The organism is Mesorhizobium sp. B2-4-15, from assembly GCF_006658505.1.
GTDB lineage: Bacteria > Pseudomonadota > Alphaproteobacteria > Rhizobiales > Rhizobiaceae > Mesorhizobium.
The window spans coordinates 170773-227633 of sequence record NZ_VFUZ01000006.1; the positions used below are offsets into that span (position 1 = coordinate 170773).

54 protein-coding genes and 2 pseudogenes (2 of these 56 only partly in view) are annotated in these 56861 nt (G+C 61.2%); 20 read left to right on the plus strand and 36 right to left on the minus strand.

The annotated features are described in order from the left end of the window. Positions 1-854 carry the 5' end (the start) of a hydantoinase/oxoprolinase family protein gene (locus FJ930_RS09865; RefSeq protein ID WP_141837162.1) on the minus strand. It extends 1288 nt beyond the left edge of the window, so only the first 854 of its 2142 coding nucleotides appear in the window; the start codon lies at positions 852-854; its stop codon lies off the left edge, out of view. A gap of 110 nt (positions 855-964) precedes the next feature. Here FJ930_RS09865 and FJ930_RS09870 point away from each other — a divergent pair, with 110 nt between their 5' ends. Then, positions 965-1747, plus strand: a complete 783-nt coding sequence (locus FJ930_RS09870) for a helix-turn-helix transcriptional regulator (RefSeq protein ID WP_141837163.1) — start codon at positions 965-967, stop codon at positions 1745-1747. A gap of 108 nt (positions 1748-1855) precedes the next feature. Here the strand turns inward: FJ930_RS09870 and FJ930_RS09875 are convergent, their stop codons facing one another. Then, positions 1856-2911 (minus strand): ornithine cyclodeaminase, encoded by a 1056-nt coding sequence (locus FJ930_RS09875; RefSeq protein WP_141837311.1) that lies wholly within the window; start codon positions 2909-2911, stop codon positions 1856-1858. A 2-nt stretch (positions 2912-2913) separates the two neighbouring features. Further along, entirely contained in the window at positions 2914-3846 is a 933-nt protein-coding gene (rocF, locus tag FJ930_RS09880; RefSeq protein ID WP_141837164.1) for an arginase, read from the minus strand. A 135-nt stretch (positions 3847-3981) separates the two neighbouring features. Here rocF and FJ930_RS09885 point away from each other — a divergent pair, with 135 nt between their 5' ends. After that, a complete protein-coding gene (locus FJ930_RS09885) occupies positions 3982-4422 on the plus strand; it encodes an Lrp/AsnC family transcriptional regulator (RefSeq protein ID WP_140612158.1) in 441 nt (146 codons plus the stop codon). A gap of 247 nt (positions 4423-4669) precedes the next feature. Here FJ930_RS09885 and FJ930_RS09890 read toward each other — a convergent pair whose 3' ends face one another. Both FJ930_RS09890 and FJ930_RS09895 read right to left on the minus strand, forming a co-directional pair. Beyond that, positions 4670-5755, minus strand: a complete 1086-nt coding sequence (locus tag FJ930_RS09890; RefSeq protein WP_141837166.1) for a maleylacetate reductase — start codon at positions 5753-5755, stop codon at positions 4670-4672. Positions 5756-5773: 18 nt separating this feature from the next. Continuing rightward, positions 5774-6673, minus strand: a complete 900-nt coding sequence (locus FJ930_RS09895) for a LysR family transcriptional regulator (RefSeq protein WP_141837167.1) — start codon at positions 6671-6673, stop codon at positions 5774-5776. Positions 6674-6787: 114 nt separating this feature from the next. Between FJ930_RS09895 and FJ930_RS09900 the strand changes: the two genes are divergently transcribed. Together FJ930_RS09900 and FJ930_RS09905 are read left to right on the plus strand one after the other, a co-directional pair. Further along, the gene (locus FJ930_RS09900; RefSeq protein ID WP_141837169.1) at positions 6788-7720 is read left to right on the plus strand and encodes a ring-cleaving dioxygenase; all 933 of its coding nucleotides are present in this window, start codon (positions 6788-6790) and stop codon (positions 7718-7720) included. 57 nt (positions 7721-7777) lie between these two features. Continuing rightward, a complete protein-coding gene (locus tag FJ930_RS09905; RefSeq protein ID WP_141837171.1) occupies positions 7778-8389 on the plus strand; it encodes an alpha/beta hydrolase in 612 nt (203 codons plus the stop codon). Positions 8390-8585: 196 nt separating this feature from the next. Here the strand turns inward: FJ930_RS09905 and FJ930_RS30350 are convergent, their stop codons facing one another. Then, entirely contained in the window at positions 8586-8828 is a 243-nt protein-coding gene (locus FJ930_RS30350; RefSeq protein ID WP_246676865.1) for a hypothetical protein, read from the minus strand. Here FJ930_RS30350 and FJ930_RS09910 point away from each other — a divergent pair. Beyond that, positions 8739-10241, plus strand: coding sequence for a VOC family protein (locus FJ930_RS09910; protein ID WP_246676863.1), 1503 nt, complete (start codon positions 8739-8741; stop codon positions 10239-10241). The genes FJ930_RS30350 and FJ930_RS09910 overlap by 90 nt on opposite strands. Then, complete coding sequence (locus tag FJ930_RS09915; RefSeq protein ID WP_210245353.1) at positions 10231-10569, plus strand: GNAT family N-acetyltransferase; 339 nt, start codon at positions 10231-10233, stop codon at positions 10567-10569. The genes FJ930_RS09910 and FJ930_RS09915 overlap by 11 nt, the downstream gene beginning before the upstream one ends. Before the next feature lie 52 nt (positions 10570-10621). Here the strand turns inward: FJ930_RS09915 and FJ930_RS09920 are convergent, their stop codons facing one another. The 8 genes from FJ930_RS09920 to FJ930_RS09955 form a co-directional block, all read right to left on the minus strand. Then, entirely contained in the window at positions 10622-11344 is a 723-nt protein-coding gene (locus FJ930_RS09920) for an ABC transporter permease (RefSeq protein WP_141837177.1), read from the minus strand. A 1-nt stretch (position 11345) separates the two neighbouring features. Next, on the minus strand, positions 11346-12053 hold the full coding sequence (locus FJ930_RS09925; RefSeq protein ID WP_140746471.1) for an ABC transporter permease subunit: 708 nt from the start codon (positions 12051-12053) through the stop codon (positions 11346-11348). A gap of 85 nt (positions 12054-12138) precedes the next feature. Continuing rightward, positions 12139-12936, minus strand: a complete 798-nt coding sequence (locus FJ930_RS09930) for a transporter substrate-binding domain-containing protein (protein WP_141837179.1) — start codon at positions 12934-12936, stop codon at positions 12139-12141. A gap of 72 nt (positions 12937-13008) precedes the next feature. Continuing rightward, positions 13009-14979 (minus strand): DUF2817 domain-containing protein, encoded by a 1971-nt coding sequence (locus FJ930_RS30705; RefSeq protein ID WP_281408900.1) that lies wholly within the window; start codon positions 14977-14979, stop codon positions 13009-13011. A gap of 64 nt (positions 14980-15043) precedes the next feature. Then, the gene (locus FJ930_RS09940; RefSeq protein WP_141837183.1) at positions 15044-16570 is read right to left on the minus strand and encodes an FAD-binding oxidoreductase; all 1527 of its coding nucleotides are present in this window, start codon (positions 16568-16570) and stop codon (positions 15044-15046) included. Next, on the minus strand, positions 16567-17688 hold the full coding sequence (gene hisC, locus FJ930_RS09945) for a histidinol-phosphate transaminase (protein WP_141837185.1): 1122 nt from the start codon (positions 17686-17688) through the stop codon (positions 16567-16569). Before hisC ends, FJ930_RS09940 begins: the two co-directional genes overlap by 4 nt. A gap of 46 nt (positions 17689-17734) precedes the next feature. Next, complete coding sequence (locus FJ930_RS09950; RefSeq protein ID WP_141837187.1) at positions 17735-18865, minus strand: 2Fe-2S iron-sulfur cluster-binding protein; 1131 nt, start codon at positions 18863-18865, stop codon at positions 17735-17737. Continuing rightward, positions 18862-19902 carry an aromatic ring-hydroxylating dioxygenase subunit alpha gene (locus FJ930_RS09955; protein WP_141837189.1) on the minus strand — a complete coding sequence of 347 codons (1041 nt, stop codon included), beginning with the start codon at positions 19900-19902 and terminating at the stop codon, positions 18862-18864. The genes FJ930_RS09950 and FJ930_RS09955 overlap by 4 nt, the downstream gene beginning before the upstream one ends. A gap of 123 nt (positions 19903-20025) precedes the next feature. On the opposite strand from FJ930_RS09955, the gene FJ930_RS09960 reads away from it, so the two are divergent. The 6 genes from FJ930_RS09960 (at position 20026) to FJ930_RS09985 (ending at position 25273) form a co-directional block, all read left to right on the plus strand. Further along, positions 20026-20943, plus strand: coding sequence for a LysR substrate-binding domain-containing protein (locus FJ930_RS09960; protein WP_141837313.1), 918 nt, complete (start codon positions 20026-20028; stop codon positions 20941-20943). 127 nt (positions 20944-21070) lie between these two features. Next, on the plus strand, positions 21071-21313 hold the full coding sequence (locus tag FJ930_RS09965) for a type II toxin-antitoxin system prevent-host-death family antitoxin (protein WP_140746492.1): 243 nt from the start codon (positions 21071-21073) through the stop codon (positions 21311-21313). Next, positions 21313-21738, plus strand: coding sequence for a type II toxin-antitoxin system VapC family toxin (locus tag FJ930_RS09970; RefSeq protein ID WP_141837191.1), 426 nt, complete (start codon positions 21313-21315; stop codon positions 21736-21738). Before FJ930_RS09965 ends, FJ930_RS09970 begins: the two co-directional genes overlap by 1 nt. A gap of 214 nt (positions 21739-21952) precedes the next feature. Beyond that, positions 21953-23020, plus strand: a complete 1068-nt coding sequence (locus tag FJ930_RS09975) for an FMN-binding protein (RefSeq protein ID WP_246676854.1) — start codon at positions 21953-21955, stop codon at positions 23018-23020. Positions 23021-23045: 25 nt separating this feature from the next. Continuing rightward, on the plus strand, positions 23046-23765 hold the full coding sequence (locus FJ930_RS09980; protein WP_246676855.1) for an FAD:protein FMN transferase: 720 nt from the start codon (positions 23046-23048) through the stop codon (positions 23763-23765). Continuing rightward, positions 23762-25273 carry an RnfABCDGE type electron transport complex subunit D gene (locus FJ930_RS09985; protein ID WP_141837194.1) on the plus strand — a complete coding sequence of 504 codons (1512 nt, stop codon included), beginning with the start codon at positions 23762-23764 and terminating at the stop codon, positions 25271-25273. The genes FJ930_RS09980 and FJ930_RS09985 overlap by 4 nt, the downstream gene beginning before the upstream one ends. A gap of 7 nt (positions 25274-25280) precedes the next feature. Here the strand turns inward: FJ930_RS09985 and FJ930_RS09990 are convergent, their stop codons facing one another. Together FJ930_RS09990 and FJ930_RS09995 are read right to left on the minus strand one after the other, a co-directional pair. Then, on the minus strand, positions 25281-26624 hold the full coding sequence (locus tag FJ930_RS09990; RefSeq protein ID WP_141837196.1) for a HAMP domain-containing sensor histidine kinase: 1344 nt from the start codon (positions 26622-26624) through the stop codon (positions 25281-25283). Continuing rightward, positions 26624-27289: a response regulator transcription factor gene (locus tag FJ930_RS09995; protein ID WP_140746510.1), complete on the minus strand. Its 666-nt coding sequence runs from the start codon at positions 27287-27289 to the stop codon at positions 26624-26626. The genes FJ930_RS09990 and FJ930_RS09995 overlap by 1 nt, the downstream gene beginning before the upstream one ends. Between FJ930_RS09995 and FJ930_RS30045 the strand changes: the two genes are divergently transcribed. Beyond that, positions 27289-27780, plus strand: coding sequence for a hypothetical protein (locus FJ930_RS30045; protein ID WP_181763330.1), 492 nt, complete (start codon positions 27289-27291; stop codon positions 27778-27780). The two genes, FJ930_RS09995 and FJ930_RS30045, sit on opposite strands and share 1 nt — an antisense overlap. 30 nt (positions 27781-27810) lie before the next feature. On the opposite strand, the gene FJ930_RS10005 is transcribed toward FJ930_RS30045, so the two are convergent. The 5 genes and pseudogenes from FJ930_RS10005 to FJ930_RS10020 all read right to left on the minus strand — a co-directional run bounded on the left by FJ930_RS10005 (position 27811) and on the right by FJ930_RS10020 (position 33725). Continuing rightward, positions 27811-29601: a thiamine pyrophosphate-requiring protein gene (locus FJ930_RS10005; RefSeq protein WP_141837198.1), complete on the minus strand. Its 1791-nt coding sequence runs from the start codon at positions 29599-29601 to the stop codon at positions 27811-27813. Beyond that, entirely contained in the window at positions 29574-30653 is a 1080-nt protein-coding gene (locus tag FJ930_RS10010) for an isocitrate lyase/PEP mutase family protein (RefSeq protein WP_141837200.1), read from the minus strand. Before FJ930_RS10010 ends, FJ930_RS10005 begins: the two co-directional genes overlap by 28 nt. Before the next feature lie 71 nt (positions 30654-30724). After that, positions 30725-30874, minus strand: coding sequence for a hypothetical protein (locus FJ930_RS30050; protein ID WP_181763331.1), 150 nt, complete (start codon positions 30872-30874; stop codon positions 30725-30727). Between the two features lie 256 nt (positions 30875-31130). Next, positions 31131-31447 (minus strand): annotated as a pseudogene (locus tag FJ930_RS30365) (plasmid stabilization protein). A gap of 289 nt (positions 31448-31736) precedes the next feature. Beyond that, positions 31737-33725: an AI-2E family transporter gene (locus FJ930_RS10020; RefSeq protein WP_181763332.1), complete on the minus strand. Its 1989-nt coding sequence runs from the start codon at positions 33723-33725 to the stop codon at positions 31737-31739. Between the two features lie 477 nt (positions 33726-34202). Here FJ930_RS10020 and FJ930_RS10025 point away from each other — a divergent pair, with 477 nt between their 5' ends. Beyond that, positions 34203-34406 carry a CsbD family protein gene (locus tag FJ930_RS10025; RefSeq protein ID WP_140690704.1) on the plus strand — a complete coding sequence of 68 codons (204 nt, stop codon included), beginning with the start codon at positions 34203-34205 and terminating at the stop codon, positions 34404-34406. Between the two features lie 141 nt (positions 34407-34547). On the opposite strand, the gene FJ930_RS10030 is transcribed toward FJ930_RS10025, so the two are convergent. The 4 genes from FJ930_RS10030 to FJ930_RS10045 all read right to left on the minus strand — a co-directional run bounded on the left by FJ930_RS10030 (position 34548) and on the right by FJ930_RS10045 (position 43410). Further along, positions 34548-36623 carry a response regulator gene (locus tag FJ930_RS10030; RefSeq protein WP_141837203.1) on the minus strand — a complete coding sequence of 692 codons (2076 nt, stop codon included), beginning with the start codon at positions 36621-36623 and terminating at the stop codon, positions 34548-34550. Positions 36624-36633: 10 nt separating this feature from the next. Further along, positions 36634-42345, minus strand: coding sequence for a HAMP domain-containing protein (locus FJ930_RS10035; protein ID WP_141837316.1), 5712 nt, complete (start codon positions 42343-42345; stop codon positions 36634-36636). A 260-nt stretch (positions 42346-42605) separates the two neighbouring features. Continuing rightward, positions 42606-43058 carry a nuclear transport factor 2 family protein gene (locus FJ930_RS10040; RefSeq protein ID WP_141837205.1) on the minus strand — a complete coding sequence of 151 codons (453 nt, stop codon included), beginning with the start codon at positions 43056-43058 and terminating at the stop codon, positions 42606-42608. A gap of 145 nt (positions 43059-43203) precedes the next feature. Further along, the gene (locus tag FJ930_RS10045) at positions 43204-43410 is read right to left on the minus strand and encodes a DUF680 domain-containing protein (protein WP_141837207.1); all 207 of its coding nucleotides are present in this window, start codon (positions 43408-43410) and stop codon (positions 43204-43206) included. A 141-nt stretch (positions 43411-43551) separates the two neighbouring features. Here FJ930_RS10045 and FJ930_RS10050 point away from each other — a divergent pair, with 141 nt between their 5' ends. Further along, positions 43552-44466: a LysR family transcriptional regulator gene (locus FJ930_RS10050; RefSeq protein WP_140746538.1), complete on the plus strand. Its 915-nt coding sequence runs from the start codon at positions 43552-43554 to the stop codon at positions 44464-44466. Between the two features lie 337 nt (positions 44467-44803). Continuing rightward, positions 44804-45229: a Fur family transcriptional regulator gene (locus FJ930_RS10055; protein WP_141837210.1), complete on the plus strand. Its 426-nt coding sequence runs from the start codon at positions 44804-44806 to the stop codon at positions 45227-45229. A gap of 160 nt (positions 45230-45389) precedes the next feature. Here the strand turns inward: FJ930_RS10055 and FJ930_RS10060 are convergent, their stop codons facing one another. From FJ930_RS10060 to FJ930_RS10070, 3 genes are read right to left on the minus strand one after another with little or no spacing between them, the layout of a single operon-like run. Beyond that, positions 45390-46265, minus strand: a complete 876-nt coding sequence (locus FJ930_RS10060) for an alpha/beta fold hydrolase (RefSeq protein WP_141837212.1) — start codon at positions 46263-46265, stop codon at positions 45390-45392. 4 nt (positions 46266-46269) lie between these two features. Next, positions 46270-46599, minus strand: coding sequence for a nitrate reductase (locus FJ930_RS10065; protein WP_141837214.1), 330 nt, complete (start codon positions 46597-46599; stop codon positions 46270-46272). Positions 46600-46630: 31 nt separating this feature from the next. After that, positions 46631-47593 (minus strand): GTP-binding protein, encoded by a 963-nt coding sequence (locus FJ930_RS10070; protein WP_141837216.1) that lies wholly within the window; start codon positions 47591-47593, stop codon positions 46631-46633. Positions 47594-48097: 504 nt separating this feature from the next. Here FJ930_RS10070 and FJ930_RS10075 point away from each other — a divergent pair. Both FJ930_RS10075 and FJ930_RS10080 read left to right on the plus strand, forming a co-directional pair. Continuing rightward, on the plus strand, positions 48098-48742 hold the full coding sequence (locus tag FJ930_RS10075; protein WP_348642719.1) for a HupE/UreJ family protein: 645 nt from the start codon (positions 48098-48100) through the stop codon (positions 48740-48742). A 64-nt stretch (positions 48743-48806) separates the two neighbouring features. Further along, a complete protein-coding gene (locus FJ930_RS10080; RefSeq protein WP_141837218.1) occupies positions 48807-49508 on the plus strand; it encodes a hypothetical protein in 702 nt (233 codons plus the stop codon). Between the two features lie 42 nt (positions 49509-49550). Here FJ930_RS10080 and FJ930_RS10085 read toward each other — a convergent pair whose 3' ends face one another. Genes FJ930_RS10085 through FJ930_RS10095 form a run of 3 tightly spaced genes read right to left on the minus strand, consistent with a single transcriptional unit; the run spans position 49551 to position 52010 of the window. Continuing rightward, positions 49551-50354 carry a metal ABC transporter permease gene (locus tag FJ930_RS10085; RefSeq protein ID WP_210245348.1) on the minus strand — a complete coding sequence of 268 codons (804 nt, stop codon included), beginning with the start codon at positions 50352-50354 and terminating at the stop codon, positions 49551-49553. Beyond that, positions 50338-51132 (minus strand): ABC transporter ATP-binding protein, encoded by a 795-nt coding sequence (locus tag FJ930_RS10090; RefSeq protein ID WP_141837220.1) that lies wholly within the window; start codon positions 51130-51132, stop codon positions 50338-50340. The genes FJ930_RS10085 and FJ930_RS10090 overlap by 17 nt, the downstream gene beginning before the upstream one ends. Then, the gene (locus FJ930_RS10095) at positions 51129-52010 is read right to left on the minus strand and encodes a zinc ABC transporter substrate-binding protein (RefSeq protein ID WP_141837222.1); all 882 of its coding nucleotides are present in this window, start codon (positions 52008-52010) and stop codon (positions 51129-51131) included. The genes FJ930_RS10090 and FJ930_RS10095 overlap by 4 nt, the downstream gene beginning before the upstream one ends. Before the next feature lie 577 nt (positions 52011-52587). Here FJ930_RS10095 and FJ930_RS30710 point away from each other — a divergent pair. Beyond that, positions 52588-52716, plus strand: a complete 129-nt coding sequence (locus FJ930_RS30710; protein ID WP_281408901.1) for a hypothetical protein — start codon at positions 52588-52590, stop codon at positions 52714-52716. A 13-nt stretch (positions 52717-52729) separates the two neighbouring features. Next, positions 52730-52990 carry an AlpA family phage regulatory protein gene (locus tag FJ930_RS10100; RefSeq protein ID WP_246676856.1) on the plus strand — a complete coding sequence of 87 codons (261 nt, stop codon included), beginning with the start codon at positions 52730-52732 and terminating at the stop codon, positions 52988-52990. 200 nt (positions 52991-53190) lie between these two features. On the opposite strand, the pseudogene FJ930_RS30370 reads toward FJ930_RS10100, so the two are convergent. The 5 genes and pseudogenes from FJ930_RS30370 to FJ930_RS10120 all read right to left on the minus strand — a co-directional run. After that, positions 53191-53488: pseudogene (locus FJ930_RS30370) on the minus strand (IS3 family transposase); the annotation flags it as partial. Positions 53489-53519: 31 nt separating this feature from the next. After that, positions 53520-54425: an ABC transporter permease gene (locus tag FJ930_RS10105; protein WP_246676857.1), complete on the minus strand. Its 906-nt coding sequence runs from the start codon at positions 54423-54425 to the stop codon at positions 53520-53522. Beyond that, positions 54329-55198 carry an ABC transporter permease gene (locus tag FJ930_RS10110; protein ID WP_141837226.1) on the minus strand — a complete coding sequence of 290 codons (870 nt, stop codon included), beginning with the start codon at positions 55196-55198 and terminating at the stop codon, positions 54329-54331. Before FJ930_RS10110 ends, FJ930_RS10105 begins: the two co-directional genes overlap by 97 nt. After that, positions 55195-56274, minus strand: a complete 1080-nt coding sequence (locus tag FJ930_RS10115; RefSeq protein WP_246676858.1) for an ABC transporter ATP-binding protein — start codon at positions 56272-56274, stop codon at positions 55195-55197. Before FJ930_RS10115 ends, FJ930_RS10110 begins: the two co-directional genes overlap by 4 nt. A 280-nt stretch (positions 56275-56554) precedes the next feature. After that, positions 56555-56861: the final stretch of an extracellular solute-binding protein gene (locus FJ930_RS10120; RefSeq protein ID WP_141837230.1), read on the minus strand. Its footprint extends 725 nt past the window's final position; the window shows 307 of its 1032 coding nt (coding positions 726-1032); its start codon lies beyond the right edge, outside the window; it ends in the stop codon at positions 56555-56557.

The window sequence follows — 56861 nt, forward strand, 5'->3', positions numbered from 1 at the left end:
CCGATCGGGCCGGAAATCATGGTTTCGTGCAGGCGTGGATGATTGATCGAGGTCAGGCCGCCGAAGGAGAGCAGCGTCTGTACGCCATATTTGAAGCCGTATTTCTTCGAGACGTCCTCGATGCCCTTGAGCTGCTTGCGGCCGCGCGAAGTGGCATAGGCCTCGATCAGCACCGAGTTCAGCCGCGACTGTTCGCGGATCACCGGCCGCACCTCATGGCTGGTGTAGACAAGGATGTCGGCGCCGACAGCGGCGATCTCCTCGCGGCAGATCTCGGCGATGCGCTTCTCATGCGCCGGATTGACGTGGGAGAAGACGGTCATGATGCAGATGGCCTCGACCTTGTCGGCGATCAGTCTCTTCGCGGCGGCATGCACCTCATGCTCGTAGAGCGGCAGGATGACGTCGCCGAACTGGTCGATGCGCTCGGTGACGCCATGGGTGCGGCGACGCGGCACCAGCGGATCGGGATGGTGGTGGGTGACCGCGTGCAGCCGGTCGGCATAGGAGTAATCCGCCCATGCCTGCAGGCCGCGACCCATCAAGATCATGTCCTCGAGGCCCTTGGTGGTGATCAGGCCGAGCTTGCGGCCGGTGCGCGACAGCAGCGTGTTGAGCATGCCGGTGCCGGAATAGAGCACGACGTTGACGCCCGAGAAGAGGTCCTGCAGCGAGATGCCCCAGGCATCGGCCGCATCCTCGGCCGAGGCCAGGAAGCCTTCGGCCTCGTTCTTCGGCGTGGTCGCCGATTTGCCGATCTTGAAGTGGCCGTCCTGATCGACAAGGATAGTGTCGGTCATGGTGCCGCCGGCGTCGATGCCGATAACGATGGGGTTGGTGGTAATCTGGTCCACGGGTCGCCTTCCCTTGCCGAGAGTGACCACAGGCTAGATTCAACGGGCCAGATCGCGCCATATGCCTAAAGGCACAATGACGAGCGAAGACTCGTCGCCGACAAAGAGGCATGCGCATGGGCAATATCTGGGCGCCGCTCGCCAAAGCGATCGCCGCCACCGGTACGGACAAGCATGTCGATTGCCTGATCGACCTGATCGGCGCGGATATCGAGCACGACCTCGTCACGGTGACGCGCTACTCGACGACGCAGACACCGGAATTCGTGAAGCACCGGCGCTTCTCGGATGAAATGGTCCGGCGCTATCTCGACAACTACTATGTGTTCGACCCGTTCTATGCCTCGTGGCGGCGCGAGCGCCGGCTGGGCATCATGCCGCTCAAGCGACTGGCGGATGAGGAGGCCAAGCGCGGCCAGTACATAGCCGGCTTCCTGGCACAGTCGGAAATCTGCGACGAGGTCGGCATCATGCTGGCCGATGGCGGCGACTGGTGTCTTGGCATCTTCCTCGATCGCTCGACCAGTTCGTTCAAGGAAAGCGAGATCGCCTTGCTGGACGAACGGCTGCCGGTGTTCGAAGCACTGCACGCGCTCGACATCAAGGCGCGCGGAGCCGAGTTTTCCCGCACCTCAGCGCCGACAAGTCCCGGCGCTTCACCGCGACAGAAACCGACAATCCCCGTTAGCCTGTGGCCGGAACTCTCGCTCAGGGAGAGGGAACTCGTGCAGCTCGTCCTGGCCGGCCACCCGACCGCCACCATCGCCGAGCGGCTCGGCATCACGGTGGGCACGGTCAAGAACCATCGCCGCCGCATCTACGACAAGCTCGACATAACGACTGAGCGAGAGCTTTTCCTCCAATTCTTTCAGCGCCGCGATCCAGAAGTCTAACTGGACCAGAAACGAGCTGTGTCGCAGAAAGACGATCGGAGCGAACCGGTCAACGTCGCGGCTGCCCAGTTCATCGGATGGGTGAAATTCGGGTTACCTTGGATACCCTCAAGCTGCCGGCTGCATAGCCGCCCTCAGCAACATGCCAAACAGGTCGCGTGGTTCATCGGGATCGGCGAGCAGGTCGAGTTCCTCGTAGAGGCCGGTCGCTTGCAATTGGTCGCGTACATAGCGCAGCGCCGAAAAATCCTCGATCGCAAAGCCGACCGAATCGAACAGCGTGATCTGCTTGGCGTCTCGGCGGCCTTGGGCCTTGGTGGTGATTACTTGCCAGAGTTCGGTTACAGGATGGTCGGGGGCCAGTTGCTGGATCTCGCCTTCGATGCGTGTCTGTGGCGGGAACTCGACGAAAATATCCGAACGCAGCAGGATATCCTTATGCAGTTCGGTCTTGCCGGGGCAATCGCCGCCGACAGCGTTGATGTGGACGCCGGAGCCGACCATGTTGTCGGTGAGAATGGTGGCGTTCTGCTTGTCGGCGGTAACGGTCGTGATGATCCCGGCACCTTCAACCGCTTCCTGCCCGGTCCCGCAGATGGTGATATCAAATCCCATGCCTGAAAGGTTCTTCGCGCATTTCAGCGAGGCGGACCGATCGATGTCGTAAAGCCTGAGCCGATCGATACCCGTGAGCGCCTTGAAGGCAATCGCCTGGAATTCCGATTGGGCGCCATTGCCGATGATGGCCATGGTACGCGCGCCGCTCGGCGCCAGATACTTGGCCGCGACAGCGGAGGTGGCAGCGGTGCGCAGCGCGGTCAGGATAGTCATTTCGGTGAGCAGCATCGGGTAGCCGCTGCCGACATCGGCGAGCACGCCGAAGGCCGTGACCGTCTGCAAGCCCTGGCGCATGTTCTTGGGATGGCCATTGACATATTTGAAGCCGTAGAGGCGCCCATCGCTTGTCGGCATCAGCTCGATGACCCCGTCATGGCTATGCGAGGCGATACGCGGCGTCTTGTCGAACAGTTCCCAGCGACGGAAGTCTTCCTCGATGTAGCTTGCAAGCTCGGTCAGGAAGCGCTCGACACCGATGGCAATCACCAGCTTCATCATGCGGTCGACGCTGACGAAGGGGACGATGTTCAGCTTTGCCGTGGTCATCATCAAAAGCTCCCCGAATGGCTGCGGGTGGGGCGGTCCATGATGCGGCGACCCATCAAGCTGGCGGTCAGGTCGACCATCAGCGTCGCGGTTCGGCCCCGCTCGTCCAGAAAGGGATTCAACTCGACCAGGTCAAGGCTGGAAACGAGACCGCTGTCGGACAGCATCTCCATCACCAGATGCGCCTCGCGAAAAGTGGCACCGCCGGGAACGGTGGTGCCGACCGCCGGGGCGATCGACGGGTCGAGAAAGTCGACATCGAGGCTGACATGCAGCAGGCCGTCTTCCGCCGACACGCGCGCCAGGAAAGCACGCAGCAGCGGAGCTATGCCATGCTCATCGATGGCGCGCATATCGTGCACGGTTACTCCCGCGTCGTTGAGCGCCGTTCGCTCGGCCGGGTCGACACTGCGCAGGCCCATGGTGCAGATACGCGAGGGATCGACCGCTGCCGGCAGATCCGGAAAATAGCCGCGGAAACCCGGCTGGCCGCTGGCATAGGCGAGCGGAACACCGTGCAGATTGCCGCTGGCCGTGGTGTCGAGCGTGTGGAAGTCCGGATGCGCGTCGAGCCACAGCACGAATAGCGGACGCCCGCTTTCGGCGGCGCGGCGGGCGATGCCCGATACGGTGCCGGCCGAGATCGAATGGTCGCCGCCGAGAAAGATCGGCATGGCATCCTTGCTCGCAGCGTAGGCGGCCTCGGCGATGGCGGATGTCCAGGCCGATACCTCAGGCAGGGCCTTCAGTGCCAGGTTGCCGTGCACGAGGCGTCTTGTCGGAACCGGCTGGACGGCACCCAAATCCTCGACAGTGTGGCCGAGGCCCGACAGCACCTGGGAAAGTCCGGCGGTCCGCAGCGCACTCGGACCCATTTCACATCCCATTCTGCCGGCGCCGTCCTGCACCGGCGCCCCGACGATTCTGCAACGCATGGTTTCTCCCGCTGGCAACGCTTGAATAGTCGGGAAGGAACCATGGCGGCATGGCGACGTGAACATATTAAATTGGCAATCCGACAAGGCTATTTTATCATATCGGCACCGATTCTGATCTAAATGGCAGCACAAATGGATTCTTTAGACGAACGGCTCGTGACCTTGCTTCGGCACGACGGGCGGCGCAGCGTATCTGACCTCGCCGTTGATCTCGGTGTTTCACGCGCCACGGTCAGGGCGCGCATGGAGCGGCTTGAACGGTCCGGCCAGATCATCGGCTACACGGTCGTGCTCCGCGCCGATGCGGTCGATCAGCGCATTCGGGGTATCATGCTGATCGAGATCGAAGGCCACGCCGCCGATCGTGTGGTGCGATCGTTAGGGGGCTTCCCCGAGGTTTCGGACATCCACACTACCAATGGCCGCTGGGACCTTGTGGTGGAACTCGGGACGGCGTCGTTGACCGATTTTGATGCTGTATTGCGCCGCATTCGCCTCATTCCCGGCATAACCGGCAGCGAGACGAGCCTCCTCCTGGCAACGCCGCGCACGACTCGGGCACGGCTGGCCTAGCCCTGCGGATAATGACGGTCGGGGTCTTCATTCCCCGAACTTGCGGGTCAGCAGCATGTGCGTGGCGACGGCGAACCCGCTGTCTACGGTGAGGCGCGGGTTCAAGCGATCCGGTACATCGCTGTCCCTGCAGATTGGTCAGGACCAGCATCCGTCACGACGGCTGGTGTGAACGAAACTGGTCAGCCGTTCGGGATCACCTGTGACGTCTTCGTGCGGCCGCACCCATTTGTCATTGGAACTTTTTTCAGCCCTTGCTGCCTTGGCTGCGGTCCTCCCCGGCCCACGCCGATCTCAGCAGACCGAGGATTTCGTCGCGTATCAGCGGCCGCGGATTCCAATAGGCGGCCGACATCGCAATATCTGCTGCGCCGGCGATATCCGCTTCGCGCATTCCAAGCTCACGCAAGGCCCGTGGCGCTCCGACGCCGTCCGCGAAGATTGCAAGTGCATAACCGACGTCGCCGTCATCAAAGATTTCGCGCATCGGATCCAGAAGGGCACCTGTGGCGGTCGCGTTGAAAGCGATCGTATAGCGCAGCATTACCGCGTGGGTCTCGGCATGAGGCAGGCCGAAGGAGCCGCCCAGCACATGGCATAGCTTGTGATGCAAGGCCATGCCGACTTGCCCGAGCACAGTGCCGCACAGCCATGCCCCATAGAGGGTCTCGCCACGCGCCGTGAGATCCCGAGGATTGCGGCAGACGTCGGGCAACGCCCTCCGGAACGCTCGAAGCCCCTCTGTCGCGAGAAGCGTCGATATCGGATTGCGATCGCGCGCATAGAGCCCCTCGGCCGCATGCGCCATGGCGTTGAGCGCGCTTGCCACGGTCGTCGAAGCCGGCAGCGAACGGATAAGTTCTGCGTCGTAGAGGATGACCTGGGGCTGAACCCGGGCATCCGTCAACGTCGTCTTGACCCCGTCTTCGGTCTGACCGAGCACCGGAGTGGCTTCGCTGCCGGCATAGGTCGTCGGCAGCACGATTTGCGGCAGTCCGGTTCTCAGTGAAAGCGCCTTGGCAAGCCCAACGGTTGATCCACCGCCGATCGCGACCAGGCAATCCCCGTCCATTTGTCCAACTTGTAACATGGCCTCCTGGGTCACCGGCACGGGCGTGTGCATTTGCGCGAGCGGCAGTACGCCTGCAGCGAGGTCGCCCATATCCGTCCTCAGGTCGTGCGCCATCGCGACCTGGCCGGGGGTCGAAATTATGATCGCGCGCCTGCAGCCGAGGCGCTCGACCTCGGCGCCGGTGTCATGGCGAACCCCTGGAGCAAACCGGACCCGGACTGCTGCCTGGGAGAATGCGAATTCAGGTAGAAACGATGACATCGGCCTGCTTTCTCCGGCTCAGAACGAGCGGATTTCCTGGATATAAGCTTCGAAAAAATCGGAGAAGGTGGCAACCCGGAGCGGTAGCTTTTCGTAAGGCGGATAGTAGAGCGTGAGCCAGATCTGCGGAGTGGTCCAGTCCGCAAGAACCTCCACCAGCCCTCCAGCGGCGAGATCATCGTCGACGATGAACCGGGGCAAGAGCACGATCCCTTCGCCGTTGAGGGCAAGTCGGGCGAGCAGATCGCCACTGTTGGAGCTGAAGGCGCCGGTTGCCTTGTGGGTTCGCCGGCCGCCGCCTTTCGAGAGTTCCCACTGCTCATCGCGCGCATCCGACCCGTAGCTGAGGCAATCATGCTCCGCCAGATCGTCGGGCGACTGCGGGGTACCGCGGGAGGTCAGATATTTTGGGGCAGCAACCAGCACCCGCGGCACCTCCCTTATCTTGCGCCAGATGGTCGACTTGTCGACGGGCGGTCCGGAAATCCGGATCGCGAGATCGTAGTCCTCTTCGACGATGTCGACGAACCCGTCGGAAAGCGCCAGGGAGACGTGCGTCTGCGGATACAGGATCGCGAATTGCGAGAGTACGGGGGGTAGCACTTTCAGCCCTAGTGAAAGCGGGGCGCTGATGCGGATGCCACCGGACGTTATGCCCTGAGCCTCGCGGGTTTCCTCGGCCGCTCGGACGAGCCCCAGGGAAAGAGGCGCCACGCGCGCCGCGTAGACGGCTCCGGCGGATGTCAGGGACACCTGCCGCGTCGTGCGCACCAGCAATTGCACGCCGAGCTGCCGTTCAAGCCCGGCGATGGTGCGCGTCACCGAGGCTGGCGTCATGCCGAGCTGGCGCGCCGCGCCGGCAAAACTGCCTTGTTCGGCGACGGCCAGGAATACGCGCAGAGATTCGAGTTCGCCCATTCGGAGATTATTACGATAGAGGCAACAATCAATGCAAGATTATGCCTATTCCGAGGGCGAAAGTGGGGGGCTATCTGTTGCTCAACGAAGACAACCAAGAGCGAGGACACTACCGTGCTTACCCAGATCAAAGGACTGCATCACGTCACTTCGATGGCTGCCGATGCACAGGAAAACAATGACTTTTTCACCAAGACGCTGGGCCTGCGCCGGGTCAAGAAAACCGTCAATTTCGACGCGCCGGACGTCTATCACCTCTATTATGGCGACGAGGTCGGTTCCGCCGGCACTGTCATGACCTATTTCCCGTTCCCGCATATCGCCAAAGGCAATCGCGGCGCCGGTGAGGTCTCCGAAACCGTGTTTTCGGTGCCGAAGGAAACGCTTGGCTACTGGAAAGAGCGTTTTGCCGGCAAGGGCGTGCTCGGACTGCAAGAGGTCGAAGCTTTCGGGGAGAAGCGCCTGCGCTTCCTCGGCCCGGATGGCGACGGATTTGCCCTGACTGAAGTCGATGGCGACAAGCGTCAGCCCTTCGCCGGCGGAACGGTGCCGACCGCCGAGGGTGTCCACGGATTCCACGGAGTGACCATGCGGCTGCGTGACGGCGGTGCGACGGGCGAACTCCTGAAATATATGGGCTACGAGGAAGCCGATCGGCGGGGAGCGCTGACCCGTTACGCCATCAAGGGCGGCAATGGCGCCGACTTCGTCGACATCGAGGTGTTGCCCGGCGCCCCGGCGGCACGCCAGGGTGCCGGCTCGGTCCATCACGTCGCCTTCGCGGTCGAGGACAGAGCGGCCCAGGCCGAGGTGCGCAAGGCACTGATGGACACGGGCTATCACGTCACCCCGGTTATCGACCGCGACTATTTCTGGGCCATCTATTTCCGCACGCCCGGAGGTGTCCTGTTCGAGGTGGCGACGCATGAACCCGGATTCAATCGCGACGAGGACACCGCCCATCTCGGCGAGGCGCTGAAGTTGCCGCTTCAGCACGTCAACCTGCGCGACCGGATCGAAGAGATCCTCCCACCCATCGTCGACTGACATCGGAAATCCCGCCGCCGGCTCCGGCCGGCGGCCTTCGGTGAATAGGAGAACATCATGTCTCGTGACGCTTACCGACATTTCGCAAAGCAGCCCGAAATCGGGGCTCCGCTTGTTTTCGCGTTCCACGGAACCGGCGGCGACGAACAACAGTTCACCGGTCTGATAGGGCAGATACTGCCCGGAGCCGGCATCATCTCGCCGCGAGGCGACGTGTCCGAGCATGGCGCAAACCGCTTTTTCCGCCGCAAGGCGGAAGGTGTCTACGACATGGCGGACCTTGCGACCCGTACCAGGAAGATGACCGATTTCATCCGCGCCCACCGGGAAGCGAATGAAAGCGCAACGGTCCTCGGACTCGGCTACTCCAACGGCGCGAACATTCTCGCTTCGGTAATCTTCGATGCACCAGAGCTCTTCGACCGGGTGGTGCTGATGCACCCGCTGATCCCTTGGTCGCCGCGACCCAATCCGGGTCTTCGATCGCTTGAGGTTCTGATCACCGCCGGCAGGCGCGATCCGATCTGCCCGCTGCCTTTGACCGAGGCGTTGGCCGGCTATCTCGAAGGCCAGGGCGCGAAGGTCGATTTAAAATTGCACGATGGCGGGCATGAGGTCAGGCAGCAGGAGATCGATGCCGTCGCCACCTTCCTGACCCGCGGCCCATAAGGCGCCTTGCGGCGACCGGTTTTCCGTTACCCAGCCGGTCGCTGCGACCGCATGTTTGACCGATCTTCGAGAACGAGAGTATCCACTTCGATTGCGGGCCAGAAATTTGAGGCGGGGCAGGTGAGAGGCTCGATGCCGCAAGACAGGTCTGGATTCCGCCCGCCGCCCGGAGACGACGCCGAATTTTCTCGTCCCGCTATCGACGCTTCAGGTCACTGATCTTAAGCAATGCCATTCCCCCGATGCGCCGACGGGCCGCCTTCATGCATATAAACCCGACAGACAGGATGCCGACATGAGCAGCCATCAGCCAAGCGGCATCCATCACGTCACCCTGATCACCCGCAATGTGCAGGCGAATGTCGATTTCTATGCCGGTTTCCTTGGGTTGCGGCTGGTCAAGCGCACAGGCGGTTATGAGGATGCCGAACAGCTCCATCTTTTCTATGGGGATGGGCTTGGATCTCCAGGTTCACTCGTCACCTTCCTTGTCTGGGAAGACGGCGCGCCGGGGCGCGTGGGCAATGGCCAGGTTTTTGAAATAGCCTTCGCGGTTCCTCCGGCCAGCCTTGGCGAATGGATGACGCGCGCCTTGAAATATGGCGTTGCGGTTGACGGGCCGATGCACGAATTCGGCGAAGCTGTCCTGAGACTGAAGGACCCGGATGGCATCATCGTGAAACTGGTCGCTTCCGATCTTTCCGCGACGCATCCATGGGGCAAAGCCGAGATCGCCCCGCGTCGGTTGCGGGCCGTGACGATCCTGTCGGAAGTTCCGGAAGAGACCGCCGCTTTCGTCGAGAGGTTCGGCTATCGGCGTGGTCCCAGCCGGGGCATTATCACGCGTCTTCTGTCCGATACCGATGCCGTCGACATCCGTGACGGCTCTGGCTATGTCCCTGGCATTCCCGGCACCGGTACGGCCGACCATGTTGCATTCCGTGCCCCGGACACCGCGGCCATTGATGCATTGCGGGAGCAACTGTCGCGGCTCAATTCGTCGCCCACCAATGTCCACGACCGGCGCTATTTCACGTCGCTCTATGTGCGCGAGCCCGCGGGCACTTTGCTGGAAGTGGCAACGGACGGGCCGGGCTTCACCGTCGACGAAGCGGCGGAGCAACTGGGGACAACCTTGATGCTGCCTCCGGTCGACAAGGACCGCGCCGATGATCTTCGGATCATGTTGCCGCAGTTCGCCTTGCCTGGAGAGGCGCGTATGCCACGGCGCGACCTGCCATTCGTGCATCGCTTTCATACACCCGAAAATCCGGACGGCAGCACAATCATCCTGCTGCATGGCAGCGGCGGGACCGAGGCGGATCTGATGCCGCTGGCGCATCGGATAGCGCCGCGCGCGACATTGCTCGGCGTGCGCGGACGCAGTCACGAAGAGGGAAGCGCGCGCTGGTTCCGCCGGATGACGGCCACCACCTTCGATCAGGCCGACATCCAAGCCGAGGCTGAGGCCTTCGCGGCCTTCGTGGAAGGCGCCATCACGGGTTATGGGCTCGAATCCGGACGCATAAGCTTTCTCGGATTTTCCAACGGCGCGAATTTCGCCGCCGCGATGATTGGTCTGCAACCGGGAGTCATCCGCCGGGCGATCTTTTTGCGATCAATGCCGGTGCTGGAGACCTTGCCCACGGCCGACCTGAGCAACGTTGGCGTTCTGATGGTCTCCGGCTCGCGCGATCCGTTGGGTGACGGCTCCCGACTGGCGAATTGGCTCGCAGCGTCCGGCGCGACGCTGGAGGTGCACACTATCGATGCAGGGCATGAACTTGTCCCGCAGGATACGTTGGTCGCACAGGAGTGGTTTGGCAGGAACAACGGAGAAGATCATGGCTGACATCAAAATCAGCAAGGAACAAACCGGTGAGCGGCATGGACGCTATGTGGCCCGCATAGAGGGGATCGCCGCAGAGGCCGAGATCACCTTCACGAAGAGGGGCGCCGATCTGATCAGCGCCGATCACACGGGTGCGCCGGAAACGCTGAGGGGAACTGGCGCTGCCGCGGCCTTGGTTTCCTTCATGGTGGAAGATGCACGCAGGAGCGGCTTCAGGATACTGCCGATATGTCCCTATGTCCGCGCGCAATATCGCAAGCATCCCGAATGGGCCGACGTCATGACGCTGCCTCCGGGCGCGGAGCCCAATCCCGGGAAGCACGGTTGATCCATCCGGATTTGTAGCTCGCTCGCCGCTGGCGCGTCGAGGGGAAGCACCGTCACGAGGCTGCCGAAGACGGTGCGGCCGCAACCCGGCGTGACGAGGTCTCGTGCCGCATGAGAAAACGCTCGATGGAGCGGATGATCGCGATCAACAGCAGATTGATCACCAGATAGAGCACCCCGGCGATGGCGAAAATCTCGAAGATCGCGAAGGTCTGGCTCATCAGCCGCTTGGCATAGCCGGTGATTTCCAGCACCGTGATTGTCGATGCGAGGCTGGTGCCCTTGACGACGAGGATGAGTTCGTTGCCATAGGCCGGCAGCGCCTGGCGGATGGCGAGCGGGAACTCGATGCGCCGGAACCGCAGCGTGCGCGACATGCCGCACGCCTGGGCCGCCTCGACAAGCCCGACCGGAACCGACATCAATCCGCCGCGCAGGATCTCGGATGTGTAAGCGGCCGTGTTCAGCGCTAGGGCCAGGACGGCGCAGCGCGCGCCGTCGCTGATCACCCACCACAAAGCCGCGTTGTCCTTGATCAGGGGAAGCTGGCCGAGCCCGTAGTAGAACAGGAAAATCTGCACCAGCAGCGGCGTCCCGCGAAAGACGTTGCTGTAGTATTTGGCGAAGCCTGACAGAAGGCGGTTCGAGGACAGGCGCATCAGCGCCAGGCCGAGGCCCAGATTGGAGCCGATCAGCACCGAAACGAACGTCAGCGCGGCCGTTACCCACAGGCCCTTGAGCAGAACGGGAACCGCAAGGTGAATGAGTTCCATCATGCTACTTTCTTGTCCGCAGCCTGAGCAGGCGTTCGATCCCGTCGAACCCGGCCTGACTTGCAAGCGTGATGAGGAGATAAACCACCGCCGCGATCAGATAGAAGATGAACGGATGGCGGGTGGAATTGGCGCCGATGAATGAAATGCGCATCAGTTCCTGAAGGCCAACCACCGAGACCAGGGCCGTGTCCTTGATGGTGGTCTGCCAGACATTGTTGATGCCGGGAACCGCGATGCGCAGCATCTGCGGGGCGATGATGCGGCGAAAGATCCGACCGCCTGGCAGCCCGAGCGCGCGAGCGGCCTCGATATGCCCATTCGGGATGGCGCCGAGCGCCCCGCGCACGACCTCGGTCGAATAGGCGCCGGAGATGGCGCCGATGGCGATGACCGCGATGACGAACGCATAGCCGCTCTCCGCGACGCCGGCATAGCCGAAAGCCGTCACGACCCTGGTCACGAATTCAACCGAACTGAAAAACAAGAGGTAGATGATGAGCAGCTCCGGCACGCCGCGCACCAGCGACGTATACGCATCGACCAGGAGCGAAAGCGGAAATATCCGGGCCCATTTGATCAGGCCGCAGACAATGCCGATCACCAACCCGGCCGCCATGCTGACGAGACCGACGAGGATCGTTATCGAAGCGCCGCGCAAGATCGCGGGCACCCAACCCGCTTCCCAAACCTGCCAGAGACCGAATTCCATGTGAGTGCCCTAGTCTGCGCGAAGGATACGAAGCCCGGATGCATGCGCCCGGTTGCCCGGGCACATGCGATAGAAGTCCACGGCGTTATTGGCAGGGCCGGGAAATGTCCGTCTTGAACCATTTCTGGCTGGCCTTGCCGACCGAACCATCGGCGATCAGCTCGCAAAGCCCCTTGTCGATCTTGGCCTTGAGTTCGGTGTTGTCCTGCGCGATGCCGACGCCGATGCCCTCGCCAAGCGTCGGATCGAACGTGCTCTTGATCTCGACACCGACCAGTTGGAAGTTCTTGCCATCCGGCTTGTCCAGAAAGTCCTGCAAGGCCGATTGATCGGCGAAAGCGGTGTCGATACGGCCGCTCGCAAGGTCGATCTGCATCTGGTCGAGCGTATCGTAGGTTTTCAGGTCGGCGTTCGGCGCACGCTTCTCGAGGAAATGCGCGTGCGTCGTGCCGGCCTGCACGCCGACTTTCTTGCCGTCGAGCGATTTCAGCAGCGTGTCGACGTCGGTGATGGCGGCCAGATCAGAGCCCTTGGCCGCGACGAACATATTGGCCAGTTCGGCGTAGCCGACGCTGAAATTGATCTCCTTCTTGCGATCGGCGGTGATCGACATGCCCGAGATGATGACGTCGAAGCGCTTGGCCTTCAGCGCCGGGATCAACCCGTCGAAGGCCTGCACGACGAAGTGGCACTTCACTTGTAGCTTGGTGCAGAGCAATGCGCCGACATCGGCGTCGAAACCGGTGACATTGCCATTGGCGTCGGACATGCTCCATGGCGGGTAGGCGCCTTCCGTTCCGATGGACAATTCGCCTTCGGCGGCCAATGCGCCGCCCATGCTTCCCGCGAGAAAGGCGAGCAGCGTCAAGACTTTCAGTTTCATGTCAGTTCCCCTTGTTGTTGATCTTCATTGCCGTTGTCCGGTGCGAACCGAACGCTTCGAGGGTGTGGTTCCTCACTGCGTGCGCGCCAGGAACTGACGCAAACGCTCCGAGCGCGGGCTGCCGAACAGCTCCGCGGGCGCACCCTCCTCCTCCACCTTTCCCTGGTGGAGAAACAGAATCTTGTGGGAGACCTCGCGCGCGAACTGCATCTCGTGCGTGACGAGGATCATGGTGTTGCCTTCCTCCGCCAGTTGGCGGATCACCCGCAGCACCTCGCCGACCAATTCGGGATCGAGCGCCGATGTCGGTTCGTCGAAAAGGATGACCTTGGGCCGCATCGCAAGCGTTCGGGCGATCGCCGCCCGCTGCTGCTGGCCGCCGGAAAGCTGGCCAGGATAGTGGGCGTGCTTGTCGGCAAGACCAACCTTCTTCAGCAACGCATGGGCGTGTTCGATGGCCTTCTCGCGGGGCTCTTTCAGCACATGCCGGGGCGCCTCGATGATGTTCTCCACCACCGTCATGTGCGGCCAGAGATTGAAGTTCTGGAACACCATCCCGACGCGGGCGCGGATGCGTTCGACCTGCGCCATGTCGGCCGGCCCGACTCGGCCGTTCGACAGCGGCTTCATCTTGATGACCTCGCCGTCGATGGCGACCTTGCCGCCATCCGGCTGCTCCAGGAGGTTGATGCAACGCAGGAACGTGCTCTTGCCGGATCCGGACGAGCCGATCATGGAAATCACCTCCCCGGCATGGGCCGTGAGATTGACCCCCTTCAACACCAGAAGGGAGCCGAAGCTCTTGTGAAGTTCGTCGATCTGCACGGCTGGCGTCGTGGGCTTCGGTTCCTGGGCGGGAGCCTCGGCAACCATCGCGGCGCGAACGGTTGGCGACGTTTGTTCGCTCCCGACGGCCTCGTCCTGGCCGATCTCGACAGCCTGCAGGTCCGCCAGTGCACGATCGAAATAGCGCAGGCTGCTGGACAGGCAGGTCCGCTGCCAATCCGCATCGTCCGGAATGAACGCCGAGCGCAGCGTTTCCCGGATCCGCTTGCCCAGCGGCGAATCGAGCTTGCCGAACAGATGCAGCCAGTTGTCGGCTTGCACCGCTTCCATCACGGTCGGGCCGTCGAGCGTGCCGCATTCGACGACTAGAGGCAGCACGCGCGCGTTCGGCATCGCCTTGCGGACGGCGTCGGAGACATAGCCGGTCGCGGTCGCCGCGATGCCTGTGCCCGTCTTGACGCCCGGACCTGTCAGGACTGTCGCAAGCGCCGGCCCGAAGATGGATTTGCCCCAGGCAAGGCCGGGATGCTCGGAACTCGCCACCGAGAGCAGAGCCGGATAACCATAGGGCCCGGCGCCGGTATGCAGGTCGAAGACGATGACCTGGCGCGCCCCGCCGGCAAAAGTCTTCAGGATCTCGTGCAAGGTGCGGTTCGACCAGACGGGACCGCCGCCACCGTAATACAGCCCGTCGGCGAATTCGTACTGGCCGGCCTCGACGATTGCCGCCAACCCGGCATGCCCGAGTTTCTTGCGCGCCGCGGCGAGCTTCTCGTCGGCCGCTATGCGATCCGGCCCTTCCCATTCATGGTAGGCCAGCGCGTCGTGCAAGCCGGCATAGCCGTTGTTGACGGGAGCGCCCGACGACCAGTCGATCAAGTTGCGGTTGAGATCGACATTGTCTTCATTGACGCGCCGAGACCACGCCGTGCCCCAGGGATTGATGAGGTGGATGGCGAGGATCGCCGTGTCGTCGGGCAAGCGGCGCAGGTTCTTCTGGCCGAGCCAAGCGGTCTGGCAAGCCGAGCCGAACGGACCTTCGACGCCATGCGTTCCGGAGATGAGCACGATCAGTTTCGGCGCATCGCGGCGGCCAAGCAGCGCCACATCGGTCGCCAGAGCCTCGCCATCCGGTCCGTTCAGCGGATGAATATGTTCCGACAGTTCCGCGCCCGCCCGCTTGGCCGCTTCGCGAAATCCCCGGCGCAAGCCGGCGAAATCCGAGGCATAGGGCGCCGGCTCTTCATGGCGTACCATTGGTCCCGCCGGGCGACTAGCAGCTGCGGTCAATCCGTTCATTCCCTGTCGTTCCGCCGTGGGGCTATTCATCGTTGAGGTCGCTCGCGTTCTTAAGGGGCAATCGGCGCTCGTTGCCGGAGGGTAGCGGGCTGCAGGACCGGACGAACCAGGCATCGCAGGCAAGCACCTTGTCCGGGTTCATGATCGACTGATCGTCCAGTGCTCTTTTCACCCGCTCCATTGCGGCGAGTTTCGTCGGGTCGGCTGTCGCCAGCAGGGAATGGATGCGCTTCGACCCAACGCCATGCTCGGCGGAAAAGGAACCGCCAATCTCCCGAAGCTGTTGATACAGGACGTCCTCGACCGCCTTCGCGATGTGAGGAGCCAGCGGACCCTGGCGGTTGAGCACGATATGCAGGTTCCCATCGGCCAGATGGCCGAAGACATAGGGCACAAGTTCCGATTCGATCCCGGCAAGGCCGGGTATGATCCTTTCGAGATAGGTTGAAATCTCCGACAATGGCACGGATACGTCGAAGGAAGGCGCATTGGGATGAGCGCGGTAAAGCACGCCGGTGTCCTCGCGCAGCCGCCACAAATCGTCCTCCTGCCGCCGTGAGCCGGCAATGATGCCGGTCGCTTCGGGATAGCGGTCCATCGCTTCCGAATAAATCCGCTCGAAATCCTCGCGCAGCGCGTCTTCGCGGGCCCCGCCAAGCGACAGCAGGAGAAACAGCGGCTGCTCGGGCGCAACCCCGGGTTCTGACCATCCATGCGCGGCGGCAGCCAGCCCGAAATACGAGTTCCACATCGCCTCCGCCGCGCGCAGATGCCCGACATCCGATTCCAGCGCCATGCGGATGGTCTGCAAAGCCGCCTCGACCGACGGCAGGCCGAACAGCGCGGTGGCGGTGGCTCGCGGCGAAGGGTCGAGCTTGACGACCACGCGGGTGACGATGCCGAGCGTGCCCTCGGCGCCGATGAAGAGATGCTTCAGGTCGTAGCCGGCGGAATTCTTCACCACCCGGGTCAGATCGGAATAGATTGATCCGTCGGCCAGCACGGCCTCGAGGCCAAGCACGCGATGGCGCATGACGCCATTGCGAAAGGCCATTACCCCACCGGCATTGGTGGACACCATGCCGCCGATCGTGGCCGAGCCGCGCGCGGCAAGGTCTATGCCCGGTTCCAGCCGGTGTTCGAGCGCGGCCTCCTGCAGGGCTTCCAGAGTGACGCCGGCGCCGACCACCGCGACGCGCTCGACCGGATCGAGCCGATCGATGCGGTTCATGCGCGCCGTCGACAGGACGATCTCGCCGGGACGCGAAATGCTGCCCCCGACCAGGCCGGTCCGTCCGCCTTGCGGCACAATGGGAACCTCGTTGCGGCGGCAGATGCGCACCACTGCCGCGACCTCCTCCGTCGACGAAGGCGTGACAATAATGCCGGCGCCGCAATCCGTGCCGTTCAACCCAAAGTCGATTGCCGTGGCATCGTCGCCGGTCCGCACGTTCGAGGCGCCGACGACACCGCGGATGCTGTCGACGACAGGCAATGGCACCGCCTGGCCTATCCAGCTCGTTTGCCCTGGAGAAGCGCCGCCGCTCATTGTCCCGTCAATTCCTGGAGCGCAGTGATCAGCCGGTCGTTGTCCGCCGGGGAGCCGATAGTGACGCGCAGAAAGCGCTCATAGCCGGCCTCACGCCACGCCTTGACGATAATCCCCTGCTCCAGGAGACCAGCGGCGAGGCTCGCACTGTCGCCCTTGCCCTCGAAGAACAGGAAGTTTGTTTGCGACGGCGCGACCTGGAAGCCAAAACCGGCGAGCGCGGCGGCGACACGGGCACGCTCGCCTCTGATGCGCCCCACCGACGCCTTCATCCAACCTTCGTCGGCAAGGGCGGCAATAGCGGCTGTCTGCGCCGCGGCGTTGACGTTGAACGGCGTCTTCGCGGCGGCAATCACTCTCGCCAGTTCAAGGCCGGAACAGACGGCATAACCCGCGCGCAGTCCGGCCAGGCCATAAGCCTTCGAGAAGGTCCGCAGCACGACATGGTCGATAGAACTGTCGCGCAGAACCTCGATGCCGTCCGGCGCGCCGGGATCGGCAAACTCGAAATACGCCTCGTCGAGGACGAGAAGCGTGCCGGGCCGAACGGCGCCGATCAGCCGTCGCAAGCTGGAACGGTCGAGACCTGGGCCGACCGGGTTCCAGGGCGAGGATATGAAGACCACTCGTGGCCCGGCGGTGATCGCCGATTCGAGCGCGGCAAGGTCGAAGTCCATCTCCGGTGTCATGGCAATCTTGACGACATCAGCACCCGCCGCCAGGGGCTCTATCTCATGCAAGCCGAAGCTCGGCACCGTCGTCACCACCGAGGCGCCCGGCACCAGGACGGCACGCGAGATGGCGGCGATCATCTCCTCGGAGCCATTGCCGACGACGATCAGGTTGGGGTCGACCGTCAGTCTATCGCCAAGTGCCGTCCGCAAGGCCGTGCAGGCCGGATCGGCATAACGCCATGGCTCAAAGGACGAGGAGGCCAGCGCGGCGGTGACGGCAGGAGAACAACCGTCGGGGTTTTCGTTGCTGGCAAGCCGGGCGATGTCGTGGCGCCCGCTCAGCGCCCGCGCCATTGCGATGTTCATGCCGGCATTGTAGGGCGGCAATGCCGCGACATGCGGATTGAGTGGCAGGCTCGACGCTGGTTTGACCGACTGTTCCAAATCCCGACTTCCGTTTCCCCTGGCCACGCGCGGCACGACGATCTTGTCAAATATCCAGGACGACTGATCCGCGCGGCGTCGAGCAGCACAGCAGCACGTCGCCTGCCCTGAGCTCGTCCAGCGGTTCTTCGAAATAGGCGACCTCTCCCGAAACCAGCCGCGACTTGCAGGTGCCGCAGATGCCGGCCCGGCAGCTGAATTCCGGTGTCAGGCCTTGATGCTCGGCGAAGTCGAGCAGCGATGCCGCCGAGCCGTCCCAGACCGCCTTGAGGCCCGATTTTCGGAATTCCACGGTTGTCGCCTCGCCGGTCGCCTCGATCCTTGCCGATTGCACGGGAACCGGGGGAGCTCGCACCGCATCCGGTTCGAGCACCGTCGCCGGGCCGAAAAATTCGTAGGCGATGCGATGCGTCGGCACGCCAAGGCCGCGCAACAGGGCGTAGATCGCCTGCATAAACGGTGGTGGCCCACAGAGGTAGAAGTCATAGTCATCGATCGGCAGCAGGCGCTGGAGCACGTCTCGCGAAATCATGCCCTCGCTGTGGAAGCGCCGCTCGGCCCTGTCGCGCTCGGACGGCGATCGGTAGCAGTAATGGGCGATCAGCCTGGGCCGGGTGGCGACAAGGCCCGCCACCTCGTCGCGCAACGCATGCACGTCGCCGTTCTCGCAGGCGTGAATGAAGGTGGCCTGGCGGTCCGGCGTCGAGGCCAGCGCATGCAGCATCGACACCATCGGCGTCAGCCCGACGCCGCCGCTGAGCAGCACGACCGGGCGGGTGCTGGTCCTGTCGAGCACGAAATCGCCGCGCGGCCCTTCAGCTTGAAGCACATCGCCGACATCGATCCGGTCATGCAGGAAGCACGAGCCTGTCCCGTCGCGAAGCCCCGGCGCGGGTGCGACCTCGCGCTTGACGCTGATCCGGTAGCGGCCCTCGCTGGCCGGCGAACAGGAGACGCTGTAGTTGCGCAGCACGTATCCCCTTTCGCCAGCGGCATTCCCGGGCACCGGAATGCGGAACACCAGGAACTGGCCCGGCTCGAAAGCGCGCCAGTCGCGTGGATTGACCGGTTCGAAATGAAACGACGTGATGACGGCGCTCTCCTTCACCTTCGCGACCACCTTCAGGTCGCGAAACCCGCTGCTTGCGATAGAGTCGCGGGCGGTGAATGCGTTCATTCGGCGGCCGCCAATTCCTGGCTCTCGCTGGCGATCAGCTTGGCCAGATTGCGGCGGAAGCGCAGCGGCCCGACATCGATCTTCAGATCGAGATTGGGTGTGTGCTTGTCGGCCATGCCCTTGTGCACGGCATTGAGCACGACGCGGTCCTCGTCGAAGGCGCCACGCACTGACGTGGCGAACTGGCGCGAAACCTCCAGATCGTCGGGCGCGAAATTGCGCATCTGGAACCAGTAGTATTTCGTCTGGTTCTCATCGGCCGGCGTCATGAAGTTGTAGCTGTCCATGAGGAACACATCCTCGTGCAGCGGCTTGCCCTCGCCGCCGGTGCGGGCCGGCACGAAGATCGCCTTGATGATCGCGTTGGAGGGGTAACGCACCTCATAGTGCTGCTTGCGGTCGCAATTGCCGGCGAATTTGAGGAAGGGCGCATAGAAAGGCGCCGGCTCCGCATCGACGACCCAGCGCCACACGGTCACACCGTCAGTGCCGACCGTGGTTTCGAGCGGCGCATCCTCCATGGCCTGGACGCCGCCGAAGGAGGATTGGTGGACCCACGACACATGTGAGGGATCGAGCAGGTTATCGGTCATGTAGAGATAATTGCAATCCAGCGACATCGACTCGCCGCGGTTGACGCCCCATGCCGGATCGCCCCAGTGGTCGACCTCGAAAATCAAGGCGGGATCGGCCTTTGCCGCCTCGCCCATCCATATCCAGAGCAGCCCGTAGCGTTCGGCGATCGGATAGGAGCGGACGCATGCGACATGCGGTATCTTTTCCGCGCCCGGCACCCGCGTGCAGGTTCCCGTGCTGTCGAAGGTCAGGCCGTGATAGCCGCATTCGACCGTGTCACCCTTGATGCGGCCCATGGACAGAGGCAGCTTGCGATGCGGACAGGCGTCTTCGAGCGCTGCCACCAGGCCATCGGTCCGTCGGTAGAGGACAATGTCCTCGCCAAGGATTCGGACGGGCACCAGCCGGTCGGCGACCTCATGATCCCATGCGGCAACGTACCAGCAGTTTCGAAGAAACATGGCGTCCTCCCCAGCTTGTGAACACGAAAACGGATATCGTGCGAGCTTGGGACGACATAGGGCTTGCATCTGCGTTCTATTTTAGAAAAACTAAATCAAGCCGACCCCAGGATCGTTGCCCAGGTGAACAAGACGCCCCCGTTGCGTGCGATACAGGCCTTCGAGGCTTTCGGCAGGTGCGGCAGCGTAACCGCCGCGGCGAACGAGCTTGGAGTGTCGGTCGGCGCGGTCAGCCAACAGATACGCAAGGCCGAAGATGCCCTGGAGGCGAGGCTGTTGGAACGGCGCGGCAGGAGCGTGGCCCTCACTGCGTTGGGCCGTGTCTATCACGCAGCGGTTTCCGTCGGATTCGAACAGATTCGCGAGGCTCAGGATGTCATCGAACGGGCCCGCTCCGCGGACACTTTGACCGTCTCCTGCCTGCCATCGCTGGCCAGCAAATGGATCGGCCCGCAACTGCTGGATTGGCAGGCCAGCCATGCCGGCGCGACGGTGCGCTTGGTCGGCGCCGAGACAGAGCCCCGATTGGATACAGAAGAGTTCGACTTCCGTATTTCCTACGGTGACAAGTATCGTGATTTCAACCACTACACCGAACTGTTCACGGATTGGGTGGTGCCGGCATGCTCGCCGGCGCTGCTCGCAAAGCATCCTGTGCGCAAACCCGCCGACATTCTTGATCTGCCGCTTCTCAGCATAGAGTGGGCCCGCGACCACCGCTCGCCGCCAGGTTGGGCGGAATGGGCCGCAAGCATCAGGGCGTCGTACAGAAAGGCTTCAGGTGAAGTCGCCTTCTCTTTGTCGAGCGCCGCGATCGATGCCGCGACAAACGGAAGGGGCATCGTGCTGGCGCAACTTTCGATGGCCGCCGAAGACATCGCGTCCGGCCGGCTCGTCATACCTTTCAATCAACGTCTAAGATTGCCCCAGGCCTATTTCCTTGCCTGGGACCGTGCCGCCTTGCAAAAGCCCTTCGGTCCGGAACTGCGCGCATGGATCGTTTCGATTTCCAAGCGGATGGGCGCAGCGTTAACGGGCTAACTGATGTCCTCATGTCCCGCTCTCGTTCGCCGCCCAGCTGCGGATGCGAATACGTGCATCGAGAGGTCGCGCTGGAGTTCTTAAGCTGAACACGCTATATGACCATCTATATGGTCAGGAGAATGGCATGGATGAGATCAATCTGGCAGATGCCAAGGCCCATCTGAGCGAGTTGATCGACCGGGTCGAGGCAGGCGATTCAATCGACATCACTCGGCGCGGCAAGCCGGTTGCACGGCTCACCGCCGTGGCCAAGCCTCGCAAACCGATCGACGCCGCCGTGCTCCGGTCCCTGACGGCGACTATGCAGCCGCAGACTGAAAGCGCTGCTGATCTGGTGCGAGCGATGCGGGACGGCGACCGCTACTGATGCTTTATCTCGACACGTCGCTGATCGTCGCGGCGCTCTCCAATGAAGCGATGACGCCGCGCGTTCAGGCCTGGCTGGCGGAGCAGGATGCGGCGCAGCTTCTGATCAGCGACTGGACCATCACCGAGATGTCTTCGGCCATGGCGATCAAGCTGCGGACCGGCCAGATCAGCCTGGAGCAGCGCGCCGGGGCGCTCGCCATGTTCAACAAGCTGGTCGCCGAGAGCTTCACCGTACTCGGCGTGATGGGCAGGCAATTCCGGACCGCGGCGAAGTTTGCAGATCAGCATCTGCTTGGGCTTCGAGCCGGCGATGTGCTGCATCTCGCCATTGCATCGGAGCATGGCGCCACGGTGCACACGCTCGACCAGCGGCTCGGCGAGGCCGGTCCAGCGCTCGGTGTGCCGACGCGGTTGCTGACATGAAGCAGGCCCTCCCGCTGCTTTTACCCCTCACTCCCACTCGATTGTCTTGACGCAGTTAAGCCCTTTCCGCGTCTTTTTGGGTGTGGGCCTAGCACCAACAACGCAAATTAATTCGCCGGAACAGAAGCAAAACAACTGGAAACAGGCCGAGTGCCCGGACCCAATTGAGCAGCGCTGCTGATTATGCGCGGCGCAGATATCGCTTGAAAAAGCGGTGGACGGGCGATCGGATTGCCGCCGGATTAGCGACGAGCAGAAGCGGGCGATCGTGCAGGAAACGGAGAAGCCCGGCGTCGCCGTGGCACAGGTCTGCGCCGTTGCGCCCGAGGTCGAACGGCGGAGCCGTTGCCAACTGACAGCCAATTGTCAGCTTCGTCGTGGGATAATGCGTCCCAAGCGATCCAGAATGGATTCGCTAGTGCATAAGCCAAGCTGGATTGAAACGCGGATGAAAAAGATTGCCCTGTCGCTCTTCGTGATCGCCGCCTCCGGCGCCTATGTCTGGGAACAACCTGGCAAGGCCCAGACGGACGATATGCTTGGTTCGGCGCTTCCTGCCGACGCTACGGAGCGTGATGTCGGGCAGCCAGCCATCCCCGCAACACCCGCGGACACCGCCCCTAGCCCAGCGCCGGCCTTGCTCGAGCCTCGCCGGCACAGCGCGCGGCTGGAGCCCCGTGTCGACGTGCCGTCGTCGGCGGTCGGCAAGGAAATGACGGCGGCTATTCCGATGCCCGCACCAGAGCCGGAGCAAGCCGCGGTCAGGCTATCGCAGGCGTCGCGGGTGCCGGCCTCCCAGCCCACTGCCCCGGCACCGGCGCCAGCCGTGGCCAAACCTCAGCCGAGCGTCGCTGCTGAAACGCAGGAGACTTCGTCATTCGCCGTAACTCCCGCCGTGTACATCCCTATCCCACAATCGCGGCCGGACTATCCCCAAGCACCGGCTCGCGTCATCCGCGCAGGAATGAAGGCGATCGCGACAAGTCCGGCCACGCACGGTTTCAGGGACGGAACATATGCCGGTCCCGTTACGGACGCCTATTATGGCCCTATGCAGATCCAGGTTTCCATACAGGGCGGCCGCCTGACCGCGCTGAAAGTGCTGAAATATCCCTCGGACCGGAGCACCTCCGTCCGCATCAACAGAGAGGCGCTGCCCATGTTGCGCGACGAGGCGATCAGCGCGCAAAGCGCCAATGTAGACATCATCTCAGGCGCAACGCTGAGCAGCAGGGCCTTCATCCAATCGCTCCACGGCGCGCTGAGGAAGGCTTCTTCCTAATTCGATGCGCGAAACCCGCGTTCTGATGGGAATGCCCATTACGGTCGACATCGGTGGCGCATCTGGCACGCTGGTCGAGGACGTCTTCGGCTATTTCGACCGGATCGACCGGCGCTTCAGCACGTACAAGACCGACAGCGAGATTTCCGCCATCAATCGCGGCGACGTTCCGGTCAAGGATTGGAGCGGCGAAATGATGGAAGTGCTGGCACTTGGCGAGCGGACGAAGAACGAGACGGGCGGTTACTTCGACATGCGCAGGCCGGACGGCTCGCTCGATCCTTCGGGGATCGTCAAAGGGTGGGCCATCCGCAACGCCGCGGGCCTCGTTCGTCAAGCGGGCGTCGAGGACTTCTTCATCGAAGCCGGCGGCGACGTCCAGTCGAACGGTAAGAACGCCTCCGGAACCGACTGGAGCGTCGGCATCCGCAATCCCTTCAAAATGGATGAAATCGTCAAGGTCATCTACCCGCGTGGTCTCGGCGTCGCGACCTCCGGCACCTATGCGCGCGGACAACACATCTACAACCCGCATGGGTTCGATGATCCGATCACCGGGATCGTCAGCCTGACGGTTGTCGGACCCGATGTGCTCGACGCAGATCGCTTCGCCACCGCCGCCTTCGCAATGGGCCTGGATGGTATCCACTTCATCGAGCAGCTTTCCGGACTCGAGGGCTATGTCATCGACATCGACGGTCGGGCAACGCTGACAACCGGTTTCGGAGATCTATGCGAACCATGATCAAAGCCCTCGACCGATTCCTCGACCACCTGACCATGTACAGGCTGGTGCTCTATTATCTGACGGCCCTGCTGGTCACGGCCTTCGCCTTCACCTTCGCCAAGCTCGTGCCCTACGATCCACTCGCGCTCGTCTTTACCTCCGCGCTGACGCTCGCGGTCTGCTGGATCACCAACAAAGCCTTCGAACTGGTCTTCGAGGTTCCGGCAAACAAGGAGTCCGTCTACATCACCGCGCTCATCCTTGCCCTCATCCTCGATCCGGTGACCGCAACGGACCTCAAGGGCATTGGCGCCGTGGCATTCGCCTCCGTCTGGGCGATTTCATCCAAGTTCATCTTCGCAGTCGGCCGGAAGCATCTTTTCAATCCGGCAGCGCTCGGCGTGGCGCTGTCGGCGCTGCTTCTGGACAAGCCCGCCACCTGGTGGGTCGGCGGCAATTCGTGGCTGCTCCCCTTCGTGCTGGTCGGCGGCATTCTCATTGTCCGAAAGCTGCGGCGCCTGGATCTCGTCGCGGCATTCATGATCGTGGCGCTGATCACTATCCTGGCCACGACAGATCCGTCGCTCTATGGCGAGGCGCTCAAGGAGACGCTGACCTCGTCGCCGCTGCTGTTCTTCGCCTTCGTGATGCTGACCGAGCCGTTGACGGCGCCTACCACGCGTTGGCCACGCATCGCCTTCGCGGCGGTCGTCGGTTTCCTGTTCGCTCCCAACGTGCATATCGGCTCGTTCTATTTCACGCCGGAGCTGGCGTTGCTCGCTGGCAATGTGTTTGCTTACGCGACTGGGCCGAAGGGCCGCTTCGTGCTGACATTGGAGCGCATAGAGCGCTCCGCCATCGACAGTTACGACTTCATCTTCAGTTCGCCGCGAAAGCTGGCCTTCGAGGCGGGCCAATATCTCGAGTGGACGCTCGGCATGAACCGCTCCGACAATCGCGGCAACCGCCGCTATTTCACCATCGCCTCGGCGCCGACCGAGGAGACCGTCCGTCTGGGCGTGAAATTCTACCCGCAATCGAGCGCCTTCAAGCGCGAACTGATCGCCATGAAACCCGGCGGCAGAATCCATGCCGCGCAGTTGGCAGGCAACTTCACCCTTCCGGCGAACCATGGAACAAAGATCGCCTTCCTGGCCGGTGGGATCGGCATCACCCCATTCCGCTCCATGTTGCAACATCTGCTCGACCGCGACGAGAGACGCCCGATCGTCGTTCTCTATGGAACCGAGGGACAGCAGGATATCGCCTATCGCGATGTGCTCGGCACTGCCAGACGAAAACTCGGCATCAGGACAATCCATGCCATCGCGCGGGGCGCCGAGCGCGGCCAGTATCCAGGCTACATCGACGAGCGCCTGATACGCCTGGCGCTCCCAGACTATCTCGAGCGGACGTTTTACATTTCCGGCCCACAGGCCATGGTCAAGGCGCTTCGCCAGAAGCTTCGCGCCATGGGCGTGCGCCGTTCAAGGATAAAGGTCGACTACTTCCCCGGCTTTGCCTGACGAGCAGTCACCCGTGCCTTGGGAACGAAATGGTCACGACCAGGCCCGGGTCGGCATTTGCCATGGCAAGACTTCCGCCGTAGGCTTCCACGATGTCCGAAACGATAGCGAGGCCAAGGCCGCTGCTGCCGCCCTTGCTGTCCAACTGAACCCCGCGGGACAGGACGGATTGCCGGTCCGCGTCCGGGATGCCCGGCCCGTCATCGGCAACGGCGATAACCACGGCCGCGGCTGTCACGGATGCCGCGATGCGTACCGATGATCGTGCGAAGCGCGTGGCATTCTCAACGAGGTTGCCGAGTATCTCCGACAGATCTCCTTCATCGATCGGCGCGACAAGATCATCGGCGACATCGATCTCGAAGGAGAGACGCTTGCCGCCAGGCGTCCGCTTTACCACGCCGACCACGCCGGCCGCGGTCTCGAAGACGCGGCAAGTGGCCTTGCCGAAAATGCCGGGCGCAAGGCGGGCGCGTGCCAATTCCCGCTCGACGTGGCGCCGGATCGCGCTGGCGCTTCTTTCAATATCGTCGGCTAGCTCAATCTCGCCCTTCTTCCGCAGCGCGCGGATGTCGGCTGAGAGGACCTGCAATGGCGTCTTGAGCCCATGCGCCAGATCTGTCGCGCGTGAGCGGGCGCGTACGAGCGCCTTGTCCTGGGCCTCAAGCAAGCGGTTTATCTCATCGGCGAGCGGTTGCACCTCCCGAGGTGCCGCTACTTCGAGCCGCGTCGCGCGCTGGGCGACAACGTTTCGGACCGCGACCCGCAGGCTTTCCAGGGGGGCGAGACCCACAGTGATCTGGATGAAGAATGCGGCCATTAGGGCCAGGGCAAGAACGATCAGGGCCGGCGCGAGATCGCGAACATATTCGCTCACCGCTACTTCCACGCTGCGGTGGTTCTCGGCGACGATGGCACGAAACGATCGGCCACCGGGATCGATGACCGTGCGCGCGACCGCGATTGCGAGCTCTCCCTCCGGCCCTTTGAACTCCTTGATTTCCTTGAGCTCGCCACCGATTTGGTGGGCATGCAGTGCAAGGGTCGCATCCCATAGTGAACGCGAGCGGACAAGATAGCCGGATGCGATGTCCTCCACCTGCCAGTAGTGGCCGGACAGGGGAATGGAAAAACGGGGGTCGGTCAGCGGCGTCTGGACGGAGAGGTGGCCGTCGGCACCGTAAGCGGTGGCGCCGATCAGTTCGTTGAGGTCGACGGTTAGCTCACTGACGATACGCCGTTCGACATTCAGTTCGAACAGATAGCGCAACCCAACGCCCGCGATGGCAAGGGCGATGAGAATTGAAACCGTGGCCGCCAGCCAGAGCCTGAACCGGATCGAGTTTCCCATCAGCTGCCATCATCGGCTATGAGATAGCCGAAGCCGCGCCTTGTCTTGATGATGTCGCTGCCGAGCTTCCTGCGCAGGCGGGCAACGATGACCTCGATCGCATTGGGGTCTCGATCGTTGCCGGAATCGTACAGATGCTCCGCCAGTTCGGTCGGTGCCACGACGCGCCCGCCATGATGCATCAGGTACGCCAGAAGCCTGTACTCGAGAGGCGAGAGTGAAACAGGGGCGCCTTGGACTGAGACACGCATTTGAAGAGTGTCGAGAAGCAAGGGTCCGGATCTGAGCACCGGCGCTGCCTGGCCTGTCGAACGGCGCAGAATCGCCCGCAATCGCGCCAGCAGTTCCTCCATTTCGAAAGGTTTGGGCAAGTAGTCGTCGGCGCCCGCATTGATGCCTTCGACGCGTTCCGTCCACATGCCTCTCGCCGTCAGGATGAGGACTGGAAACCGGCGACCGTTGGCTCGCCATCGTTTGAGGACGGTGAGGCCGTCGAGCTTGGGCAAGCCGAGATCCAATATGGCCGCGTCGTAATTCTCGACGTCGCCCGCAAACCAGGCATCGTCGCCGTCCCGCACCACATCGACGGCCATTCCGGACGCCTTCAGCGCTGCAGCGACGTCCGCCGCGATCCGGGGTTCGTCCTCGGCCAGGAGGATCCTCAATGGTCGCTCCCCCCGCCTCTCACGATCACGCCGGCTCCGGCATCAACGTCCACGATCTTGCGGCGACCGTCCGCGCCGACAACCTGCAATCGATAGATCCATTTGCTCCCAAGGCGGACAAGGTCGACGGCAACGACATCGCCGGGCGCCTTGGCGCGCACGATATCCAGTATCCTGGCAAAGCCCTTGATTTGGCCATGCTCGTAGAGGTCCCTTGCCCGGTCGTGATCGCCGTCGTCATCCTCGCCGGCTCGCGCTGCGAGCGGCTGGACGGCGGCGAGCCCAATAAGGCCAGCCACGACAAGTCGTTTGAGAATGGTTGTCATCGACCAGGCATCTCGCACACAAAGGCTGTCAATCCGCTGTCAGCCAGCCATCGTCCAGCAGGCAGCAAAGATAGTACCAGCAAGCTCGGCTCGAATATTGCGGATGCTGTGATTGCCGACAACCCGGCAATCACCGGTCAATCGAGGCCGGTCCGCGATCAGTAAGCAGATCGTGGAGCCTTACGCGCCCTGCTCCTAGTCTGACTTGCCCGGCAGTATCGAACCCAGAACCTGCCTGACGGTCCCGCGAATAACACCGGTTTCACTGGGATCGCCCTTTGCAAGCGACGATGTCAGGTTTTTGATCTGGTCGAAGGTGAAATGCGGGGGAAGTGGCGGGACCTCGGGATCGGTTTTGACCTCGAGGACGACGGGATAATCCGACGCGAATGCTTCGTCCCAGGCCGGTCCGAGGTCTTCTGCGCGATCAACAAACAAGCCTTTAAGACCTATCAGTTCGGCAAACCGATGATAAGGCACGTCCGGGATACGCTGCGACGCCTCGAACTTCGGGTCGCCTTCCATGACCCGCTGCTCCCAAGTAACTTGATTGAGATCCTGATTGTTGAAGACGCAGATGATGAACCGACCATCCGGCCAGGACGACTTCCAGTATTTGGCGACGGTGATCAGTTCCGCCATGTTGTTCATCTGCATGGCTCCATCGCCAACAAGCCCCACCACCGGCCGGTCCGGGTGCGCGAACTTCGCGGCGATCGCGTAAGGGACAGCAGCGCCCATCGAGGCAAGGCCGCCGGAGAGCGATGCCATCATCCCCGGCCTGATCCTGACGTCACGCGCGTACCAATTCGCGCAGGATCCGGAATCGCTCGTCAGAATGACATTATCCGGCAATCTCGGCGAAAGCTCCCATGCCACCAGTTGCGGATTGACAGGGTCGGCTTTTGTCTTGGCCCGCTTCTCCAGAAGTTTCCACCAGTCGGCTACGCTCTTCTCGATCTGTTTGCGCCACTTGTTTTTCTTCTGCTTCAACAATGGCAGCAAGGCCTTGAGCGTCTCAGTTGCATCGCCGACAAGATTGACGTCCATCGGATAGCGCAAGGACATCATGCCGGGCTTGAGGTCGATCTGAACGCCCTTGGCCTGACCTTCTTTTGGCAGGAACTCCGAATAGGGAAAGCCGGATCCGACCATCAGCAACGTGTCGCAGTCCCGCATCAGATCCCAAGAAGGTTCCGTTCCGAGCAACCCGATCGAGCCAGTTACCCAAGGGAGAAAATCCGGTAAAGCCGCCTTGCCGAGAAGCGCCTTTGCGGCACCCGCGCCAAGGCGATCGGCGATGTCGATCACCTCTTGCGTCGCGGCAAGGGCACCAGCCCCGACGAGGATTGCGACGCGCTCGCCTTCGTTGAGGATATCGGCGGCCGCTTTCAAATCATCCGCGTGTGGAACGACCAACGGCTTGCGATAGCCGACGCCGGAATGCACCGTGCCGTGAGCGCGGGACGGTTCCTCATAAGGCATCTCCTGCAAGTCGTTCGGCAGGACGAGCGCCGTCACGGTTCGGTTTGCCAACGCAATGCGAACGGCCCGGTCAACGAGGTGACGAACCTGTGCGGGAACAGCGGCCTGGTGGACGAAATCTCCCGCCACATCCTTGAAGAGGGAGGCAAGATCGACTTCTTGCTGGTAGTGGCCGCCGATCGCGCTGCGGGCCTGCTGGCCGACAATGGCCAGGACAGGCTGGTGGTCAAGGCGTGCATCATAAAGACCTGTCACGAGGTGCGTCGCGCCGGGACCGGAAGTCGCTATGCAGACGCCAAGTCCGCCAGAAAACTTGGCGTAGGCCGACGCCATGAACGCGGCCATTTCCTCATGTCGTGCCTGGACGAATTCAATCTTCCCATCCGCACGGTTGAGGGCCCCGAAGACGCCGTTGATGCCGTCACCCGGGTATCCGAACATCCGCCGTACGCCCCAGGCGTGGAGGCGCGAAATCAGGAAATCGCCAACGGTTTTAGACATGAGAGGAGCCTTTCGATCACGGCTGGAAAGGGAATTAACCAGCGTGGCGACGTCCTGTTCCCAGCCTCGCCACAGATCGATGGGCCTGGCAGCCTTAGCCGGTACCGACCAAAAACCCGTTCTCTCGGTTTCTTACCCGCGCCCGTGAGTTTCTGTTTGATCTTGTCAAACATGCCGGCGTCGTGGGACGCACCCATAAAACGGTTCTCGATCGCCGCCCACTCAGACATCCGAACGACGTCCTCGAATGTCTTGAGGTCGACGCTCTCCTCGGGTTCCAATGGCCTGCCTCGCCGGAGATCGCCGAGGGCCAGCTGCATGGCTTTCACAGCTCTGAACAACACAGTCGTTGGGTAGAGGATCATGTCGAAACCCATCTCGTGCATTTGGCTTGGCGATACCCAGGGGGTCTTTCCACCGCGCTCCAGTATACTCGTGGCCAATGGGACATCCCTGAACGCATTACCGACCGTCTCGAGCTCCTTGACGCTCGTAGGTCCTTCTATGTAAACGCCGTCGGCGCCGGCTTCGAGATACCGCTTGCCACGCTCGATCGCGTCGTCAAGGCCATTTGGCTCCAAGGCATCTGTGCGGGCGAGCAGAAAGAAATTCGGGTCGCGGCGCGCCGCCACAGCAGCGGCGATCTTTTCCGCCATGAACTCGGCGGGGACGACCTTCTTGCCGTTCATATGACCGCAGCGTTTTGGGGGATCCTGGTCCTCGATGAACAACGCCGATGCCCCGATCGCCTCATAACCTCTGACCGTGCGCGTCACATTCTTGACGTCGCCGTAGCCATCGTCGCCATCGACAAGTACCGGCAAACCCGATGCGTCGATGATCTCTTGTACCTTGGCGTGCTTCTCGCCGAAATGTTCGAGATCGATATCAGGCACCGCATGCATCGCAGCTGCCATGGCAAAGCCCCCGATCTGATAGGCAGGGAAACCGGCTAGATCGATGAGCCTGGCTGTCAGCGCATCCGCCGCCGAAGGCAAAACCAGCGGGCTATGGTGTTGAAGCACCGTTCTCCAGCTATTGGTCCGAGCCATCGGTCTGCCGAGCCTCCTTATCGGCTAATGGTGTTCACCGCTCCCAGAAAAGCTTCCCTGCCCGCCGGGGTTCAGCCCGCAGCGACACGCCGGGCGACCGCCTCGGGATCATCGCGTGCCAATTCAGACGGACCTTGTTGCAGAGCCTGGTCTCGACCGACTTCCTTGCCAATCTTGTAAGCGGCATAGACAATGCCGAGACCGATCAAAAACCTGATCATGGAAAATCTCCTTCGGCGGGAAACCCAATCGTTGACGGATGGTTCCGGGAGCGTGCGATGACATTGCGCGCGCATTGGGCAAAGGGGTTTGGCCGAAGCCCCCGCGCCTATTCGCCCAATATGATCCCGGAAGCTATGATCTGAGCCGTGCGCCCTGTTAGCCTTCCGCGTTTCACGAGCGTGGGTTTGACATAGGGTTTTCTCGTCATCACAGATCCACTGGCGCCGGAGACACTGTTACCTTGCTGCCTGCAACTTATGAGTGGGAGTGGCTTGCAGCATTCCTTTTCCTTGTCGCGGCGGCCTTCCTCGCAGAGGCCGACCTCTCGGCCGCGGAACGAGATGCCTGGGCTTTGCCGCCCCTCTCTCCCCCCTTGTGAGCCGCGGGGTGGCCGGTGTGCTTTCCACGTCCCGATCCGCCCTCTTTCCGCCGCCGTCATCCTTGTTCACCGTTGCCCAAGCACGACGTTCGGCTTCCTTTTCCGATACCCCTCGATGCTCGTAGCCCTCGGCTATGTGATCAGCTTTGCGCTCCTGCTTGTCAGTGTATTTCGACTTGTCGCCACGTGGCATCGTGACCTCCTGTTTCTCTAACGGTTGCGAACGAACACATCCCGATTTGGTTCCAGATCGCCAAGACATCCGAGCGGGACGCCGCTGAGCGATCGAATATCGACCATGCCCCAAACCCTTGTCGGAACTCTCGACCTGCCGGATCAGCGAACCCGGCGTGGCCGATCGCTTCCAATCAGCTGCCTTGCAAATTCGCCCAACCAGAAATGCAGCCATGGCCGGCGAGCACCGCCGACTTCGCGGGCAAGCACCAGGCGGTCCAACCCGCCGAGCCCACAACGCGGCGGGGTCAATCGCTTCGTGACGTTTTTCGGCGGCGTGTGCGCCGCTTGGCGACGATTTTGAGCGGCACAGGCGGTGCCGAAGCCAGCGCGCCCAAGGCCGCCTGTACCATACCGGACGCGACGAAATCGGCGCTGATGTCCTTGGCCAGATTGTCGGCGCCCTCTTTGTCGGCCCCGTCGAATTTGAACCATAGCGCGATCCCGACCCTGAGGTCCGCTTTGGCCCGCTTCAGCCGGCGCACCAGAAAGCGGGCATGCTTGACGGAATCCTGGTTGAGGAAGCCGACCACCACTGTATTGACGCTGCCCAGCTCAAGGCGACGAATTGTCGACGGCTCCAAGTCTACAAAGCTCGCCTTTGATACCGCGGCGCCCTGCACTTCCAAAACCTGCGCCAGCATCGCCGCCGCCGCGTCGTCGAGTGGACCGCGGCCGCCAGCACAAAGCACCGTCAATCCCGAGCCATCCGGCAATTCGGCATAGCCATTGTTCGCGGTCTCATTGTCCTCGAGCGACCCCGCATCCTCGCCGATAACCAGGGCTTCCTCCTCGTCCATCTCGTGTTGAGCGCTGTCTTCGAGGTTCGCGACCAGCGTCAGCGCGCTGGCTGCCACCTGCTGAATCTGCTGGTCGTCCATTACGCCACGGACGCGGTCCTTCTCACCGAGCAGCAAGGCGGGCAGGGCCACCTTGTCGTAGAATTCGACTAGATAATTCTCCTCGAGAGTTTCTTCGGCATGGTCTGTTGCCTCGTCGGGATCGCCTGCCAGCAGCCGTTGGTAGAGCCGCGCGTGGGCGTCCAGTACCGGCTCGTTGCCGAACAGCACATCGAGGAATTCGAACTGCGGTACATGCCGGCCAAGCACCACCAGACAGACCGTGAGCGGTGTCGACAGGACCAATCCCAGCGGACCCCATAGCCATGTCCAGAAGATCGCCGCAACGATGATGGCCAATGGCGAGAGCCCCGTGCGCGATCCATACAGCCAGGGCTCGATGACATTCCCGGTGATCAACTCCATCGCCACGAATAGAGCTGCCGTCCACAACACAAGCGACCATCCTGGCGCCACCGCCAGCGCAAGGAAGAGGGGCAGCAGCGCGCCGATCACCGGCCCGATATAGGGAACGAAACGAAGGGCAAGCGCCAGCAGTCCCCACAGGAGCGCGTTGGGGATGCCCAACACCCATAGCCCGATCGCAATCGGGATCGCGTAGATCAGGTTGACGACCAATTGCATCAGCAAGTAGCGCCCTACCCGCGAGCCGGCGTCCTGCAGCGCCTGAGTCGTCCGATGAAGGTCGCCGTAGCCGACAAGGCGAATGAAACGGTCCCTTAGATCTTCCCGCTCCAGAAGCATGAAGATGACGACGATGACGATCAAGCCAGCTGACCCCAAAGGGCTGATCAGCGGACCGATGATGTTCTGGAGGATTTCGAGCGGCTTTTCCTTGGCAACGATTTCAACCGGCACCGGGTCGCGTTTGGGGGTTTGCGGGGAGGCTGGAAGTGAAGGCTCTTGCCTGTTGATCTCCTGGCCAACCCGCTCGACTACACTGCTCAATCTCGAGATCACGCCGCCGCCTACTCCCGTCTCTTTGAGAGAACGGACCTTGGTGAGGATGTTTGACTGGTAAAGCGAAATGTTCTGAGCGAGTTCGCTGACCTGCGACGCGACAATAAAGCTGAACAGCGCCAGAACCGCGAATGCCCCGAGCACGCTCAGAATGACCGCGGCAAGGCGCGGCATGCCTGCCCGTTTGAGCGCCGAGACCAGAGGAGCGAGTGCAAAGGTCAGGAGCAGCGCGATCGCGATCGGCAAGAATACTTCTCGTCCGAAATACAACGCTGCAACAGTGGTTACGACAGTGGCCACGGTCGGCAACGCCGTGCGCCTGCGCGCCAAGGAAAGGGGTCCTCCCAGTCCGGAACTGGGGGAGATGCCGTTACGATCGATCGCCAAGAAATTCCTCCGCCTGCCCGCCACGATCATAAACGCTAAAGTGCCATATGTTTTCCATCAATTGTGGTTCCCTGGCCGGAACGAGGACACATCGAGACCCACGTCTGTGGGCACGACGGCTGCGGCAAATGCACTCCCCATGGCTTTGCCCGACCGCAGCGAAAACCCCCGTCGGTACGCGTCACAGGGTCGGCATCCTGAGCCCAACACTCAAACCCATCCAAATCGATAAGGCCTCAAAACCTGCACGCCGTACCTCATCGTGCCTGCATGTTCCACAGCAAGCGCTGCGGTCCCGATTGGACGCTAAGTACTTGCTGCCGGTCGCGCGTTCCTCCGGCGGGGCGTTATTGTGCCTTTTGTATCGCTGGCGGTCATGCGCAACTGCGGGTTCGTCGCATTCGTGGCGTGAACCGTCATTTCCCACATGCAAAAGCGAGCACCGACCCGGAACCTCACAGGGCGCATGGCGTTTGGCAGCGTAATGCAATCAAGGAGGACCGTGTCATGGACTGGAATCGTGTCGAAGGAAATTGGAAGCAGGTCAAAGGCAAGGTCAAAGAACAGTGGGGCAAGCTTACTGACGACGACCTCGACCGTATCGCCGGCAAACGTGATCAACTCGAAGGCAAGATCCAGGAGCGCTACGGCATCGAGAAGGATCGTGTGCGGCGCGATATTGACGATTGGTACAGACGGCAAGACTGGTAGATATCGCTTGGCACGCCGTGTGAGCTTCTTCTTACCGGCGGCCGGCATGGGAACGCGGCCTGCGGCGGCAGACGCAACTCGCGGCTGCATCCCGAGGCCGCGTTATGACGCGCTCACCTCCTCCGCCGGGCCGCCCCGCGGCTAGGCCGTTTTGATTGCTTTAGGCTCCACATTTGCGATCGCCAAAAAAATGGTTTCAAGCAAATCCTTGTCGTGGAAGGGTTTGCCGAGCAAGGGCACGTCCGCCGGTCGATCGGCGATCTGGCTAGCATCGGCATAGCCGGTTATAATAACCGCGGGCCAATCGGAGCGCAGAGTGCGTGCGAAGCGGATAACGTCCACGCCCGATACGAGTGGCATGGCAAAGTCGGTAACGATGACGTCGAAATCATTAGGAGCGCGCTCGATCAACGCCAACGCCTCGGGGCCCCCTGCAGCGCAGGTCACATCAAAACCATGCTGACGAAGAGACTCAGCTGTCAGCTGCCGCAACGCGTTGCTATCATCGATCAGAATGATCGATGGGCGCCTCGCGTCGGCGTTTAGGCGCATATACCCGACGTCGGTCTCGGCAGCAGGATTGCCTGGCTCCGCGACGGAGCGTGGCAGCCAGAGTTGCATGCTCGTTCCACGATCAACGACGCTCTCTATGCGAAGCGCACCGCCGGATTGCCTCATAAAGCCATAGACCGTACTGAGGCCCAGACCGGTCCCTTTCCCGACCGGCTTTGTCGTGAAGAAAGGTTCAATGACCTTGGCGAGAATATCAGGAGCTATGCCAGAACCTGTGTCCTTGACCGTCACAACGACATAGTCACCCGCCGGAACATCTGCCGAAGACGTCCTAAGCGAACGATTGTGCGCTTGCACGGTTATTGTACCGCCAGAGGGCATGGCATCACGCGCATTGAAAACCAGGTTCATCAAAGCTAGCTCGAGCTGTCCGGCATCGACATGCACCGGCCACACCGTGTCGTCGATTTGCCAGTCAAATCGGATCAACGCTCCCAAAACAGGTGCGACCAACCCGTTCATGCTGTCGCCCAGCACTGCCAGGCGCACCGCTTCCGGCTTTAGGGTCTGCCGTCGGGAGAAAGCCAGCATTCGCGTGACCAGGTCAGCTCCTTGTTTCGCGGAACGCCGCATCAAATCGAGAACCTGCCGTGCTTGACCGTCCAATGTCGCGCGGCGTTCGAGCAACCCCAATCCACTGAGAATTGCAGCCAGCAGATTATTAAAGTCATGCGCCAGGCCACCCGTCAGTTTGCCGATCGCGTCGAGACGTTGTGATTGTAGCAGTTGATCCTCGAGGCCACGCTGATCGGTAACGTCGAGCAGCGTACCGAGGATTTCGGACTCGCGGCCGTCAGCGCCGTTCGACATGACGCCTTGATCAAGAAAGATGCGATATTCGCCGTTGGCGCACTTCCAGCGGAATTCGCACGTATACGAGCCGGCCGTTTTGGCCGCCAGAAGTGCCTGCTCGAGCCGTGCCAGGTCGTCGGGATGGACCCGCTTGAGCCCGAATCCTGGATCGGAAGTCAGATCCGCAGGCGAAAAGCCGGTCAAACGCTCGACACCTTTGGTGACAAAGCGCGTCGCAAAGGGCGGTTCGGCCGTCCGCGCGTGAAAGCAAACCGGCAGCGAACTCAATATGGCATCCTGCCGTTCCTCCGCGCTGCGGAGAGCCCGTTCCGCCTGAAGCTTTTCCTTCTGGGCCTGCAGCGCCTGCGCCAGCAGTCCCTGCTCAATCCGCGCCTTCCGCTGGATTTCGATCGTCTTTTCGTGAAGCTCGACAAAGACCGCGACCTTCGAACGCAGCATGGTCGGATCAAATGGCTTGAACACGTAATCCACCGCGCCGGCATCATAGCCGCGCAGCATATGGGCGTCCTCCTTGTTGATCGCGGTGAGAAAGATGATTGGCGTGTGTTTGGACTGTTCGCGCTGTCGGATAAGCGCGGCTGTTTCATATCCATCCAGCCCTGGCATGAGGACATCGAGCAGGATAACGGCGAAGTCTTCCTTCAGCAGAAAACGTAGGGCCTCTTCGCCCGATTGGGCGCAGATGACGTCGCCGGTGGTCGCGAGCACTTCGCTGATCGCCAGCAGATTGCGCTCATCGTCATCCACGGCGAGGATACGTGCCCGTGCCGGTCCTTCCGGCAGCTGAACGACCCCAGGTTTCCTTGCTCTGCTTCTTTGCAATTTTTGCATCGAATAGCCGTCAGTTCGCTGCCACGAGCATTTTTTCCGGGATGTCACCGCGTGACCGGGAACGCCCAATCCAGACACGAAGCAGCGCCAGCAAGAGATCGAGATCGACTGGCTTGGCGATGTAGTCGGAAGCCCCCGCGTCCAGGCATTTTTGCCGATCACCCTTCATCGCTTTGGCCGTAACCGAAATCAGCGGAATGTGAGCTATCGAGGATGTGGTGCGGATTTGCCGCATCGTCTCGTAGCCGTCCATTTCCGGCATCATGATATCGATCAACGCTGCATCGACGTCGGGCGTCTGTTCCAGCAGCGCTATGCCGTCGCGGCCTCGTTCAGCGTGCAGAACTTGGATGCCATAGGTCTCCAGAACGCTGGTGAGGGAATAAATGTTGCGAATATCGTCGTCGACGATCAGAACCTTCGCCCCGGTGAGATCGGACCTCGCGTCCTGTTCTGTTTCGACCATGCTTTCTTCGCGGCCTTCTCCCGGAAGGGTCGCTGAAATATGCAGCGCCAACTGAGCGAAATTCTCGGCGCGCGGCACATTCGCAAAAGCCGGATTCAGCGACAGGACCGGGTCGAGCGCATCGGGATGGGGGGCAAAGAACAAAAGTTTCGGCAAGGCTTCGCCGAATTGGCCGGTGACCTCGTCTAGTGCCTGCGCATTGTCTTTGGCCGAGCGTCCGAACCCGAGCACGACGGCATCATACGAGGCGATCCCGATGTCGTCCGCATTTGCCGCGATCCGACCAACCGCGGTGACGGAGGTGACGCCGTCGCGGATCGCTTCGACCAGCGATAGCCGGCGATCCGGATCGGGGTCGGCGACCAGAACGCGGCGTTGGATGCGCAGCTTTCTGGAATGAATGTCCTGAAACACCTGCATCAGTTCATCCGATGATACGGGCTTAGTGGAAATGCTGGAGGCGCCCTTGCGCGCGAGGCTATTAATATCTCCCGCGCCTGAGATAACGTGGACGGGAATTGCCCTCGTCTTCTGATCATGGCGTAACAGATCAAAAAGCACCCAGCCGTCGATATCCGAAAGCCCGAGATCAAGCGTAATGGCATCGGGAACCAGCTTGCGCGCCAATGCCAAAGTGCCGGAACCCGCGTTTGACAAGACGCCTTTCAACCCGGCCGAACGCGCGAGGCCAAGCAACAAGCCTCCAAAGGTCGGGTCGTCCTCAACGATCAGAACGACCCGATCGGTGGGCGAGATAGAATCGCGGTCATCAATTAACTCGGCCGAAGGTGGACTGTTCGGGGATGCTGGCGCTGCGACTTCGTCCGTCACAGGAAGCAAGGCCGATTGCACTGTCGCCATTCTGGGGCCGTCGAACGGGATAACCAGCGTGAATGTCGATCCTTTGCCCGGCGTGCTTTCGACGCGCAATTCGCCGCCAAGCAACCGAGCGATCTCCCGACTGATAGAGAGCCCCAGGCCCGTACCGCCATATTTACGACTGGTGGTGCCGTCGGCTTGCTGAAAGGCTTCGAAAATAAGCTTTTGCTTATCCTCAGGTATGCCAATGCCGGTGTCGGTCACGGCGATCGCGAGAGCCTTTATCGGGTGCGAGGCTCGGTTGCGGCGGCCAGCTTTCTCGACCCGGAAGTTCAAACCGACCTCACCTTCGGAGGTGAATTTGAATGCGTTCGAAAGCAGGTTGAGGACAATCTGCTGCAATCGCTTCTCATCCGTGCGGACAGTATCTGGAAGGGCTGGGTCGACCGTTATGGTAAAGCCAAGTCCCTTGTCGGCCGCCAGCTGACGGAACGTGCGCTCCATATGCTGGCGCAGGTGTGACACCGGCATGTCGTTGATATCGATGGAGACCGTGCCGGATTCGATCTTCGACAGATCGAGGATATCGTTGATGAGGCTGAGAAGATCGGTTCCGGCGGAATTGATCGTGCGCGCGAACTCGACCTGCTTTTCGTTGAGATTGCCCTGCTGGTTGGTCGCCAGGAGATTTGAAAGAATGAGCAGTGAATTGAGCGGTGTGCGCAGTTCGTGACTCATATTGGCCAGGAACTCGGACTTGTATTTCGAAGTCAGCGCCAGCTGCTCGGCTTTCTCCTCCAATGCGCGTCGCGCCATCTCGATTTCGAGATTCTTGTTTTCCACCTGCTTCTTTTCGTTTTCGAGCAGCTGTGCCTTTTCCTGCAGCTCCTCGTTCGTGGCATGCAGCTCTTCCTGCTTCTTGGTCAGTTCAGTCTGTCGCGCTTGCAGTTCCGAGGTCAGCAGTTGCGACTGCTTGAGCAGGCCTTCGGTGCGCATTGTCGCGGCTATGGTGTTGAGAACGATGCCGACGGACTCCATCAACTGATTGAGGAACGACTGGTGGGTGTCGCGGAACTCGCCGAACGAGGCAAGTTCGATAACGGCTTTCACCTCATCTTCGAACAAGGCGGGAAGAATGATGACGTTGGCCGGCGAGGCGCTGCCGAGGCCTGATGTGACGCGCAGGAATTCCGGCGGGACATTGTCGAGCATGATTGCGCGCTTGTCGGCAGCACTTTGGCCGACCAGGCCTTCGCGCAGGTCGAGGCGCTGCTTGATCGCCGCCTTGCTTTCAGCACCATAGGACGCCGCCAGCTCGAGATAGGATTCCTCTTCGTCGCGGTTGGTAACGTAGAATACCCCATATTGGGCGTTCACCAGCGGCGCGAGTTCGGACATGATGAGCCGCGAGACAGTGGCGAGGTCGCGCTCGCCTTGCAGCATCCGCGAGAACCGGGCGAGATTGGTTTTCAACCAGTCCTGTTCGGCATTCTTCAGCGTCTGATCCTTCAGGTTGCGGATCATTTCGTTGATGTTGTCCTTGAGCGCGGCAACTTCACCCGAAGCTTCGACGCTGATCGAGCGCGTCAGATCGCCCTTGGTGACCGCTGTCGAAACCTCGGCAATGGCACGCACCTGGGTTGTGAGATTGGCGGCGAGCTGATTGACATTGTCGGTCAGGTCGCGCCACAGGCCAGCCGCTCCTGGCACACGCGCCTGTCCGCCGAGCTTGCCTTCGATACCCACCTCGCGGGCGACGTTGGTCACCTGGTCGGCAAAGGTCGCGAGGGTCTCGATCATGCCGTTGATCGTATCGGCCAGGGAGGCGATTTCGCCTTTGGCATCCACCGTCAGCTTGCGTTTGAGATTGCCTTGCGCAACCGCCGTCACCACGTCGGCGATGCCGCGCACCTGGTTGGTCAGGTTCGTCGCCATCAAATTGACGTTGTCAGTGAGGTCTTTCCAGGTGCCGGCGACGCCTTCAACACGGGCCTGACCGCCGAGCTTGCCCTCGGTGCCAACCTCGCGCGCCACGCGCGTGACCTCACCGGCGAAGGAGTTGAGCTGGTCCACCATCGTGTTGATGGTTGATTTCAGCTCAAGGATTTCCCCTTTCACGTCGACGGTGATCTTTTTCGACAGATCGCCGCGGGCGACGGCGGTCGTGACCTCGGCGATGTTGCGCACCTGCCCGGTCAGGTTCTCGGCCATCGAGTTGACGTTGTCGGTCAGATCTTTCCACGTCCCGGCAACGCCGCGCACCTGCGCCTGCCCGCCGAGCTTGCCTTCGGTACCGACCTCGCGCGCGACGCGGGTCACTTCCGAGGCAAAGGAATTGAGCTGGTCCACCATTGTGTTGATCGTGTCCTTCAGCTCCAGAATCTCTCCACGGACATCCACGGTGATCTTCTTCGAGAGGTCACCGAGCGCCACGGCGGTCGTCACCTCGGCGATGTTTCGCACCTGACCCGTCAGGTTGGCGGCCATGGCGTTGACGTTGTCGGTCAGGTCCTTCCAGGTGCCGGCAACGCCGCGCACCTGTGCCTGACCACCGAGCTTGCCGTCCGAACCGACTTCGCGCGCCACACGCGTCACCTCCGAGGCGAACGAATTCAACTGATCGACCATCGTGTTGATGACATCCTTGATCTGCAGGATCTCGCCCAGGGCATCGACCGTGATTTTCTGCGTCAGGTCGCCCGTCGCGATAGCCGTCGCGACCTTGGACACATCGCGCAACTGGACGGTCAGATTGCCGGCCATTGCGTTGACGTTGTCAGTCAGGTCCTTCCAGGTGCCACCGACGCCCTCGACATGAGCCTGTCCGCCCAGTTTGCCTTCCGATCCCACTTCACGAGCGACGCGTGTCACTTCCGAGGCGAAGGAGTTCAACTGATCGACCATCGTATTGACGGTGTCCTTGAGCTCCAGAATCTCCCCTTTGACGTCGACCGTAATCTTCTTGGACAAGTCACCGCGGGCCACGGCCGTCGTAACCTCGGCAATGTTGCGCACCTGCCCGGTCAGATTGGCGGCCATCAAATTGACGTTGTCGGTCAGATCCTTCCACGTGCCGCCAATTCCCCTCACCTCGGCCTGGCCACCGAGCTTGCCTTCGGTGCCGACCTCGCGCGCCACGCGTGTGACCTCGGAGGCAAAGGAGTTCAACTGATCAACCATCGTGTTGATGGTGTCCTTAAGTTCGAGAATTTCGCCTTGCACCGCCACGGTGATTTTTTTGGAGAGGTCGCCGGAAGCAACCGCCGTCGTCACCTCCGCGATATTCCGCACCTGGCCGGTGAGGTTCTCAGCCATCGAATTGACGTTGTCGGTGAGGTCTTTCCACGTGCCGGCGACGCCACGCACCTGTGCCTGGCCGCCAAGCTTGCCTTCAGTGCCAACTTCGCGCGCTACGCGCGTGACCTCGCCCGCGAAGGAGTTGAGCTGGTCGACCATCGTGTTGATCGTCGATTTCAGCTCGAGGATTTCGCCCTTCACGTCGACGGTGATCTTCTTCGAGAGGTCGCCCAGAGCCACGGCGGTCGTCACCTCGGCGATATTGCGCACCTGGCCGGTGAGGTTCTCGGCCATGGAATTCACATTGTCAGTCAGATCCTTCCATGTGCCGCCGACCCCTTCGACGCGTGCCTGGCCGCCGAGCTTACCCTCTGTGCCGACCTCGCGCGCCACGCGCGTCACTTCCGAGGCGAACGAATTGAGCTGGTCAACCATCGTGTTGATGGTGTTCTTCAATTCGAGGATTTCGCCCTTCACATCGACGGTAATCTTCTTCGACAGATCGCCCGACGCGACGGCGGTCGTGACCTCGGCGATGTTGCGCACCTGCCCGGTCAGGTTGGTGGCCATCGCGTTGACGTTGTCGGTCAGATCTTTCCACGTCCCGGCGACCCCTTTCACGCGCGCCTGACCACCCAACTTGCCTTCGGTGCCGACCTCGCGCGCCACGCGCGTCACTTCCGAGGCGAAGGAGGCCAACTGACCGACCATGGTGTTGACGATCTTGCCAATCCGCAGGAACTCCCCACGCAGAGGCCGGCCGTCGATTTCGACCATCATCGTTTGCGACAGGTCGCCCTTGGCGACAGCACCGATGACTCGGGCGACCTCGGCTGTCGGCTGGACCATATCCTCGATCAGATCGTTGACGGACCGGACACTTGATTCCCAACTGCCGGTGGCGTTGCGAACGCGACCGCGCTCACCTATCCGCCCATCCTTGCCGACAACCCTGCTGAGGCGCTCGAACTCACGCGTCACCTGATCGTTGAGGTCAACGATCTCGTTGAAGGTTTCCGCGATTTCGGAATCGACCCCCTTGTACACGTTCTCGATACGGACGGAAAAATCACCGCGGCGGAAGGCTCTTAGAGAGTTCAGAATGATTACATGGTCCAGTTCCCTTTTGGATGCCTGCACGGTCACAGCGCCCCTCCGATGCCGATGGATTTACGTTAGAATCCCCCACGGCCGAGCTACATCTCGCCGCAAGCTTGAAAACGTGCCATTTGGATAATGGTTCCATGTCGCCGTACTTCGCCGAGGTCAGCACGGCGACGGGTTGCATAGCCTGTGACTCGAAGGGTTTCGAACGAGAAGGCGTCGTTCTCAAAGAGGAATTTCTTGTCGCTGGCTCCAGTACAGGGGAATGCGTGAGGCGGCTCTGAGGTATCGGCGCGCTACAGTTGAGCGCCAGGAACCTCGGCGACCCCCAGCTGCTGCATGAAAAGCAGGCTGTCGGCGTTGGCCCAATATTCAGCCAGAAGACCATCCTTGATGCGCAAGGTGTCCGTGCCGGTGAAGGTGATCGTGCGGCCGATCGCATTGGCCGATGCGCCTGGGAAACCGCCATGGTAGGTGCCCCGTGCCCGCCAGCGAACAACCAGGAAGTCGCCATCGATGATCGGCCCCTGCTCGATCGTGAAATTGAGGCCGGTGAGGACGGAATTGATGCCGCCGACCCAGGCGTTGAGGGCGGCGCGGCCCTTGATGGTGTCATCGCCGAAGCCGGTCAGCGGCGCGGCGTGGGCGACGAAATCCGGAGCGATGATCTTGTCGGTGTAAGATAGATCGCCGTTCCAGAGCAGACGCCAGGATTCGACAAGAGCGGCATGGGATGATGTGTTGGTCATGGGATTCTTTCGAGTTTGAACGGCTTCGTTGGTGATGGAGGGGGCGGTCCGTAGCGAGTTTTGCGGACCGTGCGAGACGGCATTCTGGCAATCCGACCGACAGCAGAGCGACGGATCCCCGTCGCTTGCTGCCAAGTGTCACCTGTCAGTGGCTGCCAAACAGATTACGGTCGCTGCCCTGAACGACGGGCTGCTTGGCCGCGGGCTCCGACTTTTTGATCGAAGCCGTGTACGAGTTGTCGACGGTAGCGGCCGGCTGGTTGGCGTTGGCCGAGCCATAGTTGTCGCTGCCGGCGAAGGCGGCGCCCATGGCAACGAGCATGGCGGCTGCGGTAAGCGCGATCTTGGTCATGTTGAATACTCCTGGTTTTCAAGGCTGGTTGTTTCTGGGAGTGGCTGCTGGCCGTCTCCGTGTTTGCTTGCGTCTGTTGTATGAAGCCTTTGAGTTCGAATAGAAATTGACAGAAAATGGCGATCTGATATTCACAAATGAATGACAGAGATCGACTGGAACCTGATCAAGAGTTTTGTCACCGTGGCGGAGACCGGCAGCCTGTCCGCCGCCGCGCGAAAGCTCGCCGCGAGCCAGCCGACGCTTGGCCGCCACATCGCCGAGTTGGAACAAGCGCTGGGCGTGACGCTGTTCCGGCGCGGCCGAAGCGGCTACGCGTTGACTGAGGCCGGCAGCACGCTTTTCGAACGCGGCCGGGCGGTGAGCGAGCAGGCCAGCGCCTTCTCACGCCTGGCGCTGGGGTCCGTCGAGGCCATCGAAGGCAGCGTGCGCATCGCGGCCAGCGAGGTGGTGGCTGCCTATGTTCTGCCGGAGATGACCGCCAGGCTTGCCGTCGAGGAGCCTGGCATCGAGCTCGAAATCGTCGCTTCGAATCAGGTTGAAAATCTCCTGCGCCGGGATGCCGACATCGCCATCCGCATGGTCAAGCCGGCGCAGAACGAGCTGGTGGCGCGCAAGGTCGCGGACATACCGCTGCGCACTTGCGCGGCGATATCCTATCTCGACCGGCGAGGCCGCCCGCGGGAGCTCGGCGATCTGGCCGCCCACGATCTGGTGGGCTTCGACCGCAGCGACGATATGATCCGCGCTTTTGCCCAGTTCGGCATCTCATTGACCCGCAATGCTTTCCGTTTCAGGGCGGACAACCAGATCGTTCTGTGGGAAGCGCTGCGGACTGGAAATGGCATCGGCATCGGTCAGGAGCCGCTGATCCGCCGCGACCCGTTGATGGAAGTGGTGCTGCCGGACCTGCCGCTGCCGGTATTGCCGGTTTGGCTCGCGATGCATCGGGATGTCCGCACCAGCATACGTATCCGCCGGGTGGCGGATTTCCTGCATGAAGAATTGAAGCTTTATTCGGCCGGCGCCGGGTCGGGAGCGAATTCGGCGCGGTGAGCAAGCCCCGCCAGACGGGCTTCACGTCGGCTCCAGTCGCAGTTCGACAGTACCGGATTCAGAAGCCTTTTCTGATGTATGGTCCGTCGGACAACAGCCGGTGGGCGGTATGGCCCATTCCAGGAGCCTGGCGCTATCGTCCATATACCGAGATTTTCGGCCTGGTGCTCGATCTCGCTGCCCTCTGGGCATGTAAACCCGCCCGTTCTTTGCAACCCACCGGACGGACATGCCTCCATCTCCGCAAATTCCAATTCGCGTTATTCCAGTCGACCAGCAGGTGTGTTACTACGTCGATGAATTGTTACGTTATTTCCTAACGAGAATATGAATCGAAATGCCTGATCCACACTCAACAGATCCGGCCTTCAGTGGTCTGACCAAGAACCAGTCGCTGGTCCTGGAGACTATTGCCAAGGCGCGTAGGCCGATCGGCGCTTACGAGATTTTGAGGGAGTTGGCGCCTCGAGGGATCAGATCACCCGTGCAGATCTATCGGGCGGTCAACAGCCTTATTCAATGCGGTATCGTCCACAAGGTCGAGAGCATCAACGCGTTTGTGCGCTGCACCGACGCGCATCCCCATCATGGACAAACAACGATCCTCGCAATTTGTGATGACTGCGGAACTGTTGTTGAACATCACGACGAGACGGTCGACCGCCGGCTTGTGGCCTGGGCCAAACAGGAGGCCCTCGAGGTCAACGCCGTCACTATCGAACTCAAAGTGCGATGCGCCAATTGCAGTGCTTTAGCCCCCTGACGAACACCAAAACCCGGATCTAGTACGGCAACTATTTGGGGGTGACCGCCAAGGTCATAGCTGTGGATTCCCCCATGCGTACCGGCTTTGGCATAGGCCGATGGCCGAAACCGCGAACACCATGCCCCGTGGGCATTGCGAACCCGTCAATAACCTGGGCTCAGTCGAATTCGAGGAGGAATGGTGCGATCATCTCGCAGGTCAGATCGGGAAACTCCTCATAGAACGAGAGCTTACCGCGCGGCAGTTCGACGGTCAGAACATCGGGGAGCGATGCGAGGCCGGTCATCTCCGCCTTCGACTTGCGTGGAGTTCCGCCACCGTAGGCGACAAGTATCTTCGTCGGGATACGTCGCGCGCTTTCCTGGAAGGCGTCGCGATCGATGAACGGATCGAGTTCCCCGGCGACGAAGCGGAAGGAAGCGTAGCGGGCGCCAGGCGCTTCGGTAACCGCGCGTTTTTCGGCCATACGCTCTGGCGTCAGCCAGGTCGGATCGGCATAGACATGGCCGCGCGCCATCAAGCCGATCACTGTGCTGTTCACATTGAGCCGATAGATGACAGACCCGATCAGCGGCAGGTCGACAGCCTTGACCAGCCCGCGAAACAGCGCCATGCGCCTGCCGGTCATGGTTGGAAGCGGCCCACGCCAAGTCGGCGACAACAGGCACAGACGACCGAATCCTGCCGGATTTTCGGCGGCCTCCGCCAGCACATAGCCCGCGGCGTGGCCTGCCGCGATGGTGGCGGCCGGCTGAACGATACTCTCCATGACAAAGCGCAGGAATGTACGATGGAGTTCCGGGCGCCAGTCGACCCTAGGGCGAGGCAAGGTGCCGAAGCCGGGCCAGTCGATGGCAGTCGTCGCGAAGGAGGTACCGAGCCGCTCCTGCAGCGATCGCATCTCGGTACGGGTCGAGATTGAGCTGAGCGCCGGCAGCAGGAGCAGGTTCTTGCCCGCTCCAAAACGGGTCAGGCCGATGGCGACCTTTTTGCCATCGGCGCTCCATTCAATCTGATCCTCGATCCAGTCCATGCCTTCAATGCTGTTTGACGTTCACCTTTCGGGGTGAACCCTCCGTCTCCTGGCTGGGAAGCCGCCGCTCGATTTGCAACGCGAGTGCAATGTCAGGCTTTCCAATCATTGCCGCTGCCTTGCCGACGCGCAAGCAGCGCATCGGACGCCCCTCCTCGAATATGCTGATGACGGTCTCCAGATCAGGACAGCCGGATTCGCGGCAGCGAACCTCCGTAACGGTGATTGCGACATCTTCCTTCAGATCAAGCCCATTGCGTATCCATTGTCTGATCCTGTCGGCATTCGATGATGACGGCCCCCGTCTGGGAGCAAAGGGATTGACGAATTTCACCAGCTTCGCAGCCTCTCTTGATCGGCAAGGATTACGCCCGGCACTCCATGAAGCCGCTTTCGATGATGTCCTTCGGCAGATTGCGACCGATGAAGACAAGGCGACTGATCCGTTCCTCATCGGCCTTCCATGGCCGCTGGTGATCGCCCTCGAGCAGCATATGGACGGCTTGCACCACGAAGCGGTCGTCGTCTTGCTTGAAAGCGAGAATGCCCTTCATGCGCAACATGTCCATGCCGAACCGCTGCGTGATCGCCTGGAGCCATGGCAGGAATTTTTTCGGGTCGAGCGCTTCCTTGGTGACCAGAGCGAAGCTGGTAACATGGTCATCATGCTCATGCTCGTGGAACTCGACGAGGAAATCCGGCTCCACGTCAAGGATCCGGTCGAGGTCGAATGAATTGCGACCGAGAACCTTGTCGAGATCGACGTCGCAACGCTGCGTGCGGTGGATGGAAACGGTGGGATTGATGCGCCGGATGCGGCTTTCGACCTCCTTCAGTTCCTCGGCCGAGACGAGGTCGGTCTTGTTGAGCAGCACCGTGTCGGCGAATGCCAACTGCTCCTGGGCTTCGTGCGCTTCATCGATCTCGCCGAGCAGATGCTTGGCGTCGACCACGGTCACGATGGAATCGAGCCTGGTCTTGGAGCGAACGTCCTCGTCAACGAAAAAAGTCTGCGCGACCGGCGCCGGGTCGGCGAGTCCGGTCGTTTCCACCAGGATCGCGTCGAAACGGTCGCGACGGCGCATGAGGCTGTCGATGATGCGGATAAGATCGCCGCGTACCGTGCAGCAGATGCAGCCATTGTTCATCTCGAACACTTCTTCATCGGCGTCGATGATAAGATCGTTGTCGATGCCGACCTCGCCGAACTCGTTGACGATGACAGCATATTTCTTGCCGTGATTTTCGGACAGGATACGGTTCAGAAGCGTGGTTTTGCCCGCGCCGAGATAGCCGGTCAGCACGGTCACGGGAGTCTGGGTCTGCATGGCGGGAAACTCCGTTGAGGGACGGTTTTCATCTTGTTATCGGTTATAGTATAACGTATCAAGCAGAAAGATGTGGGACTTGGGCGGATGCATCCACGCTTCACCGCGCATGGATCGGCGGTGGCCGCCGGTGCCGCTGGCAAGCCTCTAGAGATCGACGATACCTGGCACCGGTCGAGGCCAAGGAAGTCGAGAAACTAATCATTCGAGAGCCTTACAGAAAGCGATCGAATGGCTTAGAAATCCGACAAATGGTCGGCTGTCCCAGCGAGAGGCGCGTGAACCAAACGCTATTTGTCGAGCTTGTGTGGGACCAGACGGTCGGATCGACTGCTATTGGACAAAGGGCGATGTACTGGCGAAGTGATGGGGGCAGTTCCCGATATCTGCGTGATCGAATTGAAACTCGCCGATAATTCCAACCGACCCACTACCCATAAAAGTCCTATTTTGATGGCTCCATCAACGGCAATTGGCATTTTGGCAATCGTGGCAGGTCCGTGAGTGGCGCAGTTTCCTGAAGAAAAAGCGAGCCTGCCGTCCGGCAGACACGAAATCCGGCTTGGCTACTATTCTTACCGTCTCGTGGCGGCTGCGACCGCTTTGACGGCCGGGTCCACAATGGCGCAAGCGCATATCATTCAGTCAGGGACAGGTGGATTTGGCAGCGGCTTTGAACATCCGCTGACCGGGCCCGATCATTTCCTGGCGATGTTTGCTGTGGGACTGTGGGGCGCCCAGATCGGCGGACGTTCGATCTGGACGCTGCCGGTTGCGTTCCCGCTGATCATGGTCATGGGCGGGATCGCCGGGATTGCAGGAGTCGCGCTGCCCGGTGTCGAGATTGGTATCGCTCTCTCGATCATGGCCTTGGGGCTTGCCATTGCATGTGCTTGGCGGCCGGCGGAATGGGTCGCGTTGCTTATGATTGCGGTGTTTGCAATCTGCCATGGATACGCCCATGGGGCGGAACTGCCGAATGCAGCCGACCCTGCCGACTATGCCATTGGGTTTGTCATCGCCACCGGCTTGATCCACCTGCTGGGCATCGGAGTCGGACTTCTGCTGGGCAAGGCATTCGGCGGGCGGTTGTCCCAGGCCTTGGGCGGATTGATCGCGGCGGGAGGCGTCTATTTCCTTGCCGTCTGAAGCAACTCCCGGGCGATTCCTGCTTCGATGGTCGGGCCCGGTTCTGGCTGTCGCCGGGATCGCAATGATCGCCGCGCTCGCGGCGTCTTCCGAAAGGACACAGACATCATGGTGGATCCTCAACAGCGCCCTTTCGCCCGAACGCATCCTGCCCTTGGTCGGACTGGGCGTTGCAACCGCTTTGGTAGGCGTGAGGCTTAGAGTTCTCACACTCGCGACCTTCTTGCTGGGCGAAGTGGTCGGGGCATTGGTTTACGATCGATATCTTGCCCTTATGGCCGGCGTGCCGGGCGCGACGACTCACGCTTTCCTCACTGCGCCGTTTTCGATGCTGATAATTGGCATCGCCCTTATCGTTTCCGGCCGTTTCAGAGGCTGGACAATCGCTGTGGCGGCGGCGCCGATCGGCGCTTTTTTTGCCGTCGTCATAAAGCTCACCGACCCTACCGTGAACGACCCTCGAATCCCGCTGTTTGGAACGATCATTGCCCTCTGGGTCATTGTCGCAATCGGCCTGACCGGGCGGATTTTCCGGCCTGCATGGTACGCGATCGGCGCACGCATCCTGGGCAGTTGGCTGGTCGCGATCGGACTTCTGCTCGGAGGCGCGGCCATCGCCACCAAGCCTCCAGCAGCCATACCCCAAACATCGGAGGCTCCATCCAATGGGTCGAGCCCTGGCAAATACCGCTACGAGCCTCCTGCTCCGCAATTCACCCGGCCGCGCGATCCCTTGAAGCAAGACACGCATAAGTCGATACCGTGAACGGCACGGCAGGCCTGAAGAAACGCGTGGCACCTCAGCCAGTCAATGCGCCGCCTTCAAACGCTGGATGAGGCCGGCGGCCAGATAGGCGGCTGCTCCGAGCGACGTGATCCAGAAGCTCGTCGGCCAATCGGTCAGGAAAGCAAGCGACAGGCTGGTCCAGGCGATGACGACCGCTAGCGCGATCGAAATAAGGATGCCTCTCAGCACGCCGCGCGCCAGGCGCAGCGTTGTTGCCGCCGGGGCGACCATCAGCGCGAAGACGAGCAGCACGCCGACGATCTGGGTGGCCTCGGCGGTCGTCACCGCGACAATGATCATGAACATGGTCGAGACGAAATCGAGGTTCACCCCCTTTGCCTCCGCCAGTTCGGGCTGCAGGCTGGCGAAGAGCAGGGGCCGGGAAATGAAGATCAACGCCGCCAGGATCACCACGGACAGAACGGCAAGGATGATCACTGTCCGGTAACTTATGCCGAGCACGTTTCCAAACAGCACATTCGTCGCCTGTGACGCGAAGGCGGTGTAGAAATGCAGGAACAGCAAGCCGAGACCGAGCGAAAGCGTCAGCACGATGCCGATCGCGACGTCGCGATGCGCTCTTTCCCCCAGAAGCCCGATGCCGATACCGGCCAGAACGGTGAAGACGGTCAACCCGACGAATGGCGACAGGCCGAGCAAGCCGGCGCCTGTCGCGCCGGGAAATCCGACATGGGCCAGCGCATGTCCGGCGAAGGTCTGGCCGCGCAGCACGAGGAAATATCCGACCGCCCCGGTCACGATGGCTACGACCGTGCAAGCCGCGAAGGCGTTGCGCATGAATTCGTAGTCAAACATCGTGAACATGCGCAGCGCCTTCCAACTCGATGTCGTCCGCCATGACGAAGATGCGCCCGGCTACCCGCACCACGTTGATATGCGTGCCATAAAGCTTTGACAGGACCGGACCGTTGATGACCTCATCGACGCTGCCGATCGCGGCACTGGCGTTGCCGAGATAGAGCACGGCATCGACGGCGCGCAGCAAGGGATTGATCTCGTGCGAGCAGAAAATCACGGCGATACCCAGCCGTTCGCCGACCTCGTGGACGAGTTCGATGATGGCGCGCTGATGGGCGGCATCGAGACTGATCAGCGGCTCGTCGAGCAGGAGAAGCTTGGGGTCGCCGATCAAGGACTGGGCGATGAGGATACGTTGCCGCTCGCCCCCCGACAGTTCCGCGAATGGCCTCCGGGCGATATCGGCCGCGCCTACCTCTTCAAGCGCCTTCCATGCCATGTCTTTCTCGAGCGCCGACGCCGCCGGCCAGCGCCAGCGATGGCCGCCCGCCGCGGTGACGACGAGATCGAAGCCGCTGATGCCGGCATGGGTCACGATGCGGCGCGCCTGCGGCATGTAGCCTATAGCGGGATTGCCGCGTGTCGGTGGCCGGCCAAGAACGGAAATCGCTCCACTGGCCGGGCGGATAAGTCCGAGGACGGCGCGCAGCATGGTCGTCTTGCCGGCGCCATTGGCGCCGAGCAGCCCTACGAACGCGCCTTGCGGAATGGAAAAGGAGACGTCGGAAAGCACCCGACGTCCCCCATAGGTCAATGTAACTCTGTCGAAGGCGATGACGTTCATTGCGTGCGCGCGGCAAGGGCTTTCTGCACGTCACCGATCTGGCCACCGAACCACGACTGGATCGTCTGGCCGGCGGGCTCCGTCTCAGTGACGCCTATGACGGTGACCTTGTTCTGCTTGGCAATGTCGAGAAGGCGCGTCGTCGCTTCGTCCGTCACCTGCGAATTGTAGAACAGGATCTTGGCCGACCCGTCCTTCAGGCTGTTCTCGAACGCCGCCACCTGTGTCGCGCTCGGCTCCGTGTCGTTCATGACCGCCACCTGGAAGTCGTAATTCAACATCTTGAGGCCGAGGGCTTCAGCCATGTAGCCGAATACCGGCTCCGTAGCGGTTACCTCGGTCCCGCCATAGGCCGCCTTGACGTCATTTATCTGCTTGTTGATTGCATCCAGCGACGACTGAAACTTCGCCAGATTGGCCTGATAATCCGCCGCGTTGGCAGGATCGAGCTTCGAAAGATCGGCGGCGAGTTGCTTGGCGATCGCCGGCAGCGTCACCGGATTGTACCACAGATGCGGGTTGTCGCCCGACTTCTTGCCGATCAGATCCGCGGCCACGATGGTCGTGCGCTGCGTGCCGGTCGAGGCCGAAAGAAGCTTGTCCATCCAGGGGTCATAGTCCGCACCGTTGTAGATGATGATCTTGGCGTCGGCGACAGTACGCGCCGTCGACGGGCTGGTTTCGAATAGATGCGGGTCGTCGTTTGGGTTGGCAAGGATGCTGGTCACGGAAACGTGGCTGCCGCCGATCTGGCGGGCGAGATCGCCATAGAAATTCTCGGCCGCGACGATGTTCACCTTGTCTTCGGCGTGAGCGCCACCGCCTGCCAGCAGCGTCGCCACGAACAGCAGCGCCGCCGCGAATGGAAAGGAACGCATGTCTTTCTCCTCTTGCAGTTCGAGAGGCCGGACCGGCCCCGCCCCGCGTCATTGATACGTAACGGTATAACATTGTGTTGATATTATGGCCGATCTGCCTGACTGCGCCCATGCCGCACAGATGTCATCCGAAATCCAGTTCAATAGGTCGTCTCCTGGTCGGGCCACATCCGCCTCACTCATCGGTGCTCGCCATAGAAACTTTGCATCCTCGAATCGCTGACGGTCTCGCCTTGCATCGTAGCACGCGTAATTTCGGCGGCGTTTGAGTAGGCTGAATCACTCCCACTCGATTGTTCAAATCCACAGCAACATTTGAATTCATTGCAGAAAATATTTTTCCATCCAAATACTACCGGCCCGAGACCCGTCAGAAAATTACGCTGCTGATATCGTTGAGGAATATCCGCCGGTCCCCACAAGTCATCTATCGACTGCCATCGGTTCTTTGCGCGCCATTCTAGGTCTGACGCCCGAACCGGAATCACGGCCAAAAGTACCGTCAGCGTTGGCAAGATCGGACGCCGACGCGAAGTGTGGACTGCATCAGAAATCCTCCAACCACAGGAGGATAGATATGATCAAGAAGCCAAGCCGCATGCGTATCCTGGTGATGACGTATCAGGATGACAACGAAAAAGACCTGGTGGGATATTCCGGTTCGCTACATGCTGACCGGGCTGCCTCGAACGATCCGAAGGCATGAGCTCCGACTGGTCGTGCCGCTCGCCGATAGCACGATCTACGAGATGGAGGAGCACGGCGACTTCCCTCGCCGCTCCAATCTCACGCCGCGATGCATGGTGTGGGACTTGGAGAAGGTCGAGGCGCGGCTGGAACAGCGCCGCCAGTCCTATCTTGAAGGCCGAGCGAAGATCGCGCCCGGGCCGGATGTCCATCAGCGCAAAAACCGGCCGTTGTGCCAGAAAAAGATACCTTATTTTCTGACATATGGACGCGCCGAATTCCTCGACTCCTAACAAGATCTTGGCGCGCCTTGGCGAGGAAGCATCTTCACGCCTAGCGACTTTCTGGATCTCGCCGAGCTCGCGAAGCACAGTGAGTGTGATATTCGTCTACAATGCAATCCTTCCCGAGGTCGTATGGGAACTTGCTATCCTTTTGAACGCCGTAGGCATCGTGCAGCATCTTGAACATTGGCCTGATGGCCTTGCCGGCGTCGTCGACCCCATCCGGGATCGTGCTTTTTTGAGCAGCCGCAGTTCCAGCGCCTGTTCGGCGACGACCTCCTTGAGATCGCGGGTCTTTTGCGAATAACCCGTCGCTGGTACGGCACTGCCAACCGCTCCTTGCCGGCTTCGAGAACCCCCTTCGACCAATTGTGATAGAGGCACTCGGCTATCCCTTCGCGACGGCACAGCGCCGATCGAATCCTCGCCACGCAATCCGTCCAGCACAATGCGGATCTTCTCATCCGCCCCATATTGCTTCCGCGCGATCCGGCGGATGTCCTTGATGACCTTCTCAGCAGAGCAACACGCTGCTTGATTACACTTCGCCGCCCAGAGGCTGTTGGGTAATTTGAGTACCTAGAACAAAACGAATTGCTAGGAAGCTCGCGATGGAGCTGATGGCCAGCACGATCACCACGATGGCGTTGACGGACGGGGAGAAGCCGAGGCGCATCATCGCCCACAGCCGGACCGGGAATGTGCTTTCGCCGCCGGTGACAAGGATGGTCACAAGGGTTTCGTCAAACGACAGCGCGAAGCACAGGATGAAGGCGGCGATCAGGGCACTCTTCAGATTGGGCAGGGTTACCAGCCAGAATGCTTGCCAATGCGTGGCGCCGAGATCGAGCGCCGCCTCGGTGAGGCTGGAGCTGATCTCGCTGAGCCTGACGACAATCGTGCGGTAGGCCACAGCCAGAAGAATGATGACGTGGCCGATGATGACGGTCGCCAGGGATCTGGCGATGCCGACGTCGCGGAAAAAGATCAGCAGTGCCAGGCCGGTGATCATGGGCGGCATGACGAACGGTACGAAAATCAGGAATTGCAAGACGCTGCGATCGACACTGTGGCCCGAAACATAGTGCAGTGCGGCCGTGGTTCCTGCCACGATCGCCAGGGTAGAGGCAACGACGCAGACTATGAGCGTGACGCAGAACGCGCGTATGACGCTTTCATCGCTGCCCAGCGCCGCGAAGGACGCGATCGTCGGCTTTGTGAAATCAATCTGCGATCCCCTGGTCTCGAAGAATGCGCCGAGCACGGTGACCACGATCGGCCCATAGACAATCACGAAGACCAGAAGAGCCAAGGCGCCGAGAATAAGCCAGGTTGCGCGTGAAGGCTTCATCTCGCCCTCCTGGGTGTAACGAAAACAGTCAGCGCGATCGTCACCATGACGATCGTCATCAGCACGATCGAGAGTGCCGCGCCAAACGGCCAATTAAAGGCGAGCCCAAACTGACTGTAGATGACACGCCCCAGCGTAAAGCCGGTCGGACCGCCGACCATCTGTGGAGTTATGAAATCGCCGATTGCCAGAACGAAGGTGAATGAAAAGGCGACGGCCACTCCGGGCATGCTCAGGGGAAGGATGATGCGGGTGAAGGTGAAGAAGCGGCTCGCGCCAAGATCGGCGGCGGCATGCAGCAAGGAATTCGGGATCCGCTCGAGCGCGATGAAAATCGGGAAGATTGCGAATGGCAGAAGTATCGATGCCAGGACTAGAAAGACCGCGTTCAGATTGAAGACGAAGAGATTGCTGAGACCGCTGATGCCGATAATTTCCAGAAATTTGTTGAGAACGCCGCTGCCGCCGAGGATGCTTCTCATGGCGTAAATCTTGATGACGTAGTTCATCAGCAACGGGATCGAAAAGATGCAAATCAGGGCATAGCGGATCGAATGCGTGGAGATCGCGATCAGATAAGCTATCGGATAGCCCAAGCAGGTGGTGACGATAGAGACGCCAAGGCAAAGCGATATCGTCTTCCAGACGACCTGGAAATACAGCGGGTCTTCGACAATGCGGACAAAGTTTTTGAGCGTCAGGCTCATGACGATGTCCGAGCCTTTGACCTCTCCGACGCTGATCGCCAGGAACGATGCAAAGGGGGCGGCTATGAGCAGCAACGGAACGGCAAACACGAAGCAATAGAAGAGCGGGCGCCCGAATTGCCGCACGATGCGCTCGCTCTTGTCTGGGTTGACGTTCATGGATGGAGCGGCCACGCGTCCTCGCTCTGCCAGGAAATTCCAACGTCGCCGCCGATGGCGAGTTCCATTCCTTTCGCCGCGCTAAGACATTTGACGTTGAGCACGGCCGCCGGATCCGAGTGAGACTCGACCTTGATGACGGAGATGGGACCGGTGAATTCCACGCTGACGACACGGCCCTTCAGGGGGGCGGCGTCCGCCGCGACGAGGGTCACGTTTTCGGGTCGCACTGCAATACACAGCGGGTCTTTCACTGTTGCCCACAACGTTTCGGGCGCTTGCACCCGACAGGTGCCGAACGGTGTCTCCACGACCACCCATTTCTCCGAAACCTCTGCCGCGGTTCCGCGAATAAGATTGTTGTCGCCGAAGAAGGTGGCCACCAGCAGATTGTCAGGCTGGTAGTACATCTGACGAGGCGTTGCGGTCTGGCAGATAACGCCTCGGTCGACGATCACGATCCGGTCCGCCATGGTGATCGCCTCTTCCTGGTCATGCGTGATGAACAGGAAGGACGTCTTTATCTCGCGTTGCAGATCCTTGAGGAATGTCTGCATCTGGCGACGCAATGAGGCATCGAGCGCCGCGAGCGGCTCGTCGAGCAGGATCAGCCGAGGTTTGCAGATGATGGCGCGTGCAAGGGCGACACGCTGGCGCTGCCCACCGGAAAGCTGGGCTGGATAGCGGTCGGCAAACCCTTTCAATTCCACCAGGCTCAGCGCATTTGCCGCTTCTGCCGTGATTTGTGCGCTGGCGACGCCACGAACGCGAAGGCCGAAGCCGACATTGTCGGCCACCGTCATATGCGGGAACAAGGCGTAGTCCTGGAAGACCGTATTGAACGGACGTTTGTTGATCGGCACACCGTTGAGGCTCATGCCATCAAACTCGATTTCGCCGGAACTCGGCTGCGTAAAGCCGCCGATCATGCGCAGAATGGTCGTTTTTCCCGATCCGCTCGGGCCGAGGACGACGACGAATTCGTCGTTGCCGATATCGAGATCGATGCCGTCCAGCACCTTGATTGCGCCATAGGTCTTGACGATTTTTCGTAACTTGACCAGCGAGCTTGCCATATTTCTCGTCATTCCTGTCAGGAAACCTTTGTCGATGTCGCGGAATCAGGCTGTGTAAACCGCCGGTCGGATGCAGAATTTTTGTCATTTCCGACCAGCCAAGACCGAGAAACGCGGATTCGTGGCTACCGATTTCTGGATCGACGCCATCCGGCACTTTGCTCAATCCATAAGCCTTGACGGTCGCCCGGCGAACCGTCGGCGGCTCTCGCCAGCCTCGCTGGAGAAATCGGGTGTCCCGGAAATCGAAACCATCGGTTCCCGGGGCATCGATTTCAGACTACGGCGTGGCCTTGATCTCGTTCCAGAGATCGCTGCGGCGTGTTGGGTCTTCGATCGACTGGACCCAGAATATTTTGTCGTTGGGCGTGATGGCGCCGGTGTCGAAACCGGTGGTGCCGAAGTTGGTCCGCCTAGCCAGGGCCTTGGAGATTTCCTTCTTGAGCGCGAAGTTGATCCACTTCATGGCGAGATCGTACTTGGCGCCTTTAGCCCCGACGGTCACCGCCATCGAGTCGAGCCAAGTCGGCGTGCCCTCCTTGGGAATCACGGCTTCGACCTTCGCGCCGGCCTTGCGCAAGGCGTTG

What these genes read in the sequence shown, in the direction of transcription:
- FJ930_RS10115 (WP_246676858.1), bottom strand. Translation starts at nt 56,274, where the DNA reads ATGGCAAGCTCGCTGGTCAAGTTACGAAAAATCGTCAAGACCTATGGC.
- FJ930_RS09965 (WP_140746492.1), top strand. Translation starts at nt 21,071, where the DNA reads ATGGATGAGATCAATCTGGCAGATGCCAAGGCCCATCTGAGCGAGTTG.
- FJ930_RS10070 (WP_141837216.1), bottom strand. Translation starts at nt 47,593, where the DNA reads ATGCAGACCCAGACTCCCGTGACCGTGCTGACCGGCTATCTCGGCGCG.
- FJ930_RS10090 (WP_141837220.1), bottom strand. Translation starts at nt 51,132, where the DNA reads ATGAACGTCATCGCCTTCGACAGAGTTACATTGACCTATGGGGGACGT.
- FJ930_RS09895 (WP_141837167.1), bottom strand. Translation starts at nt 6,673, where the DNA reads ATGGGCGAACTCGAATCTCTGCGCGTATTCCTGGCCGTCGCCGAACAA.
- FJ930_RS09990 (WP_141837196.1), bottom strand. Translation starts at nt 26,624, where the DNA reads ATGGGAAACTCGATCCGGTTCAGGCTCTGGCTGGCGGCCACGGTTTCA.
- FJ930_RS10095 (WP_141837222.1), bottom strand. Translation starts at nt 52,010, where the DNA reads ATGCGTTCCTTTCCATTCGCGGCGGCGCTGCTGTTCGTGGCGACGCTG.
- FJ930_RS09970 (WP_141837191.1), top strand. Translation starts at nt 21,313, where the DNA reads ATGCTTTATCTCGACACGTCGCTGATCGTCGCGGCGCTCTCCAATGAA.
- rocF (WP_141837164.1), bottom strand. Translation starts at nt 3,846, where the DNA reads ATGCGTTGCAGAATCGTCGGGGCGCCGGTGCAGGACGGCGCCGGCAGA.
- FJ930_RS30045 (WP_181763330.1), top strand. Translation starts at nt 27,289, where the DNA reads ATGGTCGCTCCCCCCGCCTCTCACGATCACGCCGGCTCCGGCATCAAC.
- FJ930_RS09875 (WP_141837311.1), bottom strand. Translation starts at nt 2,911, where the DNA reads ATGACCACGGCAAAGCTGAACATCGTCCCCTTCGTCAGCGTCGACCGC.
- FJ930_RS09925 (WP_140746471.1), bottom strand. Translation starts at nt 12,053, where the DNA reads ATGGAATTCGGTCTCTGGCAGGTTTGGGAAGCGGGTTGGGTGCCCGCG.
- FJ930_RS30050 (WP_181763331.1), bottom strand. Translation starts at nt 30,874, where the DNA reads ATGATCAGGTTTTTGATCGGTCTCGGCATTGTCTATGCCGCTTACAAG.
- FJ930_RS10040 (WP_141837205.1), bottom strand. Translation starts at nt 43,058, where the DNA reads ATGACCAACACATCATCCCATGCCGCTCTTGTCGAATCCTGGCGTCTG.
- FJ930_RS09930 (WP_141837179.1), bottom strand. Translation starts at nt 12,936, where the DNA reads ATGAAACTGAAAGTCTTGACGCTGCTCGCCTTTCTCGCGGGAAGCATG.
- FJ930_RS10055 (WP_141837210.1), top strand. Translation starts at nt 44,804, where the DNA reads ATGCCTGATCCACACTCAACAGATCCGGCCTTCAGTGGTCTGACCAAG.
- FJ930_RS10110 (WP_141837226.1), bottom strand. Translation starts at nt 55,198, where the DNA reads ATGAACGTCAACCCAGACAAGAGCGAGCGCATCGTGCGGCAATTCGGG.
- FJ930_RS09905 (WP_141837171.1), top strand. Translation starts at nt 7,778, where the DNA reads ATGTCTCGTGACGCTTACCGACATTTCGCAAAGCAGCCCGAAATCGGG.
- FJ930_RS30350 (WP_246676865.1), bottom strand. Translation starts at nt 8,828, where the DNA reads ATGGAGCTGTTCGGCATCCTCATAACCGCCTGTGCGCTTGACCAGCCG.
- FJ930_RS09870 (WP_141837163.1), top strand. Translation starts at nt 965, where the DNA reads ATGCGCATGGGCAATATCTGGGCGCCGCTCGCCAAAGCGATCGCCGCC.
- FJ930_RS10045 (WP_141837207.1), bottom strand. Translation starts at nt 43,410, where the DNA reads ATGACCAAGATCGCGCTTACCGCAGCCGCCATGCTCGTTGCCATGGGC.
- FJ930_RS10085 (WP_210245348.1), bottom strand. Translation starts at nt 50,354, where the DNA reads ATGTTCACGATGTTTGACTACGAATTCATGCGCAACGCCTTCGCGGCT.
- FJ930_RS10010 (WP_141837200.1), bottom strand. Translation starts at nt 30,653, where the DNA reads ATGGCTCGGACCAATAGCTGGAGAACGGTGCTTCAACACCATAGCCCG.
- FJ930_RS09920 (WP_141837177.1), bottom strand. Translation starts at nt 11,344, where the DNA reads ATGATGGAACTCATTCACCTTGCGGTTCCCGTTCTGCTCAAGGGCCTG.
- FJ930_RS09890 (WP_141837166.1), bottom strand. Translation starts at nt 5,755, where the DNA reads ATGTCATCGTTTCTACCTGAATTCGCATTCTCCCAGGCAGCAGTCCGG.
- FJ930_RS10050 (WP_140746538.1), top strand. Translation starts at nt 43,552, where the DNA reads ATGACAGAGATCGACTGGAACCTGATCAAGAGTTTTGTCACCGTGGCG.
- FJ930_RS09985 (WP_141837194.1), top strand. Translation starts at nt 23,762, where the DNA reads ATGATCAAAGCCCTCGACCGATTCCTCGACCACCTGACCATGTACAGG.
- FJ930_RS09955 (WP_141837189.1), bottom strand. Translation starts at nt 19,902, where the DNA reads ATGTTTCTTCGAAACTGCTGGTACGTTGCCGCATGGGATCATGAGGTC.
- FJ930_RS10060 (WP_141837212.1), bottom strand. Translation starts at nt 46,265, where the DNA reads ATGGACTGGATCGAGGATCAGATTGAATGGAGCGCCGATGGCAAAAAG.
- FJ930_RS30710 (WP_281408901.1), top strand. Translation starts at nt 52,588, where the DNA reads ATGATCAAGAAGCCAAGCCGCATGCGTATCCTGGTGATGACGTATCAG.
- FJ930_RS09980 (WP_246676855.1), top strand. Translation starts at nt 23,046, where the DNA reads ATGGGAATGCCCATTACGGTCGACATCGGTGGCGCATCTGGCACGCTG.
- FJ930_RS09950 (WP_141837187.1), bottom strand. Translation starts at nt 18,865, where the DNA reads ATGAACGCATTCACCGCCCGCGACTCTATCGCAAGCAGCGGGTTTCGC.
- FJ930_RS30705 (WP_281408900.1), bottom strand. Translation starts at nt 14,979, where the DNA reads ATGGTACGCCATGAAGAGCCGGCGCCCTATGCCTCGGATTTCGCCGGC.
- FJ930_RS10020 (WP_181763332.1), bottom strand. Translation starts at nt 33,725, where the DNA reads ATGATCGTGGCGGGCAGGCGGAGGAATTTCTTGGCGATCGATCGTAAC.
- FJ930_RS10080 (WP_141837218.1), top strand. Translation starts at nt 48,807, where the DNA reads ATGATCGCCGCGCTCGCGGCGTCTTCCGAAAGGACACAGACATCATGG.
- FJ930_RS10005 (WP_141837198.1), bottom strand. Translation starts at nt 29,601, where the DNA reads ATGTCTAAAACCGTTGGCGATTTCCTGATTTCGCGCCTCCACGCCTGG.
- FJ930_RS10025 (WP_140690704.1), top strand. Translation starts at nt 34,203, where the DNA reads ATGGACTGGAATCGTGTCGAAGGAAATTGGAAGCAGGTCAAAGGCAAG.
- FJ930_RS09885 (WP_140612158.1), top strand. Translation starts at nt 3,982, where the DNA reads ATGGATTCTTTAGACGAACGGCTCGTGACCTTGCTTCGGCACGACGGG.
- FJ930_RS09940 (WP_141837183.1), bottom strand. Translation starts at nt 16,570, where the DNA reads ATGAGCGGCGGCGCTTCTCCAGGGCAAACGAGCTGGATAGGCCAGGCG.
- FJ930_RS10030 (WP_141837203.1), bottom strand. Translation starts at nt 36,623, where the DNA reads ATGCAAAAATTGCAAAGAAGCAGAGCAAGGAAACCTGGGGTCGTTCAG.